The sequence below is a fragment of the Nostoc sp. UHCC 0870 genome (assembly GCF_022063185.1).
In the GTDB taxonomy this organism is placed as follows: Bacteria; Cyanobacteriota; Cyanobacteriia; order Cyanobacteriales; family Nostocaceae; genus Trichormus.
On record NZ_CP091913.1, the window covers coordinates 1,297,217 to 1,354,887 of the forward strand.

At 41.6% G+C, this 57,671-nt stretch carries 54 protein-coding genes and 1 pseudogene (2 of these 55 running past the window's edge); 32 read left to right on the forward strand and 23 right to left on the reverse strand.

Annotated features, from left to right (window positions below):
• From L6494_RS05795 to L6494_RS05805, 3 genes are all read right to left on the reverse strand, one after another.
• Positions 1–324, reverse strand: partial view of a molybdenum cofactor guanylyltransferase gene (locus tag L6494_RS05795; RefSeq protein WP_237995848.1) — the 5' portion only. The gene continues 213 nt to the left of window position 1, outside the view; the window shows 324 of its 537 coding nt (coding positions 1–324); its start codon is at positions 322–324; its stop codon lies off the left edge, out of view.
• A gap of 142 nt (positions 325–466) precedes the next feature.
• Positions 467–2,530: a thioredoxin domain-containing protein gene (locus L6494_RS05800; protein ID WP_237992250.1), complete on the reverse strand. Its 2,064-nt coding sequence runs from the start codon at positions 2,528–2,530 to the stop codon at positions 467–469.
• Between the two features lie 103 nt (positions 2,531–2,633).
• Positions 2,634–2,789 carry a hypothetical protein gene (locus L6494_RS05805; RefSeq protein WP_237992252.1) on the reverse strand — a complete coding sequence of 52 codons (156 nt, stop codon included), beginning with the start codon at positions 2,787–2,789 and terminating at the stop codon, positions 2,634–2,636.
• A 728-nt stretch (positions 2,790–3,517) separates the two neighbouring features.
• Between L6494_RS05805 and clpP the strand changes: the two genes are divergently transcribed.
• A complete protein-coding gene (gene clpP / locus L6494_RS05810; RefSeq protein WP_237992254.1) occupies positions 3,518–4,132 on the forward strand; it encodes an ATP-dependent Clp endopeptidase proteolytic subunit ClpP in 615 nt (204 codons plus the stop codon).
• 193 nt (positions 4,133–4,325) lie between these two features.
• Here clpP and L6494_RS05815 read toward each other — a convergent pair whose 3' ends face one another.
• Positions 4,326–5,147 (reverse strand): hypothetical protein, encoded by an 822-nt coding sequence (locus L6494_RS05815; RefSeq protein WP_237992256.1) that lies wholly within the window; start codon positions 5,145–5,147, stop codon positions 4,326–4,328.
• Between the two features lie 1,302 nt (positions 5,148–6,449).
• Here L6494_RS05815 and L6494_RS05820 point away from each other — a divergent pair.
• The 3 genes from L6494_RS05820 (at position 6,450) to L6494_RS05830 (ending at position 10,240) form a co-directional block, all read left to right on the forward strand.
• Positions 6,450–8,804, forward strand: a complete 2,355-nt coding sequence (locus L6494_RS05820) for a ribonuclease R family protein (protein ID WP_237992258.1) — start codon at positions 6,450–6,452, stop codon at positions 8,802–8,804.
• Positions 8,805–8,821: 17 nt separating this feature from the next.
• Positions 8,822–9,442 (forward strand): flavin prenyltransferase UbiX, encoded by a 621-nt coding sequence (locus L6494_RS05825; RefSeq protein ID WP_237992260.1) that lies wholly within the window; start codon positions 8,822–8,824, stop codon positions 9,440–9,442.
• Between the two features lie 96 nt (positions 9,443–9,538).
• Positions 9,539–10,240: a LapA family protein gene (locus L6494_RS05830; RefSeq protein ID WP_237992262.1), complete on the forward strand. Its 702-nt coding sequence runs from the start codon at positions 9,539–9,541 to the stop codon at positions 10,238–10,240.
• 73 nt (positions 10,241–10,313) lie between these two features.
• On the opposite strand, the gene L6494_RS05835 is transcribed toward L6494_RS05830, so the two are convergent.
• Positions 10,314–10,538, reverse strand: coding sequence for a hypothetical protein (locus tag L6494_RS05835; RefSeq protein ID WP_237992264.1), 225 nt, complete (start codon positions 10,536–10,538; stop codon positions 10,314–10,316).
• A gap of 464 nt (positions 10,539–11,002) precedes the next feature.
• Here L6494_RS05835 and L6494_RS05840 point away from each other — a divergent pair, with 464 nt between their 5' ends.
• The 5 genes from L6494_RS05840 (at position 11,003) to L6494_RS05860 (ending at position 15,774) form a co-directional block, all read left to right on the forward strand.
• Positions 11,003–12,604, forward strand: a complete 1,602-nt coding sequence (locus L6494_RS05840) for an NB-ARC domain-containing protein (protein WP_237995850.1) — start codon at positions 11,003–11,005, stop codon at positions 12,602–12,604.
• Between the two features lie 6 nt (positions 12,605–12,610).
• On the forward strand, positions 12,611–13,159 hold the full coding sequence (locus L6494_RS05845; protein WP_237992266.1) for a shikimate kinase: 549 nt from the start codon (positions 12,611–12,613) through the stop codon (positions 13,157–13,159).
• A gap of 88 nt (positions 13,160–13,247) precedes the next feature.
• Positions 13,248–14,141, forward strand: a complete 894-nt coding sequence (gene argB, locus L6494_RS05850; RefSeq protein ID WP_237992276.1) for an acetylglutamate kinase — start codon at positions 13,248–13,250, stop codon at positions 14,139–14,141.
• Between the two features lie 104 nt (positions 14,142–14,245).
• Positions 14,246–14,767: a hypothetical protein gene (locus L6494_RS05855; RefSeq protein ID WP_237992278.1), complete on the forward strand. Its 522-nt coding sequence runs from the start codon at positions 14,246–14,248 to the stop codon at positions 14,765–14,767.
• Positions 14,768–14,952: 185 nt separating this feature from the next.
• Positions 14,953–15,774 (forward strand): DUF3153 domain-containing protein, encoded by an 822-nt coding sequence (locus tag L6494_RS05860; RefSeq protein ID WP_237992279.1) that lies wholly within the window; start codon positions 14,953–14,955, stop codon positions 15,772–15,774.
• Between the two features lie 210 nt (positions 15,775–15,984).
• Here the strand turns inward: L6494_RS05860 and pdxH are convergent, their stop codons facing one another.
• Positions 15,985–16,629 carry a pyridoxamine 5'-phosphate oxidase gene (pdxH, locus tag L6494_RS05865; protein WP_237992288.1) on the reverse strand — a complete coding sequence of 215 codons (645 nt, stop codon included), beginning with the start codon at positions 16,627–16,629 and terminating at the stop codon, positions 15,985–15,987.
• A gap of 161 nt (positions 16,630–16,790) precedes the next feature.
• Between pdxH and L6494_RS05870 the strand changes: the two genes are divergently transcribed.
• Positions 16,791–17,882, forward strand: coding sequence for an AI-2E family transporter (locus L6494_RS05870; protein WP_237992291.1), 1,092 nt, complete (start codon positions 16,791–16,793; stop codon positions 17,880–17,882).
• 186 nt (positions 17,883–18,068) lie between these two features.
• Here the strand turns inward: L6494_RS05870 and L6494_RS05875 are convergent, their stop codons facing one another.
• The 4 genes from L6494_RS05875 to L6494_RS05890 all read right to left on the reverse strand — a co-directional run bounded on the left by L6494_RS05875 (position 18,069) and on the right by L6494_RS05890 (position 20,425).
• Entirely contained in the window at positions 18,069–18,716 is a 648-nt protein-coding gene (locus tag L6494_RS05875) for a DUF1361 domain-containing protein (RefSeq protein WP_237992293.1), read from the reverse strand.
• Between the two features lie 201 nt (positions 18,717–18,917).
• On the reverse strand, positions 18,918–19,064 hold the full coding sequence (locus L6494_RS05880) for a hypothetical protein (protein WP_237992295.1): 147 nt from the start codon (positions 19,062–19,064) through the stop codon (positions 18,918–18,920).
• A gap of 268 nt (positions 19,065–19,332) precedes the next feature.
• Positions 19,333–19,797, reverse strand: coding sequence for a hypothetical protein (locus L6494_RS05885; RefSeq protein ID WP_237992298.1), 465 nt, complete (start codon positions 19,795–19,797; stop codon positions 19,333–19,335).
• A 142-nt stretch (positions 19,798–19,939) separates the two neighbouring features.
• Entirely contained in the window at positions 19,940–20,425 is a 486-nt protein-coding gene (locus tag L6494_RS05890) for a hypothetical protein (protein WP_237992301.1), read from the reverse strand.
• A gap of 469 nt (positions 20,426–20,894) precedes the next feature.
• Here L6494_RS05890 and psaC point away from each other — a divergent pair, with 469 nt between their 5' ends.
• Together psaC and glmS are read left to right on the forward strand one after the other, a co-directional pair.
• Positions 20,895–21,140, forward strand: a complete 246-nt coding sequence (psaC, locus tag L6494_RS05895) for a photosystem I iron-sulfur center protein PsaC (RefSeq protein WP_006195256.1) — start codon at positions 20,895–20,897, stop codon at positions 21,138–21,140.
• Positions 21,141–21,379: 239 nt separating this feature from the next.
• Complete coding sequence (gene glmS / locus L6494_RS05900) at positions 21,380–23,254, forward strand: glutamine--fructose-6-phosphate transaminase (isomerizing) (RefSeq protein WP_237992304.1); 1,875 nt, start codon at positions 21,380–21,382, stop codon at positions 23,252–23,254.
• 149 nt (positions 23,255–23,403) lie between these two features.
• Here the strand turns inward: glmS and L6494_RS05905 are convergent, their stop codons facing one another.
• Complete coding sequence (locus L6494_RS05905) at positions 23,404–26,838, reverse strand: HEAT repeat domain-containing protein (protein ID WP_237992316.1); 3,435 nt, start codon at positions 26,836–26,838, stop codon at positions 23,404–23,406.
• Positions 26,839–27,239: 401 nt separating this feature from the next.
• Here L6494_RS05905 and bioU point away from each other — a divergent pair, with 401 nt between their 5' ends.
• Entirely contained in the window at positions 27,240–28,244 is a 1,005-nt protein-coding gene (gene bioU / locus L6494_RS05910) for a (S)-8-amino-7-oxononanoate synthase BioU (protein WP_237992318.1), read from the forward strand.
• 46 nt (positions 28,245–28,290) lie between these two features.
• Here bioU and L6494_RS05915 read toward each other — a convergent pair whose 3' ends face one another.
• Positions 28,291–28,587: a TMEM165/GDT1 family protein gene (locus L6494_RS05915; RefSeq protein ID WP_237992328.1), complete on the reverse strand. Its 297-nt coding sequence runs from the start codon at positions 28,585–28,587 to the stop codon at positions 28,291–28,293.
• Between the two features lie 41 nt (positions 28,588–28,628).
• Positions 28,629–29,060, reverse strand: a complete 432-nt coding sequence (locus tag L6494_RS05920) for a TMEM165/GDT1 family protein (RefSeq protein WP_190700582.1) — start codon at positions 29,058–29,060, stop codon at positions 28,629–28,631.
• A 152-nt stretch (positions 29,061–29,212) separates the two neighbouring features.
• On the opposite strand from L6494_RS05920, the gene L6494_RS05925 reads away from it, so the two are divergent.
• From L6494_RS05925 to L6494_RS05940, 4 genes are all read left to right on the forward strand, one after another.
• Positions 29,213–29,467, forward strand: coding sequence for a YlcI/YnfO family protein (locus tag L6494_RS05925; RefSeq protein WP_237992331.1), 255 nt, complete (start codon positions 29,213–29,215; stop codon positions 29,465–29,467).
• A complete protein-coding gene (locus L6494_RS05930; RefSeq protein ID WP_237992333.1) occupies positions 29,460–29,891 on the forward strand; it encodes a type II toxin-antitoxin system VapC family toxin in 432 nt (143 codons plus the stop codon). Before L6494_RS05925 ends, L6494_RS05930 begins: the two co-directional genes overlap by 8 nt.
• 142 nt (positions 29,892–30,033) lie before the next feature.
• A complete protein-coding gene (locus tag L6494_RS05935) occupies positions 30,034–31,242 on the forward strand; it encodes an XRE family transcriptional regulator (protein ID WP_237992335.1) in 1,209 nt (402 codons plus the stop codon).
• Between the two features lie 9 nt (positions 31,243–31,251).
• Complete coding sequence (locus tag L6494_RS05940) at positions 31,252–31,635, forward strand: hypothetical protein (RefSeq protein WP_237992337.1); 384 nt, start codon at positions 31,252–31,254, stop codon at positions 31,633–31,635.
• Positions 31,636–32,204: 569 nt separating this feature from the next.
• Here L6494_RS05940 and L6494_RS05945 read toward each other — a convergent pair.
• On the reverse strand, positions 32,205–32,555 hold the full coding sequence (locus L6494_RS05945) for a YkgJ family cysteine cluster protein (protein WP_190700577.1): 351 nt from the start codon (positions 32,553–32,555) through the stop codon (positions 32,205–32,207).
• A gap of 128 nt (positions 32,556–32,683) precedes the next feature.
• Here L6494_RS05945 and psb30 point away from each other — a divergent pair, with 128 nt between their 5' ends.
• Positions 32,684–32,806 (forward strand): photosystem II reaction center protein Ycf12/Psb30, encoded by a 123-nt coding sequence (gene psb30 / locus L6494_RS05950; RefSeq protein WP_237992339.1) that lies wholly within the window; start codon positions 32,684–32,686, stop codon positions 32,804–32,806.
• 50 nt (positions 32,807–32,856) lie between these two features.
• On the opposite strand, the gene L6494_RS05955 is transcribed toward psb30, so the two are convergent.
• The 3 genes from L6494_RS05955 to L6494_RS05965 form a co-directional block, all read right to left on the reverse strand.
• Positions 32,857–34,998 carry a single-stranded-DNA-specific exonuclease RecJ gene (locus L6494_RS05955; protein ID WP_237992349.1) on the reverse strand — a complete coding sequence of 714 codons (2,142 nt, stop codon included), beginning with the start codon at positions 34,996–34,998 and terminating at the stop codon, positions 32,857–32,859.
• A gap of 70 nt (positions 34,999–35,068) precedes the next feature.
• Positions 35,069–35,494 (reverse strand): hypothetical protein, encoded by a 426-nt coding sequence (locus L6494_RS05960; RefSeq protein ID WP_237992351.1) that lies wholly within the window; start codon positions 35,492–35,494, stop codon positions 35,069–35,071.
• A 281-nt stretch (positions 35,495–35,775) separates the two neighbouring features.
• Positions 35,776–36,276: a sterol desaturase family protein gene (locus L6494_RS05965; RefSeq protein ID WP_237992361.1), complete on the reverse strand. Its 501-nt coding sequence runs from the start codon at positions 36,274–36,276 to the stop codon at positions 35,776–35,778.
• A 1,199-nt stretch (positions 36,277–37,475) separates the two neighbouring features.
• On the opposite strand from L6494_RS05965, the gene L6494_RS05970 reads away from it, so the two are divergent.
• The 5 genes from L6494_RS05970 (at position 37,476) to L6494_RS05990 (ending at position 44,125) form a co-directional block, all read left to right on the forward strand.
• Positions 37,476–38,846: a nicotinate phosphoribosyltransferase gene (locus tag L6494_RS05970; protein ID WP_237992363.1), complete on the forward strand. Its 1,371-nt coding sequence runs from the start codon at positions 37,476–37,478 to the stop codon at positions 38,844–38,846.
• A 56-nt stretch (positions 38,847–38,902) separates the two neighbouring features.
• A complete protein-coding gene (locus L6494_RS05975; protein WP_237992365.1) occupies positions 38,903–39,505 on the forward strand; it encodes a nicotinate-nucleotide adenylyltransferase in 603 nt (200 codons plus the stop codon).
• Complete coding sequence (locus L6494_RS05980) at positions 39,466–40,212, forward strand: NUDIX hydrolase (protein ID WP_237992367.1); 747 nt, start codon at positions 39,466–39,468, stop codon at positions 40,210–40,212. The genes L6494_RS05975 and L6494_RS05980 overlap by 40 nt, the downstream gene beginning before the upstream one ends.
• A 92-nt stretch (positions 40,213–40,304) precedes the next feature.
• Entirely contained in the window at positions 40,305–42,014 is a 1,710-nt protein-coding gene (locus L6494_RS05985) for an NAD+ synthase (protein WP_237992369.1), read from the forward strand.
• Positions 42,015–42,379: 365 nt separating this feature from the next.
• Positions 42,380–44,125 (forward strand): calcium-binding protein, encoded by a 1,746-nt coding sequence (locus L6494_RS05990; RefSeq protein ID WP_237992371.1) that lies wholly within the window; start codon positions 42,380–42,382, stop codon positions 44,123–44,125.
• A 186-nt stretch (positions 44,126–44,311) separates the two neighbouring features.
• Here L6494_RS05990 and L6494_RS05995 read toward each other — a convergent pair whose 3' ends face one another.
• Both L6494_RS05995 and L6494_RS06000 read right to left on the reverse strand, forming a co-directional pair.
• Entirely contained in the window at positions 44,312–44,863 is a 552-nt protein-coding gene (locus L6494_RS05995) for a DUF4231 domain-containing protein (protein WP_237992373.1), read from the reverse strand.
• A 9-nt stretch (positions 44,864–44,872) separates the two neighbouring features.
• Positions 44,873–45,619, reverse strand: a complete 747-nt coding sequence (locus L6494_RS06000; protein WP_237992376.1) for a hypothetical protein — start codon at positions 45,617–45,619, stop codon at positions 44,873–44,875.
• 143 nt (positions 45,620–45,762) lie between these two features.
• Here L6494_RS06000 and L6494_RS06005 point away from each other — a divergent pair.
• Positions 45,763–46,157: pseudogene (locus tag L6494_RS06005) on the forward strand (ABC transporter ATP-binding protein); the annotation flags it as partial.
• Here L6494_RS06005 and L6494_RS06010 read toward each other — a convergent pair.
• A complete protein-coding gene (locus tag L6494_RS06010; protein ID WP_237992378.1) occupies positions 46,146–46,826 on the reverse strand; it encodes a tetratricopeptide repeat protein in 681 nt (226 codons plus the stop codon). The pseudogene L6494_RS06005 and the gene L6494_RS06010 sit on opposite strands and share 12 nt — an antisense overlap.
• Before the next feature lie 512 nt (positions 46,827–47,338).
• Here L6494_RS06010 and L6494_RS06015 point away from each other — a divergent pair.
• Together L6494_RS06015 and L6494_RS06020 are read left to right on the forward strand one after the other, a co-directional pair.
• Entirely contained in the window at positions 47,339–47,665 is a 327-nt protein-coding gene (locus tag L6494_RS06015) for a YbjQ family protein (RefSeq protein WP_237992380.1), read from the forward strand.
• Positions 47,666–47,974: 309 nt separating this feature from the next.
• Positions 47,975–48,619: a hypothetical protein gene (locus L6494_RS06020; RefSeq protein ID WP_237992382.1), complete on the forward strand. Its 645-nt coding sequence runs from the start codon at positions 47,975–47,977 to the stop codon at positions 48,617–48,619.
• 423 nt (positions 48,620–49,042) lie between these two features.
• Here L6494_RS06020 and L6494_RS06025 read toward each other — a convergent pair whose 3' ends face one another.
• Together L6494_RS06025 and sufR are read right to left on the reverse strand one after the other, a co-directional pair.
• On the reverse strand, positions 49,043–49,303 hold the full coding sequence (locus L6494_RS06025) for a hypothetical protein (RefSeq protein ID WP_237992384.1): 261 nt from the start codon (positions 49,301–49,303) through the stop codon (positions 49,043–49,045).
• Between the two features lie 130 nt (positions 49,304–49,433).
• Entirely contained in the window at positions 49,434–50,102 is a 669-nt protein-coding gene (sufR, locus tag L6494_RS06030; RefSeq protein ID WP_237992395.1) for an iron-sulfur cluster biosynthesis transcriptional regulator SufR, read from the reverse strand.
• Positions 50,103–50,329: 227 nt separating this feature from the next.
• Between sufR and sufB the strand changes: the two genes are divergently transcribed.
• The 5 genes from sufB (at position 50,330) to L6494_RS06055 (ending at position 56,154) form a co-directional block, all read left to right on the forward strand.
• Positions 50,330–51,769 carry a Fe-S cluster assembly protein SufB gene (sufB, locus tag L6494_RS06035; RefSeq protein WP_237992397.1) on the forward strand — a complete coding sequence of 480 codons (1,440 nt, stop codon included), beginning with the start codon at positions 50,330–50,332 and terminating at the stop codon, positions 51,767–51,769.
• A gap of 101 nt (positions 51,770–51,870) precedes the next feature.
• Positions 51,871–52,659: a Fe-S cluster assembly ATPase SufC gene (sufC, locus tag L6494_RS06040; protein ID WP_237992408.1), complete on the forward strand. Its 789-nt coding sequence runs from the start codon at positions 51,871–51,873 to the stop codon at positions 52,657–52,659.
• Complete coding sequence (gene sufD, locus L6494_RS06045; RefSeq protein ID WP_237992411.1) at positions 52,659–54,032, forward strand: Fe-S cluster assembly protein SufD; 1,374 nt, start codon at positions 52,659–52,661, stop codon at positions 54,030–54,032. The genes sufC and sufD overlap by 1 nt, the downstream gene beginning before the upstream one ends.
• 93 nt (positions 54,033–54,125) lie before the next feature.
• A complete protein-coding gene (locus tag L6494_RS06050; RefSeq protein WP_237992413.1) occupies positions 54,126–55,388 on the forward strand; it encodes a cysteine desulfurase in 1,263 nt (420 codons plus the stop codon).
• A 133-nt stretch (positions 55,389–55,521) separates the two neighbouring features.
• Positions 55,522–56,154, forward strand: coding sequence for a Uma2 family endonuclease (locus L6494_RS06055; RefSeq protein ID WP_237992415.1), 633 nt, complete (start codon positions 55,522–55,524; stop codon positions 56,152–56,154).
• A gap of 42 nt (positions 56,155–56,196) precedes the next feature.
• On the opposite strand, the gene L6494_RS06060 is transcribed toward L6494_RS06055, so the two are convergent.
• Entirely contained in the window at positions 56,197–56,874 is a 678-nt protein-coding gene (locus L6494_RS06060; RefSeq protein ID WP_237995853.1) for a Uma2 family endonuclease, read from the reverse strand.
• Between the two features lie 112 nt (positions 56,875–56,986).
• Here L6494_RS06060 and L6494_RS06065 point away from each other — a divergent pair, with 112 nt between their 5' ends.
• Positions 56,987–57,671, forward strand: the 5' end (the start) of a protein-coding gene (locus L6494_RS06065) for a CPBP family intramembrane glutamic endopeptidase (protein WP_237992417.1). It continues 908 nt past the right edge of the window; 685 of the gene's 1,593 nt are visible here — the first part of the coding sequence; its start codon is at positions 56,987–56,989; its stop codon lies off the right edge, out of view.

Sequence of the window (57,671 nt, forward strand, 5' to 3'; positions counted from 1 at the left end):
AGCTGCGATCGCATCATCATCTACACTATCAAGTATTGCTATCCAATCTTGTAATACCTCAACTCGCAACTTCGGTAAATCACAAGCTAGTAACAAAACCCACTGAGTTTTTACCTGCGTCAAACCTTGAGCAAACCCCACTAAAGGCCCTTGGGAATGAGGGGATTCTCGAATAAACTGGCAATTAGGTAAATCTAAATGTTGATAGCGTTCTGGCCAAGGTGTCACTACGTAAACAGTATCAGCACAACTTGCTGCAATACCACAAACCCTTTGCAACAATGGCATACCTTGCACGGAAATCAAAGCTTTATCTTCACCCATCCGGGAACTTTGACCACCAGCTAAGACAATAGTAGTGATGAGTGCTGAGTGGTGAGTGGTGAGTGGTGAGTGGTGAGTGCTGAGTGGTGAGTGCTGAGTCATGAGTGATGATAAAAATCTACCTTGTTTAGCTTGTCACCCTTCACGCTCTAATTTGGCTCTGTTGCACTTGCTGTAACAACTGTTCAAAACTCCCGGCTGAGGGGAGACATTTTAAACCTTGGCAAACTAAACCAACACTATCTGCGGGTAAATTAGATACTACAGTCAACACAGCAGTTGGTAAGTATTTGGGAATCAAGAAATTGATTTGCTCAGTGGTGGTGCGAATCAAAGTGCAGTTACGATACCAATCTAAAGCGGTAAACAAACTGGGACAGGCTTGGGGTGCTTGCTGCATTACACTATTAAAAGCCTTTAACCCTTGCTCGGCTAAATCTAGATAATGGAGATCATCAGTGAGTAGTGCTAGACGGACTAAGTTAGCGATCGCAATTCCGTTTGCTGATGGTGTAGCATTATCAGCATAACTGCGTTCCCGCACAATTAAATCTTGACTGGCATCACTGGCTGTATTGAAGTAGCCACCTAATTCTACACTCCAGAGAAATTCATTAAATTCAGTTTGGAGTGCGATCGCTTTTTCCAACCACAAAGACTGCTGTGGGTTCTGCGTTTGGTATAAGTCCAGTAATGCTTTAATAAACAAAGCATAATCTTCAGACTGGGCTAATACAGTTGGTTTACCTTCATAGTTGAGTCTATGAAAACGCCCATCTACAAACTGATGCTCCCAAATAAAGTTTGCTGCTTGTGCTGCTATCTTCCAATACTCAGGCTCATGGAATGCAGCCGCAGCCCTGGCTAAACCGGAAATCATTAGGCTATTCCAAGCCACAATCATCTTTGTATCTGTGACAGGAGGAATACGTCCTGGCCAATTCACAGTTTTGGCTTCCTGGTTGTCCCGTGCTGGGGGAAAAGTCTGGAGTGTATCAGCAGGAGTTCCATAACGAGCCGTAAACAGTTTACCTAACGTCACTTCTAACGTTATACTCAACTGCCCTGCATTGCGTCTTTGCAATACATTATTACCTTCAAAGTTGCCGTTAGGGGTAACTGTAAACTGTTGTTGTAATTCTGTTAGTTCTGTTGGTGTTAATAGTTGTGATAGTTCAGCGTAACTCCAAACGTAAAAAGCTCCTTCCTCTGGTTCTTTTTCCCCAGGATTGGTAAAATTATCGGCATCTTGAGCCGCATAGAAATAACCAGTCGGTGCAGTCATTTCTCTTTGCAGCCATTCGATAGTACCAGATACAGCCCTAGCAAATGCTGGCTCTTGGATACCTGCACTCCATAAATTAGCCAGATACTCCACAATTTGACCATTGTCATAGAGCATCTTTTCAAAATGGGGGACTGTCCAAGTGGGATCAACAGTGTAGCGGTGAAAGCCCCCAGCCACATGGTCATAAATCCCACCCAAGGCTAAATCTAGTCCTCGCTGACTGCAAACTTGTTGACCATCATAGCGGGACTCAAAATTAAATCTTGTTCCCTGCAATGCTAATTCTGCGTAGGGAATCATGGGAAAACTATTACCATGCTGATTATTTGGCGTAATAATCCCTGTACTAGTTTCCCAACCCCGCCGTAGCAATTCCTGGGCTTGAGCTTCCTGTATAGCCTCACCTTGTAAAACCGCAGAGGTTAAAAGTGACTCTACAATTAAAGCCTTACGTTGGCGTAAATCCTCTTTTTCTGTATCGTAGTAGCGACGCAACGCTTGGAGAACTTGCAAAAAGCCAGGCCGGTTATAGCGGGTTTCTACAGGAAAGTAAGTTCCAGCGTAAAACGGGACTAAATCTTCTGGGGACAAAAATACATTTAAAGGCCAACCCCCTTGACCACTCATCATTTGCAAAGCCTGCATATAAATGCTATCGATGTCTGGTCTTTCTTCCCTATCTACTTTGATAGGCAAGAAATTAGCATTCATATACTCAGCGATCGCTTGATCAGAAAAAGCCTCACCTTCCATGACAGTACACCAATGGCAACTGGAATAACCAATCGATAGAAAAATCGGTTTATCTTCTGCCTTAGCTGTGGCGAGAGCGTCATCACACCAAGACCACCAATCAATGGGGTTTTCGGCGTGTTTGCGGAGGTAAAGACTCTGGGCTTGAGCCAAGCGATTAGTCATGGTTTAGGTGCAGATAGTTGCCTTATTTGCTCAGTCTACCTGCTGCCAGTCTTGATCTCAATGTCTAAATATATATTTTTTAAGAAAACTAATCAGTAAAATATTATTGGCGAGAACGCAACAACATACTAATCATTTGCACAGGTGTTTCTGTTGAAGGCGAAATAGTCCTTGATTGAAGTCGAGTATTTGGGCTAAGTCCTGCAATCACATGGAGTAAGAAAGTGATGATGGCGGCTTGCACAAGTTTTTTTGGCATGGCAGGTCTCCCTCAGTTGATACCTTTTTAGTAAGATTGGCGAATCTAACTACACCTTGTCACCTTGTTTGATCGGATTTTCTGGAAATAAATATGGAATAGGTGACTCGCATGGAAAATGGTGTACCAGATTCTCACACTCACCTCTCTGGACGTACTTTCACTATAAAAAGTGCCTGGAGAGATTTTTGGCATCTATCCAAGCAAGGAAAAGTTTTTTTGTGGTTTGTAGTCGGCATTTCCGTCTCTTTGTCCTTGCAACCAGGTGAAAACATTTGTAGGTAAAGGCGGATATCCATACCTTTAAACTTTGATCGAAGACCACAATCAGCCGTTGTCATCGATAAAATAGAATTTAAAATAGCTACAAGTAAGCTGCGTCAATAACTCAGGGCTAAAGCCACTGAGCTTGTAAAGAACAAACTTTACGTGTTTGACTAGCCCATTGAGACTAATCCTGATACGCACTTCCGAATGCTTCCCTAGTTCGGATTATCTGCAAGACTGTTTGTTCAGTCGTTGGGTTAAGCCAAGACATTTTGGATTAGTTGGGCGATAGCGTAGCGTTAGCGAGTCTTCGAGCGTCGGGGACTTAAACAGGTTTGCTAGTTCCTGGGATTATATCCATTCAAAAACTAGCATTCTAATGACCACTGCGGTTTTAACCGCTCGTGTCGCTTACCTCTCAGGGCTAAAGCCTCTGAGTTTCCCACTTACCGCCAGGTCTTATGACTATTCCTATCGTTATTGAACAATCGGGTCGCGGTGAACGCGCTTTTGATATATACTCACGCCTGTTGCGTGAGCGGATTATTTTTTTGGGTGAACAAGTTGATAGCCATTTAGCTAACTTGATAGTTGCCCAATTGCTATTTTTGGATGCTGAAGACCCAGAAAAAGACATTTATTTGTATATAAATTCCCCTGGTGGTTCTGTCACTGCTGGTATGGGAATTTTTGATACCATGAAACACATTCGCCCTGATGTCTGTACTATTTGTACTGGACTAGCGGCAAGTATGGGTGCTTTCCTCCTTAGTGCTGGTACTAAAGGTAAGCGGATGAGTCTACCGCATTCGCGGATTATGATTCACCAACCTCTAGGCGGCGCACAAGGTCAAGCAACTGATATTGAAATTCAGGCGCGGGAAATTTTGTATCACAAGAAACGGCTCAATGATTTTTTAGCTGAACACACAGGTCAGCCCATTGAGCGAATTGCAGAAGATACTGAACGTGATTTCTTCATGTCCCCACAGGAAGCCAAGGAATATGGCTTAATTGACCAAGTGATTGACCGTCACGCTACTGGTCTCCGTCCTCCAGTAGCGGTTGTGGGTTAACTAGCAAAAATTGGAGGTTGGGGCGTCAGGAAACCCATCACCCTAATCTATGTCTGACTTTTCACGTTATGTGGAAAAGCTAACGCGAAACCTAACCCCCTAACCCCCTTCCCTAGTTAGGGAAGGGGGGAATATGTAGAGACGTTGTATACAACGTCTCTACAGTTGTTAGGAGAGTGGTTCTCCAGATCCCTTAAAACCCTGCAATTGGGTCTGGTTGTGATTCTAGGTATTTGAGGAAACTGTGTAATTCGTCTTCTGTTAGTAAAGTGCGTCCTCGCTTACCGTAGGTTGTAATTAAGTATTCTCTTCCTTGTTCTGGTGTCCAACCTAGACGCTGCAACTCCACATCAGTTTTAGCTATGACATCAGATAAATCCACGGGTTCAGTTTTTTTCTTTTTCTTCCCCGTTCCAGATATAGGCGCAACATTTTCTGGGGGATTGTAACTACGTGGTGTAAATGGGGTGACATTACTCGCAGTCATATCACTGAAGGCGGTATTATCTGACTGTTTAGCAGACATCAATGGTAGGTCTTCTACTGCTGCGTTGACTTCTGGTTCTGGGTAGCTGAAATCTGGGCTGTGGATGCTATCACTGGGAATAAATGTGTCAATTTTAGATTGGCTGTCATCGCTAGTTAATGACCAGTGATTACTGCCAAATTTGCTGTCTGGAAGAGAAGCAGAGGGAGACTCTGGGAAAGTAGGATTAACAGGATTAAACTGTACTGGTGATATTGGTTCTGGAGCAACTACTTGTACTGGCGATATTGGTTCTGGAGCAACTTGTACTGATGTCTGTACCGTACCAGTAATTCCCAATACCATTAATGCCCTAGTTCTGGCTTGGTCTTCGGCGGCTTCTACGGTTTCGGCTGATGCCATACCAGTAGCACGGGTTACACCTTCTATTTGGACGCTTGCCCGAACAATATATTTTCCCTGAAAAATTTGCACTAATTCAGAAATTAAACTGCCGTTGGGATACAAGCTCTGGAATTGAGCCAACATAATATTGCCACCAAATCTATTTCTATAAAAATTATGGGGTTGATGCTACTGATGTACCCCAAACACCGTTTGTTCATTTACCTTACGCAATTAGACAATAAATTTTATTGCGTGTGACTAACCTTGTCTCAAGTAGTTTAATAAATAGTATTTTAACTTTACATCTACTCAGTTTGCTGTGGATAGAAAAATATATCCAGACAACTTGACCAACAGTTTAGCGATCGCCAAACTGTTGTTAATGGCTGTAGCATTTGCGATCGCCTTTAATAATCACTGTTAACTTACTCTCAGTGGCTTGACTATTAATGCTATACTGATTACCCAATTCAAGATCCAAAACTATTTTCTGGAAGTGCGCTCTAAATCTACAATAATGGAGATAAGGTTCGCCCTCACCGCTTGTTAGGCTGCTACCTGTTTGTTACTGATTCTACATACGGACAAATTGGGTAATTCGGCAGTTGCTCCTAGTAAAAAATCAGAGTCTCATGGCGTAAAAGTACCTTCAAGCTAGACCATCAAACACCTGTAGTTTCCCCTAAGTGACGCTTTTTTTGGGTGATGTGGAGAGTTATTCCCACCCAGGACTCAAAACCAGTCGTGTAATTAACACTAACGGGAAAACTTTCAATCAGCCTTACGTTCATAAGTTTGGTTAGGTGAAGGTACTTAAGCGTAGACTAACTCTGAAATTGTCATGCAGTGAGAAGTTCCGTCAGAGTGTACTCCTCCGGGAAAGCAAGCTACACGGATCATCTTGTAAAATAGCATCTTCCCGCCTGGGTAGATGAGCCTTTATGAGAATGTCGGGAACACCGCCTCAGGGCAATTCGTTTCCAGCTAATATACTGTAGTCCGTGAGGGCATACGGCAAAGAACCAGATTAAACCAACGTCAGTAACCCAGCCCTAAAGGGACTGGGCTTGTAAGAGTAATCAAGCAAGCCGTACTGACCAGACCACTCGGTAAAACGAGTAGCCGTTATTTGAGTCACGACACCTCGGAATGCGTAGCTAGTTCCCTGCTCTGTCGCTTGTGATTAAACAGTTCTAAGGTCACTGGAACAGTGTTGCAAGCCTAACAAGCTCTTATAACAGGTCGAAGCTAACATTACTGGAACAGCAAGGCGATTCTCGGCATACAGGGAAGGTGGTAAATACTGTTCCTCTATTTACCACACCCCGTAAGGGGACTGCGACTCTCATTCGCTCGTGCCGCTTCCCTCTCAGCACTGAAGTGACTGAGTTTCCCGCATCCCGTGTATTTCTATGATGTTTTGACCAAAGGTCGGTTCACTGCATGGAATTTTCAATCGCTACACTCCTTGCCAATTTCACCGATGATAAATTGGTAGCTCGCAAAGTCTTGGAAAAGAAACTAGGTTGCGAGGATGAAGACAGTTTAGAAAAACTCCAGATAGCCTTGGAGGTGTTGGAAAAAATCGGACTTTTGGCAAAGGAACGGGGTAAGTATCGCCGCATCACAGAAGAAGGTCTAATTGAAGCTAAATTGCGTTGTTCTAGCAAAGGCTTTTGCTTCGCCATTCAAGATGTCGAAGGGGCGGAGGATATTTATATCCGCGAAAGCCATTTGAGTAATGCTTGGAATGGCGATCGCGTTTTAGTCAGAGTTCTCAAGGAAGGTAGTCGTCGCCGTTCTCCTGAAGGAGAAGTAAAGTTAATTTTAGAACGTTCTAATAACACTTTATTGGCACGGATTAAACAAGTAGAAGGAGGTTTTCGGGCTGTTCCCTTAGATGACCGACTCCTCTTTGAACTCAAAATTCTCACTAACGGGATGAAATTGGAGGAAGCCCTCGACCACCTAGCCCATGTGGAAGTGCTGCGTTATCCCTTAGCTCAGTATCCCCCCCTTGGTCGAGTAGTTCAAATTCTCGGTAGTGATGCTGAAGCCGCAGCTGATATAGATTTAGTTACCTGTAAACACGATTTATCTCGGACTTTCTCAGAGTCAATTTTAGATGCAGCCGCCAAGTTATCCAAAAGGCTGTTAAAAGCCGACCTGAAAAACAAACTCGATTTACGTAATTTATTTACTATTGCGATTACTGAAGTCAATAGTGACACGAAGGTAATAGAAAATGCCCTGAGTTTAGAAAAAACTATTGCTGGTAATTGGCAATTAGGCTTTCATATCGCCGATGTTTCTCACTATGTCCAACCTGACGAACCTTTAGATCGGGAAGCCCTCAAACGCGGTAGGTCAGTGTATTTGGGTGATTTAGTGTTGCCCATGTTACCAGAGGCTGTAGCCGATCGCTGTTCATTAGTTCCCAAAAGCGATCGCTTGGCTATCTCATTTTTAATGACCATTTCTCCCCAATCAGGTGCAGTGTTGGAATGGGAAATCCAACCGAGTGTCATTCATGTAGATACAGCCATTACCAAACAACAAGCAGAAAACATTCTCCAAGGTAAAGCTAAAAAAGAATCTCCACAAGCCATAGAACTAATCCAAAATCTCATCAGCATCGGCACAGGGATCAAACAAGTGCGTCTGGCTCGTGGTAGCTTGCAGTTAAATCTACCCGCCAACCAAAACCCCTATTGTGATGAAGGAAGTCTGGGGGCTGTGATTGTTAATGATTCCCCAGTGCGATCGCTACTCACGGAATTAGTGCTATTAGTTAATGAACTAATGGCTACCCACCTCAACGCTCTAGGTGTTCCAGCTATCTGGCGTTTACAAGGTACACCCGACCCTGAAGACGTGCAGGAAATGCTGAAGTTAGCGATTAACTTAGGTGTGGAATTATCCCTAGAACCAGAAGTAGATATCGAACCCTTAGATTATCAACACCTGACTAGAGCTTTTGCTGATTCCCCCTCTGAGCAAGTGTTGACTTATCTATTACAAGATACCCTCAAACCAGCAGTTTACAGCACCACCAAAGGTAATCACTTTGGTTTAGCTCTAGCCCAATACACTCACTGCACCTCCCCTTTACGGCGTTATCCTGACTTACTGATGCAGAGAGTGTACTATCAGCTACTAGAACATGGACGCGATCGCCGCAATACCCGTGTGAAAGAACGGATAAACCTGCGCCACTCCTACAGCCACGGGGAAATTAACTGGAATGTCCTCCCCCCAGAATTGCAGCAAGAACTGCAAAGCGACTTGACACGGGTGATTATCCAAATCAACGACAGGGAAAAGGAAGTCCAAGAAGCCGAAGCCGATTTAGCTGGACTGCAAAAAGCCCAACTCATGAAACAGCGCATTGGACAAGTATTTCAAGGCGTAATTACCGGCGTGCAGTCCTATGGTTTCTTTGTGGAAATTGAAGTTCCAGCCGTGGATTTTGAAGTCAAGGGTAATCCTGGTGTACCTTTACGGGTAGAAGGACTAGTACACGTTAGTTCCCTCAAAGATGACTGGTACGAATACCGCGCTAGACAACAGGCACTATTTGGCAGGAAAAATCGCGCTTCTTATAGATTAGGCGATCGCGTCTCCGTCCAAGTGAAAAGCGTCGATTACTATCGCCAGCAAATAGATTTAGTCACCGTTGGTAGCGATGGCTTAGTCAAAGGCTTAGGTGTTGGTAATGTAAATGGTGATATGCCGGATATCTACCTACGTAACGATCTTGAGTCAGATGATTTAGACCCTTATGCTGAGGAAGAGTAAATTTTTGTTAAGCACCGGTGACATATCATAGCAAACCCCTAATTATCGGCGTATCAGGAGCATCTGGCCTGATTTACGCCGTTCGCGCCCTTAAATATCTGCTGGCGGCAGACTATGAAGTTGAATTAGTAGCCTCTAAATCAAGTTACATCGTTTGGCAAGCCGAACAGGATACTCGAATGCCAGCAGAGCCAAATCAGCAAGAGCAATTCTGGCGTGAACAAGCCGGAGTTCCTCTTGCAGGTAAGCTACGCTGTCACCCTTGGAGTAATGTCGGAGCTAATATTGCCAGTGGTTCTTTTCGCACCTTGGGAATGATTGTTATTCCTTGCAGCATGAGTACCGCCGCCAAGTTAGCCGGCGGTTTAAGTTCCGACTTGCTAGAACGAGCCGCCGATGTTCAAATTAAAGAGGGACGCAAGTTAGTTATCGTCCCTCGTGAAACTCCCTTTAGCCTAATTCACCTGCGAAACTTAACAACTTTAGCAGAGGCTGGAGTCCGCATTGTCCCGGCTATTCCCGCTTGGTATCACAACCCTAAAACCGTCGAGGACTTAGTTGATTTTGTCGTTGCTCGTGTTTTAGATCAACTAGATATTGATTGCATACCTATTCAACGTTGGGAAGGCAACAAATAAGTTAAAAGTAAAAGAGTGCTGCTCCCTGCTCCCTGCTCCCTGCTCCCTGCTCCCTGCTCCCTGCTCCCTGCTCCCTGCTCCCTGCTCCCTTGCTTTATGGCTGTAATTCGTTTAACTCTCTTAATAGCAATCATGGGCGGACTAGCACTGTTGTTAGTTCAAAATTGGTCGCCTGTGCTATCGCTAGTCTTTTTAGGTATGCGAAGCCAGCCATTACCCTTGGCAATGTGGATTTTATTTAGCACGGCGGCTGGTGCTGGTACATCTCTATTAATTACTAGTTTGTCTAAATTATCTAATTATTTTGAGCCTCGCCAAATTCCTTCCTCATCAAATACAACTTCTAGGCGTACTCAAGCTAAGAATCGAGAAGAATTTACATCTGCGCCATACACGCCTCCACCACCAAAAAGCCAAGCAGAGTCCACCAGGAAAGAGACATTTGACGACGAATTTGATGATTGGGAAAATAACAGTGCAGATGATGACTGGAATTTTGATCAACAGTCACCCCCAGCACCTAAATCTAGTTCTCAAAATGAGCCAGTTCGAGACTCTACTAATTACGAACGCCCACAACAAAGCAAAACGGGTTCTCGCTCTGGTTCTACCTATTCTTATAGCTACCGTGAACCAAAAAACACCGCCGCAGGTAAGTCAGAATCAGTTTACGATGCTGATTACCGAGTTATCATTCCCCCTTACCAAGCACCAACTAATGATGTAGACAATGAGGAGGATGATGATTGGAGTTTCTTTGAAGAGGATGATTCTGAAGATAATAAACCGCGTAGATGAGGGACTGGGGAGAAATCAAGTCAAAAGTCAAAAGTCAAAATTAATTAACTTCTGGGGACTGGGGATTGGGTAACTAAACCCTACTCTCTACTTCCCATTCCCTACTGCCTTTTATACACTGTTCACGGGATTCTTGCTTGACATTGCCGTTCATGGCAGCTTCTTGTAAAGTCATGAAGGCATTTAAATCTTCCAAATCATACTGAGTAGTTAATAAATATCGTAATTGATTTTCTGCTGCAACCGTCAGATAGCCAGTTACTAAAGCCTGTTGCACAACGTCACGAATTCGAGTCATGGTTGATGCCTCACTACACACCACATTAATAGATTCGGGCTAATGATCGGAAAATATGCAGTATTCTTTAAACTCCAACCGGTTAATTGATAAGGCTGGTTGATAATTATGGAAAATTAGTCATTTTTTACACCTTAATCTGCAACTATTTTTAATAAAGGCTTGCCATCATTAGAGTTTAAAATTATTTTGCTGTGCTGTATATGACTCAGTAATATGCACCAGTGAAACATTCGATTAAGAGGTAGAGTAATCCTAATTAAGATTGACGAAACTGTTTCACTTAAAGTTTCTGACAAGCTATATAAATTTTCCATTAAGCCTAACCATATCTAATTAATCACTGGATAGTCACCTAACAAAAGTTAGTAAATTCGTTATAAATTTATCTGTAATTTATTCTGACTTTATAGAAGAATCGCTAATATATGTACAAAGTTACATTAAATACATATATAGCAGTAATGACAACAATTAATTCCAATCAAATAGAGGAATTTATAGAGGCAACAAATAATTGGGAATTAGAAAAATTATACATAGATTTAGCATCTACTAAAGGTAAAGCTCTGACTCCTGTAGAAAAGAAATTCCTCAGAGGCTTATTATGTGGGTGTAGTCCCGCAGAAATTGCCACTGTAGTTTATCAAAGTCGTAGTAGTAGTACAGTCAGAGTTTATTTGTCTAACGGACTGTATAAATATATAGAAGAAATGTTGAGTACTCAAGCGGGATACTTAATTAAAGTCAAGAATTGGAGTCGTGTAACTTATTTGCTAGAAAAAGCAGGATACAAAAAAGATAGGTTGCAATTACAACCAGTTAACAGTAATAAACAAATCCCCAAAGAACCAGAAGTTAATTTAATTAAAATTAAATCAACACCTATCATTGATTGGGGTGCAGCAATTGATGTTAGTAATTTTCAGGGACGAACCACAGAACTAACAAAAATTAAACAGTGGGTTTTACAAGACCATTGTCGCCTAGTGCTACTCTTGGGCATGGCTGGAATAGGGAAAACGGCCTTTTCTGTAAAACTAGCCCAAGAGATGCAACAAGACTTTGAGTATATTATCTGGCGATCGCTACGTCTCGCACCTACCCTAGAGCAGATATTAGATGAACTTATTACTGCTTTATCCCCCAACCTAGAGCTGAAAATTGCCGATACAGTAGAACATAAACTTTCCCAACTGATAGATTGTTTGCGTTCTGCTCGTTGTTTAATTGTATTGGATAACTTAGACTCACTTTTAACAAGTAAAAATGAATACATAGAAGCTAGTAGTTCTAATCAAGAAAAGTCTGCTATTACTTGTCTTTTATCGCCAATTAAATATCATCAAGGATATGAGGTTTATCAAGAATTAATTCGTCGGATAGGAGAAACGTCACATCAAAGCTGTTTAATCTTAACTAGTCGAGAGAAAATACCAGAAATTGCTGCTTTAGAAGGGGAAAAATTACCTGTTCGTTCCTGGAAGATTACGGGACTAGGAAAACAAGAAAGCCTCTCAATTATCCAAAGGAAAGGTTTGAGTGAGCCTTCAGAGAAAGAATTACCAGTATTACTTGAGCGGTATGCAGGTAATCCCTTATTCTTACAACTAGTAGCCACAGCTATTCAAGAATTATTTGGTGGCGATATTGCGGAATTTCTGCATCAGGGTAATGTTGTTTTCGGAGATGTGCGCTTAATTTTAGATCAACAATTTAATCGCTTATCGCAGATAGAAAAAAATGTCATGTATTGGCTAGCAATCAATCAAGATTTTGTTTCAATAAGTCAGTTACAAGAGAACACTATACCCGGATTATCGCCACGACTATCACAAAGACTAATCTTGGAAGCTGTAGATTTATTACAAAAGCGTTCTCTTATTGAACAGCAAGGGGGTAAATTTTCGCAAATTCCCGTGTTAATTGACTATACAATTGAACGCCTAATAGAGGAAAATTTTAAATTAAGTGCCGAACAAAAATACTGCTTATTAATGCAGACCATTTTGACAGCGCGCCGCCAAAACCATACACGAGAAAGTCATCTGAAAACGGAGTTTTAAAGTAGCGTGAGTAGTTTGTTACAAGGAGTTAATCTATACCTAATTGGGATGATGGGGGCTGGTAAAACCACGGTAGGTCAATTACTAGCCAAGCAATTAGGTTATGGATTTGTTGATACTGATAGTGTAATTGCCCAGGCTGCAAAAAAATCTATTAACCAACTATTTGCAGAGGCAGGAGAAGCAGAATTTCGTCAGTTGGAAAGTGATGTTTTAGCACAAGTATGTGCCTATACCAAGCTGACTATTGCTACAGGAGGGGGTATTGTGCTACGGAGAGAAAACTGGGGTTATTTGCACCACGGTTTAATTGTATGGCTAGATGTGCCAGTGGAGTTACTTTATACCCGCCTAGCTGAGGATATCACCAGACCACTACTACAAGATGCTGATCCCCAAGACAAACTGCGATCGCTCCTCGAACAACGTACACCACTTTACGCCCAAGCTGATCTAAGAATTCCCGTCCTAGATGGAGAAACGCCAGAACAAATTGCTGACAAAATAATGGCAGCAATTCCTAGCGTGTTAAAAAAGCCTATTTCTAATTCGTAATTCGTAATTCGTAATTCGTAATTCGTCATTAAAGCCACAATTCCGAATTATACTGACTTGCATAAATATGTAAGCTCAACTCCTGTTCATGATGGTTAACGATACTGAGTACATCAGGCAAACTGAAGCTACGCGGGTGCGTGTTCTCAGCGAAGCACTACCTTATATTCAACAATTCGCTGGACGCACCGTTGTTGTTAAATATGGTGGTGCTGCCATGAAAGATAGCACCCTGAAAAGCCAAGTTATTCGGGATATTGTCTTTTTATCTTGCGTCGGCTTGCGGCCAATCTTAGTCCACGGTGGCGGCCCAGAAATTAATAGTTGGTTAGATAAACTGGGCATCGAACCACAATTTAAAAACGGTCTACGTGTCACAGATGCCGCCACAATGGATGTTGTGGAAATGGTGCTGGTAGGTCGAGTTAATAAAGAAATTGTTGAGTTAATTAACCAAGCTGGCGGTTTGGCTGTGGGGCTGTGTGGTAAAGATGGTAACTTGATTACTGCCCGTCCCCAAGGTCAAGAAGGTATTGGCTTTGTGGGGGAAGTCAGTAATGTTAATATCAAAATTTTAGAAACCCTGTCTAGTAATGGCTATATTCCCGTAGTTTCCAGCGTTGCGGCTGATGAGTCAGGACAAGCTTATAACATTAACGCCGATACCATCGCCGGAGAAATCGCCGCAGCATTAGGGGCAGAAAAGTTGATTTTATTGACCGACACCAGAGGGATTTTAAAAGATTATAAAGACCCCTCGACCTTGATTCCCAAAGTAGATATTCGGGAAGCGAGGGAATTGATTGTGAGTGGTGCAGTCAGTGGCGGGATGATCCCCAAAGTTAATTGTTGCGTGCGATCGCTTGCTCAAGGTGTACGTGCAGCCCACATCATCGACGGACGCATTCCCCACGCCCTACTACTGGAAATTTTCACCGATGTGGGTATTGGGACGATGATTTTAGGTTCTCAGTTTAGTTGAAGAGAGGAAGCAGGAAGCAGAGGGCAGGAAGCAGAGGTTATTTATCTGCCCAATGCTCAAAGCTTGGCAAAATAAAAGCAGTGCTGATTGGTTGGTAAACAGTGGTGAATACAGAAACTTTAGAACTAGCAAGAACTAGATACCAAGCAGGTAAATTTGCCTTTGAAAATGGCAAATACCGAGAATCTGTAGAAAATCTAGAAAAAGCAAGGGATTTATTGGAACGTAATTCCCGCTTGGGAGGTGAAGTAGATATTTGGTTAGTCACAGCCTATGAAGCAGCCGGAAGAACAGAAGATGCGATCGCGCTTTGCCAAGAACTCCGTCGTCATCCCTACTCAGAAACTCGTGATCAAGCACGCCAGTTAATATACATCCTGCAAGCACCAAAACTGAAAAGACCCAGTAATTGGATGACTGAGATTCCCGATTTAGGCGCACTATCTGATAATGAATCTAAAATCATTATACCTCCCAAGCCGCGCCAATCCTCTCAACGCACAGCACCAGCCGAAAAAGAACTTGTGGATCTTAGTCAAGTTAATACTAAAGATAATCGCTTTATCTGGGTAGCATTAATTGCCATTGGGTTGACTGTTTCTTACTTGGTTTGGCAAGGATTTTAGGACTTAGCAGAACAGGGGCTAGTGCCGCCGTGAAGTCAAAAGAATTGTATGCCTGTCTCTGTGCCTCTGTGCCTCTGTGGTGAAATTAAGATATTTTTAACCACAAAGACACAGAGACACGGAGAAATATAGCCTTTATGTTCAAGCTAGGAGAATTTATTGAACTTTTTAGAGGAGTCTATTTAATGAATTATTCTATTTTGAGAACCAGTTTAACAGTGTTAAGTAGACCATTTAAATTAGTGAGTCGCAAGATTCTGCCTTTGGTATTGTTGATATCACTGTTATTGTCTGGTTGTGTTCAGTACGATGTTGGGGTGAATTTTAATAACTCTAATAGTGGGGAACTGGTACAGCATATTAGGTTAGAAGAAAGACTGACTAGTTTTAGCAGTGATTATGTTTATGAATGGTTAAACAGTATAGAAAAACGCGCTCGCAAGCTAGAAGGTAGAGCCAGACGAATTTCTAGAGAAGAAGTAGTGGTGACAATTCCTTTTAGTAATGGTCGAGAATTGCAAACCAAATTTAATGATTTTTTTAATTCTCATACCCAGGAAACAACAGACGCTGACACAACAGAGACTAATTCAGAACTACCAAAAATTGAGTCTAATTTACTTTTATTCCAGAATAATTTTTTATTAGTAGTACGGAATAAATTAATTTACGATTTAGACTTGCGATCGCTAGCTTTAATTGCCAGTAAAGGTAATGTTTTAGCTGATGCTGGTTCTATTCTCAATTTAGAATTTGCCTTAAACACTCCTTGGGGTGCTAAAAGTATTCCAGTCGCTGAAAATGCTGTCAAACCAGAGAAAAAAGGCAAGCAATTAGTATGGCAACTTCAACCCGGTGAACTGAACCATATAGAAGTAGTCTTTTGGCTACCTAGTCCTTTAGGCATCGGTGCGTTACTAATTATCTTATTTATCTGGGGAGGCATATATCTGAGATATACCTTTATGCCCGATCCCAAATTACAGTTTGCACCTAAAGCAGAATAGTAATGAGTGCTGAGTAATGAGTAATGAGTAATGAGTAATGAGTGATTAGATTATCTTGACGATAGGCCATTACAGCTAGACAGATAAAATCAACCTCCGTAGCTTCGCTGACTCCCTACTCACCACTCATTACTCTCTACTCTCCACTCATTACTCCCTACTCAGCACCGGCTAAACGCCGCGCTACCGCTAACAGCACTCATTACTCTCTCATGGTGATAAACGCTCAATTTTCCAAGTGCCGGTCTCTAAAGGAGTATAAAGCAAGCGATCGTGCAAACGACTAGAGCGTCCTTGCCAAAACTCAATTTCTGTGGGAATGACCCGCAAGCCTCCCCAATGAGGGGGACGGGGGATTTCCTGGTTTTCATATTTGCTTTGAAATTCCTGCATCCGTTGCTCTAAAACTTCTCGGTTAGGGATGACTTCACTTTGATTAGAAGCCCATGCACCCAAACGGCTTTTACCAGGACGACTTTCAAAATAATAGTCTGATTCAGTTTCTGAAACTTTCTCTACACTTCCTAAAATTCTGACTTGACGTTCTAATTCTGCCCACCAGAAAACCAAGGCTGCTTGAGGATTTACTACTAGTTCTTGTCCTTTACGACTGTTATAGTTGGTGAAGAAGACAAAACCCCTCTCATCAAAATCTTTTAACAGTACCATTCTCGCCGATGGCTTCCCATCTGGTGTAGTGGTGGCTAGAGTCATCGCATTGGGTTCTGGAAGTTCGGCGGCTAGTGCCTGCTCAAACCACTTTTTAAAATGTATGAAAGGGTTGGGATCAACTTCTGTTTCACTCAAACCTTCCAAGGTATAGTCTTTGCGAAGGTCGGCTATGGTTTTGTCCATCGTAATTTAGTTCCTTATTATTTAAAAAGGCAGGTGACAGGCTTCGCTGTGAGCGTCAGCCGAACGGTGACAGGTGACAGGCTTTGCCGTGAGCGTCAGCCGAACGGTGACAGGTGACTAATATCTATTGACTATAGGAGTAGTAAAATCGATTGCGTCAGATGCGCCGTTCGGCATCCCTTCAAAGTCTATTATTCTATGGTCTGAGTGGCCCTATTGTCGCTCTGAATGTTTGGCTGTTATCTGTACTATTTGGCTACTTTCAGCACCCTATTACTATTTTGAGCTTTGCGGCGATTTTAGCTTTTTTACTGAATTATCCAGTTAAATTGTTTGAACAAGCTAGAATCAGTCGTACCCAGGCAGTAATCATTGTTTTACTCTTCACCTTGACTCTTTTCGGAATTTTGGGTGTCACTCTAGTACCAATGGTCATTGACCAAACAATTCAATTATTAAATAAGATTCCTAATTGGTTAACTTCTAGTCAAGCTAATTTAGTGCAATTAGAGGCATTTGCTCAACAGCGACGTTTGCCTATTGATTTGAGGGTGCTGAGTAATCAAATCAACGCCAGCATTCAGAATTTTGTACAGCATTTGGCTTCCGGTGCAGTGGGGGTAGCGGGAACGTTACTTTCAGGATTGCTGAATTTTGTCTTGGTAGTGGTGCTGGCATTTTATATGCTGTTATATGGCGATCGCGTCTGGTATGGTTTAATCAATCTTCTACCCTCTAAATTCAGAATCCCCTTCGCTAAGTCTTTGCATCTCAACTTCCAAAACTTTTTTCTCAGTCAGATATTACTAGGACTATTCATGGTTGTAGTCCTCACCCCAATATTTTTGATTCTCAAAGTACCCTTTGCTTTATTATTTGCCATCCTCATTGGTATCTCTGAACTTATTCCCTTTATTGGGGCTGCTTTAGGTATTGGGACAGTAACTCTTTTGGTGCTGCTACAAAATTGGTGGTTAGCTGTGCAAGTTGCCCTCGCTGCAATTTTCATGCAACAGATTAAAGATAATCTCTTAGCACCCAGGTTACTCGGCAACTTTATTGGACTAAATCCTATTTGGATTTTTGTAGCTATTTTAATGGGATATGAAATAGCAGGTTTATTGGGAACATTGGTAGCTGTTCCCATTGCCGGCACTATCAAAGGTACTTTTGATGCTATAAAAGGTAGCAAACAAGGGGATTTTATGTCAACAGTCACTATTCCCCATGATCCCGAAAATTCAAGTTTGTAGTAAATACTTTAGTCATAAAAAATAAAATATAAGGTCTTTATCAGCTCAGGGAAGACCAAAAAATAAATTATCTGCAATTTATGGTTGGGTAGGGTGCGTCAGTATGAATAATTTCTGAGTATAGTTAGGTTGTATCTCTCTGACGCACCCTACAGTTTAGATATTTTTTTATCTGGAAGTCCCTAACTAAAAATTATTTGGTGTTCCTGATTTTATTCCTACTCTAGTATTTTGTTTACGCACAAAACCAAGAGTTACTTGTTTCATAATCCAGTACAAAACCAAGAGTACCAAAAAGGTGATAGCAATAATAATCAACGGCTGTTTTCCTAAAAGCTCCTCGACACCTCTAGTTAGTAAAGCATCTGGCTGAGTGATAAAATCCCAACTATTGAAACGTAAGAAACGACCCCAATAAATACCAATTGCACAAAGAGCGTGAGTAATCAACTCAACCCATAAAATCCATTGAGTTTTACCAATGCGGTGTAAGTAGTGACCTAAATTAATCAAAGATATGACATAAGCTTCAAAACCGCCCAGAATCACCACTAAATAAATAGGAATTAAGACCAAAGTAATCAGCCACACAGACTGAATTGTACGGATATCATGGATTAAATGAATAACATCCGTTAACAAATAAGGGGCATTTGGTAAAAAGGCATAAAACACTAAAAAACCTAACCACCATAGCCAAGAGCGTCCCCGGTTATTGCGAAATAGCCAAATACTTAATAGCAGAGGGATCAAAGCGAGGAATAAATTCCACGTCATCCACCGCATATTTATGCTTAACACCTGCAAAACTTTGGCGATCAATTGCTCTGTCATAGCTGATTACTCGCAAGATATGTGATTCACTTGGATTGTCTTTGTACTATCGAATAGTCGATTTCGTATGATAAATATACAGATTATATTAAGTGTTTTATAAAACAGGGACAACAATTTACACAACATAATTTATAGGTTTTTATATATTTTATTTTGAAATATAAAAATCACTCATGCAAAATTTTTTAGCCACCTACTCTAAGAGGACGTTTGAAAAGTCTGTTTCTTTGTCATGTTGTAGCTTGCTTCTCCGCAGGAGTATGCAGCGTAGCGGAATGTTCGCTGAAAGCGTTCCCGTTCGCGGTAGCGTTGCGTAGCAAAGGGTAACATCTCGGTATGTGCCACAAAGCCTAGATTCTTCCTTACGCTCCGCTCCAGTCAGAATGACATTTTTATACCTACTAAAACTTTTCAAACACCCTCTAAGTAGCTAGTATAGCTGATTTAGATTTGCCAGATCATAAAAAGAAGTTCTCAGTAAGAGTAAAAACTACTACTAAGAACTTAAGATACGTTTATGCAGCTAAATCTCGCTCTTGTCCTAGCTCTTAGGTAGATTACAATTTACCTGGCGGTGATTCCCGAATTATTTCCAGCTAATTTCTAATTTCTTTTATTTCGTGAGTTTTGCGATTGCCTCCGCTCCGGTGGGCGGAACGCCATCGCCTACTGCTACACGCTGCTGTAACTGCGCTAGTTCCAACTCAACCTCATTTTGCAAGCGTTGCAGTAAGATGAAATCCTCTAGCTCGATAGTGTTATCTATATTGTTAGTCAATAATTCATCGATTTGCTGGAGACAAGTTTCTAAACCTGCGGCGAATTCATCACGAGTAATAGCGAGGTTTTCTGCATTAGCTTTACCAGGATAATCAACGCAGCCATAGCCTTCTCCCATATCCACCTGTAGAAATTCTGGTGGTGTAATGTCAGCATGGGGAAATGTTGGAAATGACTCCTGTGTTGAGTTTTGCCCTACTGTATCTGACTGAATAGGAGACTGCACAGGGAATTGATCAGGCAAAGATGCTGGATTGCCAGTCAACACACCAGTCATCAGTAGGCTTATGTCACTCATTGTATATCATTTGACTAACACCAATATTTCCTTTAACTAGAGATATTAGTGTTATTCAGGATGATTCTTCAAAAAATAGTGATAAAAGTTACTGATGGATTAAAAATTTCATAAAGTCATTAGTTATTCTTTCCCTTGTCCCCTACCTAACATCAGTCTGACTGCAATACTTATTTAGTTGCTTGACAAGTACATCAGAGTCCTTACCAGCAGTTTTAGCTGCATTGGTGAGTACGGTATCAATTTCTTTTCTCGCCTGTTGGAGTTTTTCCCTACCGGATGCTGATGCTTCGGCATTTTTAGCTGCACCAAGTGCCTGAGACGCTTTAGCGATCGCCTGACTCAGATTCTCAAATACTCTCATAAAACCGCCTTGGACTTGCTGCAACTGAGGATCTGACAACTTGAGTTCGTCTAAGGATTTAGTAATTGCTTCTAAATCCTTAGATAATTGCCAGCTTGTGATCACCTGCTGTCCTTTATTTTGATCAATTAGAGCATTTCCCGCATTTACCACTTGAATCAGCCGAAAACACTGGGAAGCCTGATCTTCCGCGCAACCAGTCAGCAATAAAGCAATACTCAAACTAACAGGAGCAATAACAACATATTTACGCCACACAAACATTCACACTCCACCAGCGATCAAATCGAGACAATATTAGCGAATAATTTTAGTTAGAGACAGGAATTAGTACCGCTACGCGGAAGTCAAAAGTCAAAAAACTGTATTTTAAGGTTTTGAATGATTGAGAATGGTATCTTTATTTCCGCCGCGTTGTACGAGAGAATAGACGAATACTGATGAGTACAATAGATAATTACCAGTACAGAATCTTTAAGGACTCAACTTCTCCTTTACATATATTTACAAATAAATTTCAGAGAGAATAGTGGTCAGGGTAAATACGAGCCTGTGAAGTGGCTGATTTACAAGGAAAGGGAGATATCCCGTAAAAGCAAATTTTTCAAAGTGCCTATTACATTGTTTGAAGTTATGTAGCCTTTTACTTACGGCGTATAAGCGACTGAGGTAAACTATGCCTTGATTATGATTCTTTCACAGAAAAGATCACTGGAAAGGAGCTGTTTTTTCAATGTCTCATACCGTAAAAATCTACGATACCTGCATTGGCTGCACCCAATGTGTCCGCGCTTGCCCAACTGACGTACTGGAAATGGTTCCTTGGGATGGCTGTAAGGCTGCTCAACTAGCTGCTTCACCTCGTACAGAAGACTGTGTAGGCTGCAAGAGATGCGAAACTGCCTGCCCCACTGACTTTTTGAGCATCCGGGTTTACCTGGGCGCAGAAACAACTCGCAGTATGGGTCTAGCTTACTAAGGAACTGATTACCAGTTTTTGATTGAGCTTCTCGATTCATTGTTTCGATAGCAAGCATCTTTAGCGTTGTAGGGTGGGCGATCGCTCATCCTACAATCTCAAACTAGAAATTAATAAATATAACCTAGTGGTCAAAGGAGCAAGTTGCTCCTTTTTTCTTTGTGCCTTTGTGGCGAACCGACTTTTGTGCTAACAACTATACTGGACTTAATTATCCTGAACAAAGAGTGGTGTGAGCAATGTGCGGCATAGTTGGGTATATAGGCACTCAAGCGGCGACAGAAATTTTGTTGTCTGGGCTAGAAAAACTAGAGTATCGCGGCTATGACTCCGCCGGGATTGCCACTGTTTGGGAAGGCGAGGTAAATTGTGTACGCGCTAAAGGGAAACTACATAACCTGCGTTCCAAGCTCGAACAATTAGCAAATCCAGCCCAAATAGGCATCGGTCACACGCGCTGGGCAACTCACGGCAAACCAGAGGAACATAACGCCCATCCCCACATGGATACGGCCATGCGAATCGCCGTTGTCCAAAATGGGATTATTGAAAATTACCGTGAGTTACGGGAGGAACTGAAAAGCAAAGGACATCAATTCCGTTCCGAGACCGATACAGAAGTAATTCCGCACCTGATTGCCGAATATTTCCAAAATCTCCCCTCTCCCCCTCTCCCCCTCTCCCCCTCGCCCTTTTTGGAAGCTGTTCGCCAAGCAGCCAATCATCTAGAAGGGGCATTTGCGATCGCAGTAATTGCGGCTGACTATCCCGACGAGTTGATTGTTGTCCGCCAACAAGCACCCCTAGTCATAGGATTTGGTCAAGGTGAGTTTTTCTGTGCATCTGACACGCCAGCGATCGTTGCTTATACCCGCGCCGTCCTCCCCCTAGAAAACGGCGAAATTGCCCGCCTGACACCTCTGGGTGTAGAGATTTATAACTTTGCTGGCGACAGGCTAAAAAAACAGCCCCGGATGCTGAACTTGAGTCCCACAATGGTAGAGAAGCAGGGATTCAAACATTTCATGCTCAAAGAAATTTATGAGCAGCCGGGAGTAGTTAGAGCTAGTTTAGAAGCATATTTTGATCATGATAAGGTGAATCTGGGCTTACCAGAGGACTTTTATGCAGATTTAGAGCAGATTCATATCGTCGGCTGCGGTACAAGTTGGCACGCCGCCTTAGTAGGCAAATATTTACTCGAACAACTAGCAGGAATTTCGACTCAGGTACACTACGCCTCTGAGTATCGCTATGCACCATCACCCCTGACAGCGAATACATTAATTATTGGTGTTACCCAATCAGGGGAAACCGCCGATACTTTGGCTGCTTTAGCAATGGAAAAAGAACGTCGCCAAGGGCAAGCACCGCAATATCAAGCCCGACTCTTAGGCATTACCAATCGTCCAGAAAGTAGCCTTGGTTTGATGGTTTCTCATATTATCAATACCCTAGCAGGCATTGAAATTGGCGTAGCCGCGACCAAAACCTTTACCGCCCAACTGATGGCGTTTTATGCCTTAGCCTTGGATTTAGCTAATCGCCGCCAGCTATTAGCACCAGAAAAATTAATAGAGATTATTCAAGGGTTGCGCCAGATTCCCCAAGCAATTGAGGACACATTAGAACGTCAGGAAGAATTAACCGAACACCTAGCCCATGAATTTGCTGAAACTAAAGATTTCATCTTTTTAGGTAGAGGGATTAACTTCCCCATTGCGTTGGAAGGGGCATTGAAATTAAAAGAAATCAGCTACATTCACGCGGAAGGTTATCCGGCTGGGGAAATGAAACATGGACCCATTGCTTTATTAGATGCCAAAGTGCCGGTAGTTGCGATCGCAGTTCCTGGTAGTGTGTATGAAAAAGTTATTTCCAATTCTCAAGAAGCCAAAGCCAGAGATTCCCGCTTAATTGGGGTAACACCAGTCAATGATGGCGAAGCGGCGGAAATTTTTAATGATTTACTCCCTGTGTCATCAGTGGATGAATTATTATCACCCATCCTCACAGTAGTACCATTGCAACTGTTGGCTTATCACATCGCCGCCCGTCGCGGGTTGGATGTCGATCAGCCTCGGAATTTAGCAAAATCGGTGACTGTGGAATAAAAAGATACGAATATTTAAGTAAATATTCGTAGAGTATATGAGATAGTTTCTAGTTTTAATTATCATATCACATCTAGAAATGTTTTTTGGGCATTGCTTACAGTAATGCTGAGTCTATCCCACTAGCACTGATTTGTCAGATCGTAATGTCAGGTTGTCTCGCCACATACCAAATCCCATAGCAAATCGATTCCATATCTAATATATTTGGAATCTTGGTGTTCGTTAATCCATTGAGAAAGAGTAATGACTACACTATGAGTTTTTTTGTCGATTTTATTCAGCGCATTTGCGGCACTAGAACGCACATCAGATTCTGAGTCCTTGAGGAGTTCTAGTAAGTCAGGAATTGCAGCTTCTGCACCTATTTTACCTAACGCATCTGCGGCACTAGAACGCACACGAGCATCTGAATCTTTGAGGAGTTCTAGTAAGTCAGAAATTGCTACTTCTGTACCTATTTTACCTAACGCATCTGCGGCACTAGAACGCACACGAGCATCTGAATCTTTGAGGAGTTCTAGTAAGTCAAGAATTGCGGCTTCTGCACCTATTTTACCTAACGCATCTGCGGCACTAGAATGCACTCTTGTTTCTGGGTCTTTGATGAGTTCTAGTAAGTCAGGAATTGCGGCTTCTGCACCTATTTTACCTAACGCATCTGCGGCACTAGAGCGCACACGAGCATCTAAATCTTTGAGGAGTTCTATTAACCAAGGAATTTCTGCTGCTCTACCTATTTTACCTAACGCATCTGCGGCACTAGAGCGCACACGAGCATCTGAATCTTTGAGGAGTTCTATTAACCAAGGAATTTCTGCTGCTCCACCTATTTTACCTAACGCATCTGCGGCACTAGAACGCACACAAGCATCTGAATCTTTGAGGAGTTCTATTAACCAAGGAATTTCTGCTGCTCCACCTATTTTACCTAACGCATCCGCGGCACTAGAACGCACACGAGCATCTGAATCTTTGAGGAGTTCTATTAACCAAGGAATTTCTGCTACTGTACCTATTTTACCTAACGCAAATATGGCACTAGAACGCACATGAGCATCTGAATCTTTGAGGAGTTCTAGTAAGCAATTAATTGCTACTTCTCCACCTATTTGGCTTAATAAAATTGCGGCAATTAAACTTACATTTTTTTCTGAATCTTTAAGGAGTTCTAGTAAGCAATTAATTGCGACTTCTCCACCTATTTGGCTTAATAAAATTGCGGCAGTTAAACTTACATTTTTTTCTGAATCTTTAAGGAGTTCTAGTAAGCAATTAATTGCGACTTCTCCACCTATGTCACTTAACACAGATGCGGCAATCAAACGAACCCTATATTCTGATTTTTTTGTCATTTCAATTAATCTATTAACTGCTGCTTCTTTCTCTCCTAATGCAGCACAATATCGTTGAAATCTTACTTGTTCTATTTGTTGCTCTTTTTCTTTTAACAATTGCAAAGCTTGAGTTTGAAAAGCTGTTTCATTTAGACTACATAAAAATTGGAATACTTGTGATTTAATTCTAGAACTCACTTGCAAGGAATCGCTGACTTCAAGATTTACTAAATCTTGTAAAATTTCTATAGCTGGAGAATTTTTTGCAGTTTTTAAATTTTTAATATCTTCGGCAAGGCAATTCCCAGCAAATAATAAGTCACGATGCAACCATTGTTCATATTCGCTATTCCTGCTGAGGACTCTTCTAATGGCTGTAGCCGCTTTGTTTGGTGCTTGCTGAGTAATCAATAAAAGTAACACCTCTCGCCAATGAGGGTCATGGAGATGCTGATCAATATACTGTAAAACAATATCAAAATCGTCTTGATCATCTGCTTGATAATGAATTTCTCTAGCACACAGATATTCTTGAAAGGTTTTATGCACAAAAGCATAGCAATCTTGACCTTGTTCATTAAGCAGTCCAGTACGTTCTTGAATCAAACTTAAAAAACGTTTTGCTTTTTCCTCTGCTTTATAAAGATCAATTTCTTTCAAAGATTTGATTTCTCTTTTTAATTGGTCAAGCAAATCTTCATGAGCAATTAGTGTTCCCCCTTCGTTATCTTCTGTACTACCTTGTCCATGAATCCAAAAAGCTAATTTTCGCATCAAAAAAAGTAAATCCTCAATATCAAGATTTAATAATTGCTCAATGCTAATGTCTTTGTTTCCATTCCAAGAAGTTAAGAGGGTTTCTACTGCTTTCTCATAAAGTTTGTGGCGACCTTTAGGTAAAACTGCTTGATAGCGATGAATCAGAGCAATAATAGTCAACAGCAAAGGGTTACGCGCTAGTAATTTGAGACGCTCATTCTTATTTATTGCTTCCCGTAAAGTTGTTTTACGTCGCTCCGCCTCTGACTTATCTTGAATACGGCTGTTATACCAACAGTTAATAAACTTTTCTATCTTCTCATCATCAAAAGCTAAAAGCTCGTAATGGGCAAACTCTTGAGTATTAAAAAAATCACGTTTGTAGCCAGCAGGCCGAGAGGTAATAACTGCACAATTTTCCGGAAACTGCCCTAAAAAATTCTCGATTTTTCGCACTACCTCATATCGTTTATTCTCTTGAGCAATCTCATCCAAACCATCAAAAAATATAAAAGTGCGTCCATCATCTAACCAATATTCAAAAAAACCTACAGGTAAGGTTTTGACACATAAATTTTTTTCCACAAATTGCTTAACATATTCCAGAATGCTAGTATTTTCTTGCCTAGCAAAATCTCGTATGGAAATTATAATAGGTAAATAGTCTGCTGCTGTTATCTTCAGTTGATCAATCTGCTTCTGAGCTATCATCACCACAAAATAACTCAGTAAAGTGGTTTTTCCAGAGCCAGGCGCACCTAAAAGAACAACCTTTTGACAGTTGGTTTGACTTAAAATTTGGGAAGCTAACAATTTTCTCCCAGAAGAGTTTCGTAAAGCACGCTGTCTCTGTTCCCAAAGTAATTGTTGCTGACTTTGGCTCAAATTGGATGATAACAACTCTGTTTCGATGCTGGAGTTTAAATCATTTTGGTTATCCTCCTGGACTTCTGGTAACACAAAAATATTGACTAGCTTCTCCGATTTGTCTACTTCTTGTCCTGGTACAGCAATCCCAGCAAACTTAACATCATCAAACCAATTAACTAATTGCTGACAATAGTTGTCTTTGGCAATCTGAAACCTTATACAATTATCTGTATTTTGAAAATAAGTTGTAACAAAAACCTCCATCCATGAATAAACATACTCAATTTTAATTTCTTTCATTTTTGAGTCAGCTAAAGCTGCTTTTTGGAAAACAACAGCTAAATAATCTACATCAGGCTTTCCTTCATTTTTTAAAGGCTTCTGTAGCTCTGACAATCCTTGTTCTTTAAAAAAATTACATAAAAATTTTGGTATAAAGTCTGGTGGGCAAGAAGAAAATAATCGGTTTTCCTGATTACAAGCTTCTATAGTTGCAGTTTTAATAGCCTTATCTAAATCACTAGGGTTAAGTCTGCTCGTAACACCACTTAGCAAAGCCTTAGAAACTTCTACTGTTACCAATTCTCCTACCCATGCACCAATCATTCCACTAATCATTACTATGGTCTCCACATAATTGATTTAAATGAATAAGTATAGATTCTAGATTGATACTAGCACTACCAGTATATCTACGATATTAGTTAAGCTTACGTAAATTTTTTCTGATTTTCGGCTTTTTGCAAGCCTTGTATCCCTGACTATCGGACAGCGATCGCTCTTGCAATCAAAAACCCAGCCTGTATGACTGGGCTTTTGTTAGGGTTTTAGTAAAGTCAGATCGCGTGAAAATTTGCTTAAGCCTCAGCTACTCAGTAATAATTTCCGATAAAAAAACTGATCTGCTTGGGGAAGAAACTAGGATAATGCAGCATAATTAACCTTTATAGCTTTGAGCGATCGCCATCAGCCGAGATGGTAAAGTCTTAAGGCTTGTGATTCAACTTAAGTAATTGACTATGAATACAGCAAATATTGCGCCAGCTATACGTATCGGAGTATTGGGTTTCGGTGGACTCGGACAAGCAGCCGCCAAGGTATTGGCTGGTAAACGGGAAATGACATTGGTAGCAGTGGCAGATCAAAAAGGTTATGCTTACGCTGGTGAAGGTTTGAATTTTCAAGATTGCATTGCAACCTACCAGTCTCAAGGGTCGGTAGGTTATTTAGAACCCATCGGCAATTTAAGCAACAACAGTATTCAAGATTTAATCGACAGCGCACAACCTGTAGATGGGTATTTTTTAGCTTTGCCTAACCTACCCAATGATTTTATTCCTTCTGTAGCACGCCAGTTTATTAAATCTGGTTGGCGCGGTGTGTTGGTAGATGCCATTAAGCGCACCAGTGCGGTAGAACAGCTAATTGCGATGAAAGACGAACTGCAAGCAGCCGGTATCACCTATATGACAGGCTGCGGTGCAACACCCGGACTGTTAACCGCCGCCGCCGCCTTAGCCGCCCAAAGCTACGCCGAAGTTCATCAAGTAGAGATTACCTTTGGTGTAGGTATTGCCAACTGGGAAGCTTACCGCGCCACCGTTCGGGAAGATATTGGACATATGCCTGGTTATACTGTGGAAGTTGCCAGGGCGATGACTGATGCAGAGGTAGAAGCACTACTAGACAAAACTAATGGTGTGCTTACCTTGACCAATATGGAACACGCCGATGATGTGATGCTAGAGTTAGCAGGGATAGTAGATCGCGATCGCGTGACTGTTGGTGGTGTAGTCGATACCCGCAACCCCAAAAAGCCCCTCAGCACTAACGTTAAGGTGACAGGACGCACCTTTGAGGGTAAAATTTCTACTCATACCTTTACTTTGGGTGATGAAACCAGCATGGCAGCTAATGTCTGCGGTCCTGCTTTTGGTTATCTGAAAGCTGGTAGACAATTACATCAACGCGGAATGCACGGCATATTTACAGCAGCTGAAATTATGCCTATGTTTGTGAAGTAAAATGAGAGTTTAGTTGACACTCCTCAATTTCAAGACAGGGGGAGTGTCAATCTAGCGATTCTGCTGATTCTTCATTTTTAAAGAACAGCAGACGCACAGCGAGAATGGCAAAACCCGCAGCAGCGATCGCTTTTAATAAACGGGTGGGTAATACCTCTGCGACTGCACCCCCAGCTAATGCACCGAGAAAACTGGCTAAGAGTAACGCCGCCGCACTACCAAAGAAGACTGCACGCACAGATTGACCACGACCAGAAAGTGCGATCGCGGCTAGTTGGCTTTTGTCGCCTAATTCGGAGATGAAAACTGTAATAAAACTTAGTCCTAAAAGATGCCAATCCATAATTTTGGGTAATGGGTAAAGGGAATTGGAAATAGGGAAGATTAACCGTGTAATACATCCCAGAACAGCATGACGGAGATGAAAAACAACATCACTCCTGCGGATTTGTCTAAAGCTTTGGGACTAAGTTGTTTAGAAATCCAACTACCTAACAGTACCCCTAATAAGCTGGTGGTGATTAGTGCAGCCCCAGAACCCAAAAATACCACCCACGGGGAATGAGATTCTGCACTCATTAATAAAGTTGATAGCTGTGTCTTATCGCCAATTTCTGCAAGAAAAATAGTAATAAAAGTAGTACCGAAAATAACAAATGGTGATTCCTGCTTTTTATGACTATCAGCACTAGCTACAGGCTGAACTGGCTCAATGATGGCGGTAGCAAGGTGAGATTCGTTACTTGCTATTAGTTCTGGCTGGTTTTCAGACTGAGATAAGCCAGTAAGGGTTACAGGTGCAGAGTCAAGTTTCACAGGCAGTAGTTTTTTAACTAGGTTGTTTTCATATTCTTCTCATTTTCTCAGATTTTTGTAATAAATTGCAACTCTACTGCAAAAAATGTAACTTTCCTGTGAGATAAACTAGTTACAGTAAGTGATACCATTAACTGGTTGCAATGAATTTTATGGAACGTGAAGCTTTAACAATTCGCTTTCCCTCGGAACTACTTGCCAAAGCCAAGAAACTTAAGGGAAGCAACGAATCCTTTAATGATTTAGTGGTGGAGGCTTTGGAATCTGAAGTCAGACGTAGGAGAGGATGGGCTGCACATCAACGAATTATTGCCCGTAGCGAAATCATCAAAGCTAAAACTGGCATACAACCAAGTTCTATAGAGATGATTCACAGTCTCAGAGAAGGTGAAGGAAGACGTGACTAGAGTTTTGTGTCTAGATACCAGTGTTTGGATTCCTTACCTTGTCCCAGAAGTTTATCAATATCAAGCTGTAACCCTAGTAGCAGAAGCATTGAGCTTAAATATACGTTTAGTAGCACCTGCTTTTGCTTGGGCTGAGGTTGGGTCTGTACTACGGAAGAAAACGCGGTTGGGAGTCATTACGACAGAGGAAGCACTAGGTTTTTTTGAGGATTTCTGCGAACTGCCGATTGATTACATTGAAGAAGAAGCAATGCGGAGCAAAAGTTGGGAAATTGCCGAAAAATACGGTTTATCAACTCTTTATAATGCAGCATTTCTCGCTTGTGCTGAGATGACATCTGCTGAGTTTTGGACTGCTGACGCTGCACTGGTTAGGCAAGTCACACCCAGACCTGCTTACCTACGGGAAATAGGGGAAATATAGGGGTTTTTCAACAGAGTCTTGGCTGAAGCAATCTGACATTTTAGCTTTTTAAAGCCAGTTAATATCTGACATTGTTAGAATAGTTGTATAACAGTCTCATCCAATCAACCTCTCCTGCTGAAAAAGGTTGAGGAAAAACATTATGGCTACTAACATCCTTGACAATATTGACCTGCGGACATTGGGGGAACTCCTTCAACAAGCACGTAAGAAGTGTGGCATCACTCAGGCTGATGCAGCTAAGGTCATCGATTCTGCACGTACTACGATGATTGCTATCGAAAAAGGAGAACGCCGGCTCAAGCCTAATGAACTGATTAAACTTGCTCGTGCTTACGGATGTTCCGTTAGTGACTTTGTTCGGCCACGTCCAGTGGTGCAATCTTTTGAGGTACAGTTTAGAGCAGTTTATCAGCGCAGTGAGGAAGAAGAAGCAGAAATTAAACCTTTCATCCTGCAATTAGAGCAACTTTGTCAGAATTACCTGGAACTTGAGAAGATTATGGACGCGCCATTGCCGCAAAACTATCCTCTGGAGTATCAGGTCAAAAATATGCCGATTAAATCGGCTGCGGAAAGTCTAGCAATTGCAGAGCGTCAACGCTTGGGTTTGGGGGATGCGCCTATTCCCAAACTTCGAGATATTCTTGAACAAGATGTGGGTTTACGTATCTTCTATTTGAAGATGCCACAAAAATACTCAGAAGTTTACAGCTATAACGAACAAGTTGGTGGCTGTATGGCTATCAATGCTAATCACTTAGAGGAGCGGCGACGTTGGTCAATGGCGCATGGATACCTGCATTTTTTAGCACATCGGCAAAAACCTGAGTTTCACTTTGATGCTCAGTATCAAAGAATGCCAGAAAGTGAGCAATTAGCGGAAACTTTCCCCAAATATTTTCTGATGCCTACCAGTGGATTGCTTAAGCGGTTCAATGATATGTATTGCACACATGGCAAATTCACTCCGACTAATCTATTTACACTCGCCCATTATTACGGTGTTTCTGTAGAAGCACTTGTTTATCGGCTTGAGGAAATAGAACTTCTGCCTACAGGAACTTGGGAGAAATTACGAGATAGAGGTTTGAAAGTCAGAAAAGTACAACAGGAACTTGGCTTAGAGAAAATCCCCCAAAGGATTGATATGATGCCACTCCACTATCAACATTTAGCAATTGAGGCATTAGACCAAGGTTTGATTACTGAAGGGCGTTTTGCTGATTTCCTCTGTGTTGACCGTTTAGAAGCTCGCCGCATCGCACAAGCATTACGGGAATATTCAAGCGGAATGATGGAAGAAGCGACTGATTTTGATTTGCGTCAAATGCAGACTGATAGGGAGTGAGGGTAATGTATGCAGGTTAATCATTCCCACATTCTTCTTGATGCTTGCTGTGTTCTCAATTTTTGTGCGTCGGGTAATTTTTTGGGAATTTTGAAATCTATTTCGGCTGAGGTTGTAGTCACTACAGTGGTTCAGGAGTATGAGTTAAAAACACTCCAACGCCTCAAGCAAGAAGAGAACGAGGGAGCAATCCAGTTTGAGGAAGCGATTGAGCAAGGTTTACTCATAGTTGTAGATTTTGAGTCAGAACAAGAGGAAGAATCTTATGTAAACTATGCTGCTATTCTTGGTGATGATGGTGAATCTGCTACTTGTGCTATCGCTGTTCATCGTCAATGGGCGATCGCCACTGATGACAGACGAGCGATCGCATTTATCGAAAAATTGGGTTGAAAACCCCGTCCTTATAGGACGGCTTTTGGTAGAATAGGGGATGTGGAAGGGTAATTAACCACTTAAAAAACCCTATTGCTACCTAACACGTAGACGCTGCACCTTGACAACTGAATCTAGGGGGTTCTACTTCGTAGTTCTAGTATCACCTGGAAGTAGGTAAAAGATTCACAGGTACTAGACGAACAGCATTGAACTGCAAACAAATTTTGCACTTTGTGCAACTATGGTCGGGCAGACCAAAAGTTAACGCTTGGGGAGAGAACCACCTCTGGCTTAGATACCGCAAGGAGTCTAGGCTAAGTGGACTCGTTGAACCAAGAATCCTCATGCCTTTAGGCTGAGGAGTGTCAAACAAAAAGAAGCTCCCTATCTTCAGATTCTATCGACACCAGAAATAATCAAGCATTGGTCAGAAGCAGCAGGTCTTGATTTGTCTGAACTAAGTAATGTACTCAACACAATTCGTCTCAAAGGTCGCTATTTACCAGCTAAAAATCATCCTCTGCGAAGTTGGTGGGAAGCAGCGTTAAAATGATGTTGTAGATTAAAATCAAATTAACATAACTTTAAATCCCTACAGCTTTATCGAAACGCAACATTTCTAGACTTCTGTCGCCATACACCCCCTCAATTTGCTGCTGACAGCATTCTATGGCAAAATCATTGATTTCTTCTGGCTCAATCCCATACATATCCTGAAATACCTCAGTTTCTACACGACAGAATCGGGGACGCTGGGAGTAGATGCGGCATTCTCGTGTGATATGGTCAAAGTTAATGCACCAGCCGCCTTCACCTACCATGCTCAAGTAAAGTTCTAATTCTTCAGGTGTAAGATAATCTTCTATTTCAGGACGCTCGGCTGGGTCAAGATTACAGCACGCTCCACATTGTTTTACACATTGCCATGTTGCCATTTTATGTTTTTTCCTATACTTTTATTAAGTAAATTAAATATCACTGGCGATCGCCAGATATGATTAATTGCGGGTATTGCAACTGAGTAATTAAATTTTTTCAGCCAATTGGGAGGAATTAGAGAACAATGTTTGACGCTATAGCTAACATTAATTGGGAAGTGATTTTCCAGCTAGTCTCTGTTGCATTAATCATCATTGCTGGGCCGGTTGTAATTTTTGTCTTGGCATTCCGCAACGGCAACCTTTAGAAGTGCTGAGTGCTGAGTTTTGGGAACATAGTGAAAATCAAAGCTTGGACTCATAGCTCGGTACTCATACCTGATAAGGCTTGGAGAGCCGTTTGAATAATACGGTCATATGGGGGTAAGGATAGGTCAACTTCTAGGGCATCTTCACGACTATTACCTAGTAAACCGATTTTACTCCCTGGCTGCATCATTAACACTTTGCCTTCAGAGTTTTTGATTCTTAACTCTGGAGGCGAAATATTTTGATAGATACCACAGGTATATTGACGCTGCTGGTAATTGAAGGTGGTTCTTAAGGGTTTAGGGTTAGGTGTATAAAATAGGCGAAATTGGGGAACTGGTGATTGGTTTGATTCCTCTTGTAATTCACCTTTGGGGAGTCTGACACCTATCAATTCCATTTCCAGAGTAGTTTTGCCATTAAAATTATTTTCTCGCAATTTGTAAGCAATATCTAATTGCCGTGGCAGAGGATAATAATCGCGCCACCGCCAGGCGATCGCCTTAATTACGTATTCCTGCTGACTAATATTTTGGCTAAAGGTAATTTTTATGTGACCTTTACCGACAATTTTTTGCTCGACAACTTTCACGTTAGATGTCCAAAATACTGGGTCGGGGTTATCAATACCGCAGGGATGGAGAGCATCTAACTGTTGGTAAAGTTCTTGGTTGATTTGATGAAAATTAGCCTCAGCATCGATTTGCAGTAACGGCTTGAGGTGTTGGGGTTCTAGACATTGGTTGGCGAACTCACATAAGCGCGATCGCAATTCTTGTAAGTTGTCTGCTGGGAAAGAAAATCCACCGGCTGCTTTGTGACCGCCGAATTTACCCAGCAAATCGTGACAATATTCCAAGGCTTCAAACACATGAAACTCAGGAATCCCTCTCGCTGAACCGCGAATTTGTGCGTCATTTTCATAAGTACCGATGAACACGGGTACGCCGTAACGTTCCACCAAACGGGAAGCGACAATACCAATTACACCATGATGCCAATCAGGTTGAACAACTACTAAAACCCGGTCTTGTTGTAGAGATGTGATAAATTGAGCCTCTACAAATGCGATCGCTTCTTGTTCAATTTGTTCGCATAATTGTTGACGGGTGGTATTTACTTGTTCACACTGGATGGCTCGCGCCAGTGCTATCTCCATATCATCCGTAGTCAGTAATTCAATCACCGTCTGCGGATCACCAATGCGACCAATGGCGTTAATTCGGGGGCCGAGACGGAAGCCAATGTCTTCTGGTTTGAGGGTTTTGGGATTGTTGACTGTTGACTGTTGACTGTTGGCTGGCGAAGACAATTTCTCCCCAGATCCTTGAGCTTGTACCCCTGCAACTTGAATCAAAGCCTGTACCCCTGGTAATTGGGATTTAGGTAACAGCTTTAAGCCGCGTTTTACCCAGCGACGATTGACACCAGTTAAGGGTGCTAAATCTGCGATCGTTCCGAGGGTGAATAGTGCTAGCATCGGCTGAATTAAGCCTTTAGTGTTCCCTAGCTGCTGTGCTAAAGATACCGCCAAAATATAAGCCACACCCACACCAGCCACACCTCGATATGGTGAAGATTCGGCGATGAGTTTGGGGTTGAGGATGGCGTTAGCTGGGGGTAATTTTTGGGGAATGTCGTGGTGGTCGGTAATAATGACCTTTAAACCCAGTTCTCTAGCTCTAGCAATGGGTTCAAAAGCAGAAATCCCATTATCTACAGTCAGAATTAACTCCACACCTTCACTCTTGAACTCTTCGACAATTCTTTGATTAATCCCATAGCCTTCGTGCATCCGGCTGGGAATAGCATAATCTACCTGTGCGCCTAAACTGCGGAGACTACGCCACAATAAAGCCGTGCTAGTCATCCCATCAGCATCATAATCACCACAGATAGCAATTTTAGTTTGATTGGCGATCGCATCTTGCAATAATTCCACACTCAACGCCAAATCTGGAAATTCTACTAGCGGTGACGGTAAGTTGAGTGATTCGGGGTTTAAAAAAGCTTGTGCTTGTTCTGGGGTTTCAATACCGCGATTAATCAGCAACTGGCTGATAATTGGTGATAAATTCGTCGCCAATGCCAACTTTTCAGCCAATTCTGGTTGCTGTAGGTAAATGTACCAGCGTTGATCGGGTAAACGCCTGGAAGGTTGGGAGGTGTCTGGGACAAGTCTATCTAGCACTGTGAGAATTATGAGTGGGAAATTAAATATTATTGCTCAACTCATCACTCATAACACTTTATGTTCACTATTAGAAAACATTTACCCGACCATCATTGAGAATATAGAGAGAGCGATCGCCTGGATAACGCCAAGTAGGACGAATCTCTACGCGTAATGTGGCAAAATTTGGTTTAGAAATAACTGCTTGTAGAGGTGATCCTGTCTTATCCCAAAACACAAGGGAAAGATTCGGTTGTTTTCCGTCTTCCTGAGCAAATTGTAATTTCTGTCCGGGTTGTAGAGGAATAGCGCGAGAACCTTGGATTTTTTCTAATTCTATTAACTTAGAAGTATTATTAATTACTTCTAAGCGGATACGTTGACCAGGTGTAAACTGAAGGGGGCGAGAACCACAATTAGAAGCACAAGTCCCGGCTAAACTCGTGTGAGAATGATCTATGAATGCTACTAACAGAGTAGCTGCGGCTAATACAACTGGCAATTTTTTAAACATAAGCCATTGGATAAATACTTATGCCACATAGTAGCCTACAGAGATATTATCCAGCCTCAGCAAATCTTAGGTATTGGCGACTGGGGACTAGTACCGCCGTGAGGTCAACCAATTTTAGATTTTGGATTTTAGTAGAGGCGGGTTCACAGATATCCTCAATTATTCACGATGATTCGGGTAAACCCGCCCCTACTGCACTCCTAACTCTTGTGGGGTGGGCATCTTTCCCACCCTAGTTATGCAAATTAAATGTCCAATAGCTTACCATTCTACAACTTTAGTTAAATACGCGAGTAACGTTTATTTAACCTTAACAGTCTCAGCCAGCGTAACCAAACTTGTGCAGGTTGTTCAAAAAAGGTAAAGATATCGCCAAAACCTAGATTTGTTTTTTGGTGATGTAACCAGTGTCTTTCAGGAGTGGTGATAAACAAAATTTGACACAAAAAATTGATGAGTTTTGGAGTTTGCCAACCTAAGACACTAATATGTCTCCACCACACATGAAATTGACCAAATAATAAACCCACAATTACCCCAATGGGAGAGAAAGACCACAAAATTACAGCTACTAATATATATGGTAAAGCTCCCAAAATACCATCTAAAAGCACCTGAAGATTTAATGTCAAAATTGCATAGTGACGAAAATCTTTCTTCCATGAGTGGTGTGTTTTCAGGTGGAGGCTACCAAAAACGTGTTCAGGTACATGGTAAACAAATGTTGATAAAAAATCACCAAAAAACAATAACAGCCAGGCAATAGCGACAGCCTCAAGCATTTGTAATCCTCAATTTCAGTAATAAAACACCACAAAAAAAGACCTTGCTCAATGCAGATACTGAGCTTCACGAATGATTTAGAATTGCGATAGCTTAATTTGGCTCAATGTAAAAGTAACTGAGAAAATGCAGTTTCATGAATCTACAATCCTCAATGCAGGGAATAGTAACTTTTGTGAGCCTCTGATTTTGCTTCTAACTTTGCTCTGATGAAATTTGTACATCTAAAAACTGTTACACTTAACCTAATATGTTTTTGTTCCTACCCAATTTTCTGACGAAGCGATACACTATAAGCAAAGAATTAGTTAAAAATAGTACAAATTTAGGTTAAGATCATCCCCAAACCATCATGTAAGTAGAACGGCGTAAATAATTAAAGGTTTGTAGTAAGGACTAAAGTCCTTACTACGAAATCAATCTTATTTTTTAACATTACTTAATATAATTTGGGTTTTTTCAAGTCTTTCTACTTAGAGATGCGATAAAAAATATATTCAAAAAAAACAGATAAACACAATTTATGATTTGTGTTTATCTGTTTTTTCAATTTACCAAATATATAGATGATGGGTTGCACTACTATTTACCAACTTTCAGCAGAACCCTTTTTGTAAGGCTCACCCGTAAAAGGTTGTACGCCAGTATTAGGATAAGCATCATCAGTAGGGCCAAAGATCCTCATTGCCGCTTCAGAAAATATACTGAGTAATGCTAGCAATTATTTTGGAAATAGCCATAATATTTAGACTCCTTTTTGAGTCAAATTTATCTTGGTTTATTTACTTTAATACTGATAAATTTATCTAGCTTGCTTTTCTCAATATATTGACAATATTTGAAATACTTTGTCAGGTAAGTTTGCAATACTTAATTTGATCAAAACTTTATTACTTTCTATGTCTATTCTAATCGAAAATCTCAAGTTAATAGCAATGCTGTAATGAAAGTTAGACCTCCGAATTGTTTGATAAGTCGGGGCTTTTTGCTGTCATTTTTGTTTATATTTATCCACGCAATTATCAAGTTTTGATGAAATTAACCATTAAGAAAAGTTAATTAATAGTTTAAAAGAGTATTCAAAGCCATGCAAACAGTGCATTATCGTTATTTTGAACCTCATACTTTTTGTGCTTGACATTATTTATGGTAAATTCTACCATAACAAAAAGCACCATTCTTGTAAGGAAGCTCTGGTATGTCACCTTTCCCAGTCTGGGATAGCCACCAGAAACCAAAATTAGATATCTCTGCGGCAGATTACAGCCTGCTGACCGACCTTTACCAGTTAACAATGACAGCTTGTTACACGGGTGAAGGGGTGGAACAACGGCGGGCTAGCTTTGAGTTATTCGTCAGGCGATCGCCTGAAGGTTTTGGTTATTTAATTGCGATGGGTTTGGCTCAAGCATTGGAATACTTAGAAAATCTGCGCTTTAGCCCCGAACAGATAGCGGCATTACAGGCAACAGGGATTTTTGCCCAAGCGAATCAACAATTTTGGTCATTACTGGCTGAGGGACGATTTACTGGGGATGTGTGGGCAGTACCAGAAGGGACGGCTGTCTTTCCCAACGAACCATTTTTACGCGTAGAAGCCCCCCTCTGGCAAGCGCAATTAGTCGAAACCTATCTATTAAATACACTTAACTACCAAACTCTGATAGCCACCAGGGCGGCACGTCTGCGGGATGTTGCAGGTGAGACAGCCCGACTTTTGGAATTTGGCACAAGACGGGCATTTAGTCCCCAAGCCTCATTATGGGCAGCACGGGCAGCTTTAGCTGGGGGTTTAGATTCTACTTCTAATGTGTTAGCCGCACTACAACTAGGTGAAAGGCCTAGTGGTACGATGGCTCACGCCTTGGTTATGGCGTTATCAGCGATGGAAGGCAGTGAAGAACAAGCCTTTACAGCATTCCACCGCTATTTTCCCGGTGCGCCATTGTTGATTGATACATACGATACTGTGGCGGCGGCAAAAAAATTAGCCGCAAAAGTCAATGCAGGAGAGATGGAATTAACAGGGGTGAGGTTAGATTCTGGAGATTTGGTGACATTATCACAACAAGTGCGATCGCTTCTTCCTGGGGTGACAATTTTTGCTAGCGGCGACTTAGACGAGTGGGAAATTGCCAGACTCAAAGCCGCCGGTGCAGAAATTGATGGCTATGGACTAGGTACGAAACTAGTTACAGGTTCACCAGTGAACGGGGTTTATAAACTCGTAGAAATTGACGGTATCCCTGTAATGAAAAAGTCCAGTGGTAAAGTCACGTATCCAGGACGCAAGCAAATTTTTCGGTCATTTGCGGGAAGTCAAGTCAAAGCAGACAGATTGGGATTAATGACAGACACTCCCCTGGACACAGAAAAACCATTATTGGAATTAGTGGTCAAAGAAGGTCAAAGACTGCAACCACCAGAAACCTTAGCCGCAATTCGCCAACGTACAACCGCTTCGGTAGCAAGTCTACCAGAAAAAACCAGACAACTAGAGCATCCTATTGCCTTAACCGTGGAAATTTCTCCCACGTTGTCGGAGTTGATTAGGGGTATAGGGGTGTAAGGGTGTGGGGGTGTAGGGGGGAAAAGCTAATGACTAATAACTATTGACTATTAAACATGAAAAAAATTGCTTTATTTGGTACTAGTGCCGATCCGCCAACAGCAGGACATCAAAAGATTCTGCGGTGGTTGTCTGAGCGTTATGATTGGGTAGCGGTGTGGGCGGCTGATAATCCTTTCAAATCTCATCAAACACTTTTAGCACATCGGGCGGCGATGTTGCGGTTGTTGATTACAGATATAGAAGCACCCAGGCAAAATATTGCTTTAGAACAGGAGTTAAGTAGCTTTAGAACCTTGGAAACATTGGATAAAGCGAAATCACTTTGGGGTGAGGACACCCAATTCACCTTGGTGATTGGTTCAGATTTATTACATCAGCTACCGCGCTGGTATCGAGTTGAAGAATTATTACAGCAAGTGCAACTGTTGATTGTGCCACGACCGGGATATGAGATAGATGAGTCTAGCTTAGAAGCCGTGGAAGCAGTGGGAGGAAAAATTGCGATCGCCGGTTTAACTGGTTTAGATATATCCTCCACAGCATATCGTGAACACGGAAACACCGAAGCCCTCATTCCCCCTATCGCTGCTTATATTAATCAACAGCATTTGTACAAATGCCCGGACGCAACCACAAAACAATTTCAACTTCGTTAAATCAACAACCTTTGGCCGATTTCAAAGTTGGTGTTGATAATGTAATTTTTTCTGTAGATACTGTACAGAATCGCCTCTTAGTTCTCTTAGTAATGCGACAGCAAGAGCCATTTTTAAATTATTGGAGTCTTCCCGGTACTTTAGTACGTCAAGGAGAATCTCTAGAAGATGCAGCTTATCGCATTATGTCCGAAAAAATTAGGGTAAATAATCTTTATTTAGAACAGTTGTATACCTTTGGCGGGCCGGAACGCGACCCAAGGGAAGCAACTGGTAGTTATGGCGTGCGTTATTTATCAGTTAGTTATTTTGCCCTTGTCAGATTTGAAGAAGCAGAATTAATTGCTGATGGCGTAACTGGTATTGCTTGGTATCCAGTCAAGCAAGTGCCAAAATTATCTTTTGATCATAATGAAATTTTGGCTTATGGTCATAGAAGGTTACGTAATAAATTAGAGTACAGTCCGGTAGCCTTTGAAGTATTACCGGAAATGTTTACTTTGAATGATTTATATCAGTTATATACCACAGTTTTAGGGGATAATTTCGCGGATTATTCTAATTTTCGAGCGCGTCTCCTCAAGTTAGGCTTCTTATCTGATACAGGCATCAAAGTATCACGCGGCGCAGGTCGTCCAGCCAGTTTATACAAATTTGATGCTGAAGCCTTTGCACCCTTTAAGGACAAACCTTTGGTGTTTATTTGAGGGTGTAGGGGTGTAAGGGTATAGGGGTGTAGGGGAAGTAGAAAACAAACCAATGCCCAATTCTCAATTTCCAATTCCCTAATAACTAAAATATGAAAATTGCGATCGCTCAACTTAATCCTATAATTGGTGACTTGTCTGGTAATGCTCAGAAAATTCTGGAGGTGGCACAGCAGGCTGTAAAAGAAGGGGCGCGGCTGTTGTTAACTCCTGAACTTTCTTTATGTGGCTATCCACCTAGGGATTTATTATTAAATCCTAGTTTTGTGGAAGCTATGAGTATTAATTTGCAGCAATTAGCCAGGGATTTACCAGCTAATTTAGCTGTCTTAGTTGGGACTGTCGAACAAAATTATCAAGCCCATATCACAGGCGGTAAAACTTTATATAACAGTATTGCTTTATTAGAAAATGGTAGAGTCAAGCAATTTTTTCATAAGCGACTATTGCCAACTTACGACGTATTTGATGAAAATCGTTACTTTGAACCAGGACTGCAAGCTAATTATTTCACCCTAGATAATATTGATATCGGCGTAACAATTTGCGAAGATTTATGGAATGATGAGGAATTTTGGGGTAAACGGCATTATGCAGCTAATCCGATAGCTGACTTATCAATTTTGGGTGTGGATTTAATTGTCAATTTATCTGCTTCACCTTACACAGTGGGTAAGCAACGCAGTCGTGAGGAAATGCTCAAACATAGTGCGGTGCGTTTCCAACAACCGATAATTTATACTAACCAAGTTGGCGGTAATGACGATTTAATTTTTGATGGTTGTAGCTTTGCTTTGAATCGTCAAGGTGAAGTGATATGTCGCGCCAGTGGTTTTACTACCGATTTAGTCACAGTAGAATTTGACACAACGCAATGGGATTTACAATTAGCTTCTGTTGTCCCAGCATACACCTCAGAAGACGAAGAAATTTGGCAAGCCTTAGTTTTGGGAGTGCGAGATTATGCCCAAAAGTGCCGTTTTTCTAAAGTTATCTTAGGGTTAAGCGGCGGGATAGATTCTTCAATAGTAGCAGCGATCGCCACCGCAGCCCTAGGTAAAGAAAATGTCTTGGGTGTACTGATGCCCTCCCCCTACAGTTCCGAACATTCCATCAGCGACGCTTTAGCATTAGCTAAGAATTTGGGAATACAAACCCAAACCATACCCATAGGCGAATTAATGCACAGCTTTGACAACAGTTTGGCTGATTTGTTTGCAGGTACAGAGTTTGGTATTGCCGAAGAAAATATTCAATCCCGGATTCGGGGTAACTTATTAATGGCGATCGCTAATAAATTTGGCTATCTCTTATTATCCACCGGCAACAAGTCAGAAATGGCAGTTGGTTACTGCACTCTCTACGGTGATATGAATGGCGGGTTAGCAGTAATTGCAGACGTTCCCAAAACCCGCGTCTACTCACTGTGCAACTGGCTAAACTACAACAGCGAAATCATTCCCCAAAACGTCATTACCAAAGCACCAAGCGCAGAACTCAAACCCGGACAAGTTGACCAAGACTCCCTACCACCGTACGAAATTTTAGACGATATTCTACAACGCCTAATTAATGAACACCAATCAGTAGCGCAAATCGTCGCCGCCGGCCATGATTCTACAATCGTCGAAAGAATCATCCAAATGCTAGCAAGGGCAGAATTTAAACGCCGACAAGCACCCCCAGGACTCAAAATCACCGACCGCGCCTTTGGTACAGGCTGGCGAATGCCAATTGCGAGTAACTGGAGTGCGATTAAAAACACCTATCCCGCTAAAACAGTTACTACTTCTACCGTATAAACGCATAAACTTTTTAAACAACACTCCGCACGAGTATATACTTATGCGGAGTGTTGTTTTGCCGTTCTTTTTACAGCTAGCTTGCGTATATACGGTAGCGTAATACAACAGAGGCAGGGAAATTTAATATTTACAGCGCATCTCTTCACGGAAAATTTATATTGAATGTGTCCTAGAAAACGTTCGTGTTGAACAATTTAATGATTTATTTATATTTGCCTCAAGCGTGTCTCTTCACGAAAGATTCATATTAAATGTGTCCTAGAAAACATTTTTAAAAAAATTAATGATTTATTTATATTTATGTAAAACATTTTGTCTAGAGTCAAATCCAGGCGCATATTCAACGGAAAAAAATAAATTATATGGCTACATCTCTTCAATTATTGACCAATAAAAACCTTGAGACCTTGAGTGATGGATTAGTTTCTGGCAAGGTAAATGCAGCTGATTTAGTCAAATCGTTGAGTAAATCAAATGTTGTTAAAGAAATTCGCTCGGCTAACCCACCTGCTGAAGTTATTGCAACTACTAGCGGTGAAGCAAGTAAATTGGTTGCTAAGTTTGCTCCTGTCGAATTTAAGAACTTCTTGAGTGTCGCTAATCAGTTAAGTCCCTCAACTGACGTACTTTTAACTTCCTCTAAGAGGGTAGCTGCTACTCCCATCTTTCCCATCTTTCCCAAGCCGATTCATGTCATTTTGGGAACACCTGATGATGACGTTTTGATTGGTAAAGACACCCATGATTACATTTTTGGTTTTGCTGGTGATGATATTCTGCTTGGAGAAGGCGGGAAGGACTTCCTCTTTGGTGGCACAGGCGATGATATCCTGATTGGTGGAGAAGGTAATGATGTTCTGTTTGGTGAAGACGGAGATGATATTCTGATTAATGATGTAGGCAGTGATATCCTCATCGGTGGTGCTGGTAATGATTACTTTTTTGTTTTAGATCCAAATGGCAGCAGTGTGCTGAATGGTGGAAGTGGGTTTGACACGGCTGACTACACTTTCGTAGATCAGGCAATTACCCTCAAAGCTACTGGCATCGTCACAAAAGGAGTCGGGTTTGGTACAGACCAACTAGTACAAGTCGAAAACATTATTGCCACTTCATCACTTAACGACTGGATTGATGCGTCTGATGCAACTAGCCCAACTTCAGTAACTGTTGATTTATCAGCTAATTCCCTGATTGTAAATAATGTTCCTGGTCTGGGAACAGCCAACTTCACAGTCAACGAATTTGAGAACGTCAGAGGTACAGCTCAAAACGACAAAATTACTGGCAACAGTGCTAACAACATTATCAATGCTGGTGCAGGCGATGATATTTTGGTTGGTAGCAAGGGCAATGATATCCTCAATGGTGAAGCGGGTAATGACACAGCAGACTATAGTAATCTAGGGCAAACTATCGTTCTTGGCCCTACAGGTACTGTTACGAAAGCAGGTGGATTTTTTGGTACTGACCAATTGAACTCCATTGAAACCATCACCGCTTCTAACTTGTTGGGTGATACCATCGATGCTTCCACTGCAACAGGTATGACTAGCATTACCGCTAATCTCGCTATCAATAATTTGATTGTGAATAATGTGCCTGGTTTGGGAACACTCAACTTGACTGTCAACAACTTTGAGAATGTCACAGGTACAGCTCAAGACGACATTATTATCGGCAATGCTAGCAACAATACTCTCATTGGTGGTGCTGGTAATGATTTCTTATCGGGTGGTGCTGGTAATGATAATCTAATTGGTGGTATCGGTGTTGATGTCTTAGTTGGTGGTGCTGGTAGCGATCGCTTTACCTTCTTAAATCCTAGTGAGGGTGTAGATATTATCGTTGATTTTGTTTCTAACTTCGATAAAATCGCGGTTTCTGCTGCTGGTTTTGGTGGTGGTTTGGCTCAAGGTGCGCTTTTAGGTACTCAGTTTGTTCTAGGTGCTGCTGCAACAAATGCTAATCATCGTTTCATTTATAGCAATGCCATAGGCGCATTATTCTTTGATATTGATGGTAATGGCGCAGCAGCACAACAACAGATTGCTAGCATCTCTTCTTTCCCCGCGCTGACATCTAATGACATCCTCGTCACAGCTTAAGGAATTGTGACCAAATAGGCTAAAACTAAATCCTGATTTAATACCGTAACTAGAAAAGGCAGGGGAGTTATGAGCAGGGAGTAAGAGGGAGGATTCAATATTTCCCCTACTCCCTCCCCCTTTTTCTCTTGAGAATTTGAATAGCACTTGAATCTGGACTGTCAATCTAAAATCCTGGGATTGGTATTATTCCCCTTTTTCTGGCTTTTTCCCCTCACCTTTCTGATCCTGGACAACTTGAGTAGAATAAACCTCCACATCGCGCTGAATAATATCTTCTACTTGACCCGCAAAGACATTAAAAGCCTCATCATGATTGGTATAGTTACGATAAACCCCTGTTAATTGCGAAAATTGCCAAGCTTGAGTTTTGAGAGATTCAGAAGTCCGGCGATAGTGTCGCCACCGTTCTCCATAGTGAAAAAACTCTTCAATAGCGGCACTCATAGCTACTACTTGACTGATACCAAAAGTTGACCAGAATATAACCTCTTTAGCTTTGACATTACCAGTATTGAAACTAATCAAAGCTGGGAGAATCACCCCGCCCATGATAGTTGTCAGCCTTAAAAAATAATAGCGATCGCGAGCTTGATTAGCTTTACCTTCCATCCAGATTAATTGATCTAACCAGCGCGATCGCAAAAAATGGTTTTGTACTTCCCCTAGATTTAAACTATCAAATAACTGATTAAAATCTTTTTTTAAATAATCTTGATAACTATCTTTTTTTGCCATTCTTTACTCCTAGGTAGAAAGTACACCCTTGATAATCTGAGCTAAATTTTCAAAGTTTTCCTGAAAACTAGATAATTTAATGTAGTGTACTATACCAGACTTAGCTAATTCTATAGCTCTCTCATCAGTAGTTTCTCCATACAATGCACCTGCTAGTATATCTGCGGTTCTACCACTACCAGCCATCACAATCACTAACCTGTCTGCATTCACATTCTGTAAAGCATCCTGAAAAGTAATCTCACCACCATTTATTAGTATGGTTAACGAGGGTCTGCCATGAGCCAACACCGTTGCTAATTGCGCTAACCAAGGAGATTCATCACCCCAATTACTACCAGGAACTAAGAAAAAATGACTATGGTTAGGTTCTAGAGGAGTGGAATCAGCAGGTGGTTCTAAAGAATTAGGTAAAGCAACTTTACTTACAGGTGCTACACCAATCAAAGCAAATTTAGCACCTATCTGGGTACGCGCCTCACCCATCAAGCGCATTACTCCCGCATCAGTACCCCCATCGACAACATAAGCACCCAAATTTTCAGCTACGGGTGCTAAAACTTCTATAAATAATCTTTGGATTTGCAGAAAATCTGATTCACGCATCTTACTTGCACCCCCCACGATGACTAATGTAGGACGTGCTATCTGCAAACCCATTTCCTTTATAGCTTGGGGTAATTCTGTAAGTTGCTGCACATGAACAGCAGATGCTATTTTTCCATTATTAAAGCTAAGTTGCAAAAGTTTCTCCATGACTGTATTTTTGAGGGTTTGTAGTAAGGACTTTAGTCCTGATGTTTTTAAGCACTAAAGTGCTTACTACAAACTTTAATTCCCTCAGTTTCCACTTCTTAGTAAAACAGAATATGGGTGTGGATTAACAGCGACGACTGTGAGAAATTATTCAAGATTTAAATAAACAAGGGATGACGATGCTGCTAACGAATCATTGCATGGATGAGGTCGAGTTTTTGTGTGATGCTTTTGGCTCTAAAAAAACCAGGACACATTGGGATTATGAATGCTGGTAAACTCATTTTTTTCGGCACTTTACAACAGTTGCGTTCGTTTCACGGTGAAGGTTTGGTGATAAAGCAATTAGATATAACCGCAGATGGAGAAGATAGTGCGCGGCGTTGGGAGTATTTATTTTTACCTTCGTTGGTAGAAGCAAACAGCTATCTGAATCAACAGACAGATAAAACAGGAATCATGGTGTGTCCTACTAAGTTTAGAAGATATTTTTGTCGAACTTACTAGACGACAATTAGATGAAATTTCACCCTCCTAACTGCTGCAACATTTCTTCTACTCTAGCTACCCCATCAGAGTCATTGCGTCGCCGATACAAGTCACGCGCTTTTTGCAATAAGTTGCTGGCTTGTTTGGTTTGGCGGCGTTGTTTATACATTGCAGCCATAAATTCGTAGGTTTGAGCATTGTTCCTATCCAGCTTAATAGCTTCCTCAAATGCCCAGTTAGCTGCTGTGTAGTCTCCCATCCGTGATTGGGTGATTCCTAATCCTATATAGGCGTTAAGATTACCTCTGTTGAGTTGTATGGCGCGGCGATAAGCTTCTCTTGCACCCTTAGTATCGCCCATATTACCTTTGATAAAACCCACAGCATAGAGAAAATCACTATTGTTGGGGTCAATGGCGATCGCTCGACGGTATGATGCTAGTGCTGCCTGTAAATTTCCTTGTTGAGCATAGAGGTAGCCAATCCCAGAATGGATTCTAGCATTGCGATTGTCTAGTCCTGCTGCTCTTTGATAAATTGCGATCGCCCCATTATAATCACCTGCGTCTACTAGCCGCTTGCCTTCCTCCAACATTTCCTTTAATTCTGCTCTATTCGCTTGCGCTACCAAGGTCTGAGCCTGAGCCACAGAGGGAATACTCACAGCACCAGATCCCAATAACAAAATCCCAACTATAAGTGATATGCGTTTGTACACAGTAAATTCCCCTAAATTATGGTGAAGTTTTTTCTTGTTCATTAAAACAAAAATTTTACTTTTTGAAAACTGTATTTGTCTACCTTCATAAAATATTAATAAACAGTATATTCCCTAGCCGTACCTAATGCCAAAAATCCAGAGATTATACTGAGGTTGATGATCATTTAGCAGCCGTTAAATATACCGTATGAATTAATTGCAATATTAAAATTTAGTTATTTTTTATAACCATTATTTTATCTATTAAAAATTAAATTTAAAAACCTGTAAGCTTTGCTAAAAAAGTCTTGAGCCTCAATCACCTAATATAATACCACTTGCCCATCCCCTCATGATGTATCGAATCTCTCTATTTATTACTCCCAAATTTCTCATGCTCTCTGAGATATTTTTTAGGTAAGATTCATCCAAATAGCGGAAAGTGATTAAGAACACAGTATGTTACTCTGAAAACACTGTTAGTAAGAATACATAAAGATGAGCCAATAAGCCATCTATGAGGACAAGTTATGATTTTGACTACAACAGATGTGATTCAAGGCGGGGTAATTGAAGCCTATTTAGGTATTGTGACGGCGGAAGTTGTCTATGGTAGTAATTTCCTCCGGGATTTTTTGGCTAGCATTCGGGATGTAATTGGTGGACGTACAGGTAGCTACGAACGTCTATTTGAACAAGGACAAAAGAAAGCCATAGAAGAGTTAGAACAACGAGCATTGCGTTTAGGTGCTAATGCTGTTATCGGTATTGAAATTGACACTGGTACTATTAATGTTGATCAGTCAGGGGTTTTGTTGCTGATTACGGCTACAGGTACGGCGGTGAAATTGCGTTAGGAACTTCCAAAGAATAAATTATCCTATTTTGTGGGATGGGCTTCCTGCCCATCCTTGATTATTTAGTTATTACAAAAAATGAATTTAATTTATTTACTAAAAACACTATAAAAAGTAAAATTCGAGGATAACAAATAAAATTAAAGTTGCTAAATAGACATATTCATTACAACTATAGATAGAGTTAATAACTCTTTCTGCTGATAGATATTAAAATCTCAGATTCGTCATTTAATTCTAACGTAAGCATAAAAATAACTAACCTAAGAGAACTTTGCTAAATAAATATAGCAAGGGAGAAAGTAGATTATGTCATACATAAATCGAGTAGGTGACGATGTTGTTCAGCCTGAACCTGCGGTGGTGGCTGGTAGAGTAGGTGAGTATCATGACCGTGTGCGCTGGGGGCCAATAATTTCTGGCGTATTAGTTGCTTTAGCTACACAGTTAATTTTGAGTTCTTTCTTTGCAGCCATTGGAGCAGGAACAATTGCCGGCTCAGGTGCGCCTAGAACTATTACACCTGATGTTGCAGGTAATGTGGGGATTTGGTCAACCGTTGCTTTGTTAATTTCCCTATTTATCGGGGGTTGGGTGACAACTCGCGCTTGTGGCCCCATGAACCGTAATACAGCTCTCCTGAACGGCGCAATTCTCTGGGCGACTACTTTAGCACTGAGTTCCTGGCTATTAGCAACTGGGGTAACGGGTGCTTTTGGCGTTGCGGCTAGCAATGCTGGGGCGGTTATCAACCAAGTACAACAACCAGGAGGCGTTGCTATACCGCAAAACATACCTCAGTTAACCCCTGAACAAGCTCGTGATGTTGCTGCTTCTACTTCTAGGGCTTTATGGTGGTTTGTACTGGGTTCTTTGTTAGGTTTAGCTGCTGCTTTGATAGGTGCAACTGTTGGAGTTCGTAGCCCTCGAACCAACGGCTACCACAATAGTTGAACCAATTCGCAACGATGCTCCCGCCCCGCTACGCTAACGCAATGGACTAACGTCCCGCTCTGCTCTAAGAGGGTGTTTGAAAAGTCCCCTTTTATGTCATGCTGACGAAGGAATGTCATGCTGACGAAGGAAGCATCTCAGTATAACGGTGAAAACGCGGATTCTTCCTTCCGCAAAGCTCCACTCAGAATGACAAATGATACCTGACAAAACTTTTCAAACAGCCTCTAAGCGCAGCTATGCCGCAGGCTTTACGCAATTCGCTTTTTCCGTGTTGTGATGGGGATTTAGACCCCTACATTTTGTTCACAACTACAAACATACAAAAAAAATAAAAATTTCATACTCGTTACTGGTTTGAACCTGGTAGCGAGTTTTTCTTAGATCAAAACTAGTACAGGTTACTGCCAAATTTAAAATTATTTACCACTTCAAATAAGCAGTTTCTATTCCTTCCTCTCTGCGAATTTTACCGTCTTTTTCAAACCAATCAATTAATTGTTGTGTTGTTAAATCTTCAATAGCAACACCATACTCTTGAGCGATGTGTTTTAAAAGTTTCAGTGAGGAAATTGTTAATCTTGCCAGAAATTTTTCGGGTGAAGATAAAAGGGCTGCGTCTACTTTGGCTGATTCTTCTAAAGTGAGGAATTGAGTTGATGATTGTTGTGGGGGAAAATCCATAACTTGAAATTAAATGTATATCAAAAGTTAGTTTTGGGTAATATTAGCCCCTAATTGGTAAAATCCTTTACCAATTGGCTATGATTCATGACCTAAACTGAATATGACAAGCAATTTACCTATTTGATTTTTATTTGCGGGCTTGGACTAGATAGCCGCAACGATGTTCGCCGTTGATTAGCCAATGGGTACGCTCAACTGTACAGTCTGGGAGAATAGCCGCAAACATTTCTAGTTCATGTCCGCACACGCTGGGGAATGACTCAGCCACGTTAGAGATTGCACAATTATGTTCTATGAAGATAAACCGTTCCTCTTCTATTGAGTCAGGGGAATCTACAGGGTGATATTCCGCCATGAAACCTTCAGCTTTTCGCAGTTCGACTAAATTCGCTACCCGTTCTTGGAGTGAACCATTACCGACGCGATCGCAATATTCTTGGGCTTTGCGTTCCCACTGTTTCTGTAAAATGGACTTGAATTGCTCGTGTCCCATTGTTTCGGCTAAGGTGTCAAGCAGGGAAACGGCAAAATCACCGTGGCGATCGCTAGCTGATTTGTGCAGGCGATCGCGTCCTTGACGACTTAATTGATAAATGTGTTGTGGTCGCCCCATCCCAGCTTGTACAGTGGTTGAGTAGACAATTAACTCTTCCGCCTCCAAATCTTTGAGATGACGACGAATCGCTTGGGGGCTGACATCTAACATTTCTGCCAGATCAAAGGCCGTCGCCTGGGAGTGTTTTAGGAGATACTCTAGGATCTCTTGCTTAGTTGAGGACTGCTGAGTAGTCGCCATCTTTAGTCCAAAAAAATTTTTTGAGAAAATTTGACTTTGACAACATTGTTGTTGTTAATCTAGCGTACAATGTAAATACGTTAAACAACAACCATGTTGTTTTAGTCTATATTCTTATTGTAACAACCGTCTAACCACACGGTTAGACGAGATGGGAAGCGAGCCAACCCTAAGCCGTCTCCCATCCTTAAAGAGAACCACTACCTGAACATAAGAGACCACTAGCGATGAGTGCTACTGTCAAAACCTTAGTCAACCAACCCTACAAGTACGGCTTTGTCACTGATATAGAAGCCGACACGATTCCGCGTGGACTAAACGAGGATGTTGTCCGCATGATCTCCGCGAAGAAGAATGAACCGGAATTCATGCTGGAGTTTCGTCTCAGAGCTTACCGCCAGTGGCTAAAAATGACCGAGCCAACTTGGCCAAGCGTCACCTATCCACCTATCGACTATCAGAATATTATCTATTATTCTGCACCAAAAAAGCAGAAAGCAAAACTCAACAGCTTAGATGAAGTAGATCCTACCCTCTTAGAAACCTTCGAGAAGTTAGGCATTTCCTTATCTGAACAGAAACGTCTCGCCAACGTTGCGGTAGATGCGATTTTTGATAGTGTTTCCGTCGCCACCACCTTCAAGGAAAAACTCGCCGAAGATGGTGTAATCTTCTGCTCAATTTCCGAAGCACTGCAAGAACACCCAGAATTAATCAAAAAATATCTGGGTAGTGTTGTCCCCATTGCTGATAATTACTTCGCCGCCCTCAATGCGGCGGTTTTTAGTGATGGTTCTTTTGTCTATATTCCTAAAGGCGTAAAATGCCCGATGGAATTGTCTACCTACTTCCGCATCAACTCCGGTGACACGGGACAATTTGAACGGACTTTGATTGTGGCTGAAGAAGGTAGCTACGTTTCCTACTTGGAAGGTTGTACCGCGCCGATGTACGATAGCAACCAACTCCACGCGGCTGTAGTGGAACTCGTCGCCCTCGACAACGCCGAGATTAAATACTCCACCGTTCAAAACTGGTACGCCGGTGATGCTAACGGGAAAGGCGGGATTTATAACTTCGTCACCAAGCGCGGTTTGTGTCAAGGTGTGAACTCCAAAATTTCTTGGACACAAGTTGAAACTGGTTCAGCCATAACTTGGAAATATCCCAGCTGCGTATTAGTGGGTGATAACTCCGTTGGTGAATTCTACTCGGTGGCGTTGACAAACAATATGCAGCAAGCCGACACCGGGACAAAAATGATTCACATCGGTAAGAACACCCGCAGCACAATTATCTCTAAAGGAATCTCCGCAGGTAATTCTAGTAATAGTTACCGGGGTTTGGTGAAAATTAATCCCAAAGCTGACGGGGCGCGTAACTATTCTCAGTGTGACTCGATGTTAATTGGGGATAATGCCCACGCCAATACTTTCCCTTATATTCAAGTGCAGAATAATACTGGGAAGGTGGAACATGAAGCTTCTACTTCCAAAATTGGGGAAGATCAGCTATTTTACTTCGCTCAACGCGGCATTTCGCCGGAAGATGCAATTTCGATGATGATTAGCGGCTTCTGTAAAGATGTCTTTAATCAGCTACCAATGGAATTTGCGGTGGAAGCTGATAAATTATTGAGCCTGAAATTAGAAGGTAGCGTAGGTTAATGTCAAAAGTTTACCTCTGTGTCTTTGTGTCTCTGTGGTGAAAAAATAATTGAACCACAGAGACACAGAGACACAAAGAAAGAAGAGAAGAGAGAGAGAACATGATTGTTGAAAATAGTGCAGTTATTTTGTCGGTGAAGGATTTGACGGCTGAGGTTGATGGTACTCCGATTCTGAAGGGTGTGAATTTGGAAGTTCGGGCTGGTGAGGTTCACGCCATTATGGGGCCGAATGGTTCTGGGAAGAGTACCTTTTCTAAGGTTTTGTCGGGACATCCGGCTTATACTGTGACTGGCGGGGAGATAATTTTTCAAGGGCAAAATTTACTGGAACTAGAACCGGAGGAACGGGCTAGGGCTGGTGTGTTTTTGGCGTTCCAATATCCTTTGGAAATTCCCGGTGTGAGTAATTTGGATTTCTTGCGGGTGGCTTATAATTCTCGTCGCAAGGCTCAAGGTTTGGAAGAGTTAGATGCTTTCGATTTTGATGACTTGATTGAGGAAAGGTTGGATGTGGTGAAGATGAATCCCGCTTTCCTGAATCGTAGTCTGAATGAAGGGTTTTCTGGCGGGGAGAAAAAGCGCAATGAAATTTTGCAGATGGCTTTGCTAGAACCGAAGTTGGCAATTTTGGATGAGACGGATTCGGGCTTAGATATTGATGCGCTGAAAATTGTGGCTAATGGGGTAAATCAACTGACTAACCCGGAAAATGCCACGATTATGATTACTCACTATCAACGGTTACTCGACTATATTATCCCTGACTTTGTACACGTCATGGCACGGGGACAAATTATCACCAGTGGCGGTAAAGAATTAGCTCTGGAATTAGAATCTCGCGGTTATGACTGGCTGTTAGAAGAAACTGCGGTTGAGGTGGGTGTGTAATGTCTAGTAAAGTTTCTCCTAGTTCTATACCTAACTCGGAAGCTGTGAGTTTGACATCTACTCTGTTAGATAGAGATGCTGATTTGGTGGCTTTGTTAAATCAGGTGAGTGCGCCAGTTAGTACAGGGTGGTTACAGGAATTGCGCGAACGTGCAGCTAATTGGGTACGTCATGCAACTATTCCTACTACCCGTGAAGAAGAATGGCGGTTTACTGATTTGTCAGCCTTGCGTCAGGTAACATTCCATCATGTAGAGACTTTACCAGCAAAGTCTCCCGACATCGCGGCGTTAACATTACCGGAAGCGGGTAATAGTCGGTTAGTATTTGTCAATGGTGTTTTTGTGCCGGGTTTATCAGCAGTTGCAGAGTTACCGACTGGTATAGTTGTAGGTAATTTAGCTACTTTACCTGTAACCGAGCAAGAGCGTGTACAACAACATTTAGCCCAAGCTGAGGGAGCATTAGAAGTATTTACAGCCCTCAACACGGCGGGAATATCTGATGTAGCAGTCGTATTGGTGGCAAAAAACGTAGTCGTTGATACACCCATTCATCTGTTATTTATTTCGGTTGCAGGTGAAACTGCGACTATTTCCCAACCCCGATGTTTGGTGGTGGCGGAAAGTGGTTCACAGGTAAATCTAATTGAAGAGTTTGTCGCTAACCCCCAAGGGGAAGAGCAAGTTTACCTCACCAATGCAGTTACGGAAATTGCGATCGCAGACAATGCCCATGTGAGTCATATTAGAATTGAGCAAGAAAGTAAACAGGCTTTTCATATTGGGAAAACTGCCGTTACTCAAGCTCGTTACAGTCGCTATACTTGTCACGCCATCTCATTGGGTGGGAAAATATCACGGCATAACTTAGAGATTTTGCAAACTGGCGAACAAACCGAAACCACCCTCAACGGTTTGACAATGATTGCAGGCAACCAATTAGGAGATACTCACAGTGCGATCGCACTCAATCATCCCTATGGTACAAGCAAGCAATTACATAAATGTATTGTAGGCGATCGCGCTCACGCAGTCTTCAACGGTAAAGTCTTCGTACCCAAACCAGCCCAACTAACCGACGCAGCCCAATTAAACCGTAACTTGCTGCTATCATCAAAAGCCAGAGTTGACACCAAACCCCAACTAGAAATCACCGCCGACAACGTAAAATGCGCTCACGGTGCAACAGTCAGCCAGTTAGAAGATGATGAAATATTCTATCTCCAAAGCCGGGGTATTGATGCCAACGACGCGCGGAAGCTATTAGTTAACGCCTTCGCCACCGAAATCATCAACCAAATCCCAGTCTCATCATTGAGAGACAGATTGTTAAATACAGTCACTAACTTCAAGTCCCTAACTAATAACTAAATAGCTTGTAATTCGTAATTGATAAGTAGTAAAAAAAATTACGAATTACAAATCAAAAACTACGAATTACGAATTACGAATTACGAACTACCAATGACTTACACTCCTACCAGAACCCTAGCTGATAAAGTTCGCGCTGACTTCCCCATATTGCATCAAGAAATCAACGATAAACCCTTGGTTTATTTAGATAATGCAGCGACATCACAAAAACCCCTGTTCGTCTTAAATGCACTCAGGGATTATTACGAACAATATAACTCCAATGTGCATCGGGGAGCGCATACCCTCAGTGCTAAAGCCACCGATGCTTATGAAGGCGCACGGGATAAAATTGCTAAATTTATTAACGCAGCATCTCGCCAAGAAATCGTCTACACCCGCAACGCCAGCGAAGCCATTAACCTCGTAGCTTATAGCTGGGGAATGAACAATTTAAAAGTTGGGGACGAAATTATTCTGTCGGTGATGGAACACCACAGTAATATTGTCCCTTGGCAATTTGTCGCTCAAAAAACTGGTGCAGTTCTCAAATTTGTGGAATTAACACCAGAACAAACCTTGAATTTAGAACAGTTTAAACAACTGATTACTGAAAAAACTAAATTAGTTTCTATAGTTCATGTTTCTAATACACTGGGTTGTATAAATCCAGTCGCAGAGATTGCGAAGATTGCTCACAGATACGGCGCGAAATTCTTAGTTGATGCTTGTCAAAGTGTGCCTCATATGCCTGTCGATGTCCAACAAATCGACTGTGATTGGTTGGTAGCATCTGGACATAAAATGTGTGCGATGACTGGTATAGGTTTTCTGTATGGTAAGTTGGAATTACTAGAAGCAATGCCACCATTTTTTGGCGGTGGTGAAATGATTGCCGAAGTATATTTAGACCATTCCACCTATGCGGAATTACCCCATAAATTTGAAGCGGGTACACCTGCAATTGGGGAAGCGATCGCCCTGGGTGCAGCCATAGATTATCTTACTAATATAGGTATGGATAAAATCCACGCCTACGAAGCTGAATTAACAGCTTATTTGTTCCAAGAATTAGCGAAAATTCCCCAAGTTACAATCTACGGGCCAAAACCCAATGCTCAAGGGGAAGGTAGAGCCGCTTTAGCAGCATTTACCGTTGAAGGTGTCCACGCTAACGACTTATCTACATTATTAGATCAAGAAGGCGTAGCTATTCGTTCTGGACACCACTGCACTCAACCTTTACACCGTCATATGGGTTTACCAGCCACCGCAAGAGTCAGTTTATCTTTCTACAACACCCGCGAGGAAATTGATGTTTTCATCAAAGCACTCAAAGAAACAATTGACTTTTTTGCTGGTATTTTTGGTTAAAAATACCCTAATCGCAAATCACAGATACCCGACTTCTTGAAGAAGTCGGGTATCTTATTTCTCGCAACTAATTTACTGGAGTTGCTAAAATTTCATACAGTGGCTTTTATTTTGACAGAATAAGTATTTTCATATGCTCATACAGTCAACACCTGCCGAACAAAGAACAGTCTTACAAAACGTTAGCTGGGAAACCTTTGAAGCTTTGTTGAGAGACACAGGGGAGGATAGAGGCTCTAGGTTTGCCTATGACTGTGGCACTTTAGAAATTATAACCCCACTTTTTGAACACGAAAACCCTAAAATTCAGTTTGACCGTTTAATATTTGCTCTAGTTGAGGAATTAGACTTAGAAATAAAAAGTGCTGGCTCTACAACTTTAAAACTCCCATTAGCTAAACGAGGTATAGAACCAGATAACTGTTACTACATCCAAAATGAATTTAGAGTGAGGGGTAAAGAAAAATTAAATTTAGAAACAGATCCGCCGCCTGATTTAGCAATTGAAATTGATATTACTAGTAGTTCAGTGAATAAATTTAATATTTACTCAGCGTTAGGTATTGCTGAATTGTGGAGGTATGACGGGCAAAATTTAAAATTTTATCATTTGGTAGAAGGGCAATATATTGAGCATGAATTTAGTCTTGCCTTTCCTATAGTGTCTGTAAATGATATCAGCAAATTTATTCCCCAAAGTAAAAGCATGGGTGAAATTGCTTTGCTCAAATCATTTCGTGTTTGGGTGCGAGAAAATATGAAATAATGAGTTTAATTATTATTTCAGATATCAAATCGGACTGCTATATCAAATTAAACTATCAGGATCTATTCCTAGTTTTCGCAATTCATCTGCTAATCTTTGAGCGCGTTGTTCAGAGGCAATCGCTCTTTCTTCCGGTGACAAATATCTCACACCTTGGACATCATACCAATACAACCAATCCCTTGTAATTCCTTGATAAGTTCCCTGTTCATAACCAACGGCTAAACCTATCTCTGCCAACCAAACAGGATTTCCCGGTTGCAATACATATTCATTATTTATTAATTTATAAACTTCTAAAGGTGGTTTTTTCCGCCGTTGGGGATTGTAAACAACATAATATAAAACCTCCATCTCAGAGTAAAGTTTCTTTTTGTAAATATATTCTCCCCTGCGTCTGTGAGAAACAACCTCTAAAGTCATCATTGGCATGACTTTTTCTTCCCACAGTACATAACTCAGGCGCAAATTCTCATCAAAAACGCGCTCAACTCCCAAGCTTAAAAAACCATCGGGGACGATTGGTGGCTGTTGGGGATCGTAATAAATTCCCATATCAACCCCGAAAAACCAATCCATCCGGGTTGACCATATCCAAGCTAGGATGGCTTTGAGCAAGCTGGGAATTAGATGTTGTAGTTGATTATCTAGAGGTTCATCGTCAGAATCAGGTAGATCCTCGGCGGAGGGTAAGCAGTGTAATGGGTTGTAATTTAGCATGGTAAGAGCGATCGCCAACTCATAATATTCATCATATCGATCCACCATTCGCGTTTTCTTGCGATAATTCCCAAGGGGGACTCTCTCCCACTGGTTCGACAAAGGGGGACAGATGACACTCAAACGAATATTTTTATTCTTTATACTGACACCGATCGCAGTTTTATTTGCGGCTTCATCTCTATTCGGTACTTTGCAAGAACCGCAGTTTCAAACTCGCTTGGAACTCTATCAAACTAATATTGCTCTCCAAGCGCAAGCTTGGCAAGCAGCAGATAGTCAAGATGATAGCTCCCAGGCGATTCGAGAAGCAATCCTTGGGGATCAACCCCTCGAAAGTGCTACGGAGAAATATCAAGAAACTCGTCAATCTGTGCAGACTAATTTGGTAAAAGTTCAAAGCCAACTTGCACAACTGCGTTCTACAGATGCAATTCCTACACCACCTAAACCACTACCAGAAGTACCTCCCACCATCGATACTTCTCGCTCAGACAAGGTAAAGCAGCTAGAGCAGTCCCAACAAAAAATGCAAAAATTTCTAGCTGAATTAGACTTACAGTTGGGAATTTTACAAGCCAAACAAGGAAAGACAGATACAGCAATCAAAACCTGGAGTGAATTAGAACAGCGATTAGCAACCGACAGTCAACAGTCAACCGTTAGCACTAAAGAAACGGCTGCTGTATTAATTGGACTATGGAGTAATCCCCCGCGTCTGTTACCTGATGCTCAACAACAGATTCAAAATAATTTAACAGGTTGGTTTAGTTCTACAGCTTTGGTTCAACTCTATC

Excerpts from the sequence above, each read along its gene's own strand:
- L6494_RS05800 (WP_237992250.1), bottom strand. The coding sequence starts at position 2,530 with ATGACTAATCGCTTGGCTCAAGCCCAGAGTCTTTACCTCCGCAAACAC.
- L6494_RS05805 (WP_237992252.1), bottom strand. The coding sequence starts at position 2,789 with ATGCCAAAAAAACTTGTGCAAGCCGCCATCATCACTTTCTTACTCCAT.
- clpP (WP_237992254.1), top strand. The coding sequence starts at position 3,518 with ATGACTATTCCTATCGTTATTGAACAATCGGGTCGCGGTGAACGCGCT.
- L6494_RS05815 (WP_237992256.1), bottom strand. The coding sequence starts at position 5,147 with ATGTTGGCTCAATTCCAGAGCTTGTATCCCAACGGCAGTTTAATTTCT.
- L6494_RS05820 (WP_237992258.1), top strand. The coding sequence starts at position 6,450 with ATGGAATTTTCAATCGCTACACTCCTTGCCAATTTCACCGATGATAAA.
- L6494_RS05830 (WP_237992262.1), top strand. The coding sequence starts at position 9,539 with ATGGCTGTAATTCGTTTAACTCTCTTAATAGCAATCATGGGCGGACTA.
- L6494_RS05835 (WP_237992264.1), bottom strand. The coding sequence starts at position 10,538 with ATGACTCGAATTCGTGACGTTGTGCAACAGGCTTTAGTAACTGGCTAT.
- L6494_RS05840 (WP_237995850.1), top strand. The coding sequence starts at position 11,003 with ATGACAACAATTAATTCCAATCAAATAGAGGAATTTATAGAGGCAACA.
- argB (WP_237992276.1), top strand. The coding sequence starts at position 13,248 with ATGATGGTTAACGATACTGAGTACATCAGGCAAACTGAAGCTACGCGG.
- L6494_RS05860 (WP_237992279.1), top strand. The coding sequence starts at position 14,953 with ATGAATTATTCTATTTTGAGAACCAGTTTAACAGTGTTAAGTAGACCA.
- pdxH (WP_237992288.1), bottom strand. The coding sequence starts at position 16,629 with ATGGACAAAACCATAGCCGACCTTCGCAAAGACTATACCTTGGAAGGT.
- L6494_RS05870 (WP_237992291.1), top strand. The coding sequence starts at position 16,791 with ATGCGCCGTTCGGCATCCCTTCAAAGTCTATTATTCTATGGTCTGAGT.
- L6494_RS05875 (WP_237992293.1), bottom strand. The coding sequence starts at position 18,716 with ATGACAGAGCAATTGATCGCCAAAGTTTTGCAGGTGTTAAGCATAAAT.
- L6494_RS05885 (WP_237992298.1), bottom strand. The coding sequence starts at position 19,797 with ATGAGTGACATAAGCCTACTGATGACTGGTGTGTTGACTGGCAATCCA.
- L6494_RS05890 (WP_237992301.1), bottom strand. The coding sequence starts at position 20,425 with ATGTTTGTGTGGCGTAAATATGTTGTTATTGCTCCTGTTAGTTTGAGT.
- psaC (WP_006195256.1), top strand. The coding sequence starts at position 20,895 with ATGTCTCATACCGTAAAAATCTACGATACCTGCATTGGCTGCACCCAA.
- glmS (WP_237992304.1), top strand. The coding sequence starts at position 21,380 with ATGTGCGGCATAGTTGGGTATATAGGCACTCAAGCGGCGACAGAAATT.
- L6494_RS05905 (WP_237992316.1), bottom strand. The coding sequence starts at position 26,838 with ATGATTAGTGGAATGATTGGTGCATGGGTAGGAGAATTGGTAACAGTA.
- bioU (WP_237992318.1), top strand. The coding sequence starts at position 27,240 with ATGAATACAGCAAATATTGCGCCAGCTATACGTATCGGAGTATTGGGT.
- L6494_RS05915 (WP_237992328.1), bottom strand. The coding sequence starts at position 28,587 with ATGGATTGGCATCTTTTAGGACTAAGTTTTATTACAGTTTTCATCTCC.
- L6494_RS05925 (WP_237992331.1), top strand. The coding sequence starts at position 29,213 with ATGGAACGTGAAGCTTTAACAATTCGCTTTCCCTCGGAACTACTTGCC.
- L6494_RS05935 (WP_237992335.1), top strand. The coding sequence starts at position 30,034 with ATGGCTACTAACATCCTTGACAATATTGACCTGCGGACATTGGGGGAA.
- L6494_RS05940 (WP_237992337.1), top strand. The coding sequence starts at position 31,252 with ATGCAGGTTAATCATTCCCACATTCTTCTTGATGCTTGCTGTGTTCTC.
- L6494_RS05945 (WP_190700577.1), bottom strand. The coding sequence starts at position 32,555 with ATGGCAACATGGCAATGTGTAAAACAATGTGGAGCGTGCTGTAATCTT.
- psb30 (WP_237992339.1), top strand. The coding sequence starts at position 32,684 with ATGTTTGACGCTATAGCTAACATTAATTGGGAAGTGATTTTCCAGCTA.
- L6494_RS05960 (WP_237992351.1), bottom strand. The coding sequence starts at position 35,494 with ATGTTTAAAAAATTGCCAGTTGTATTAGCCGCAGCTACTCTGTTAGTA.
- L6494_RS05965 (WP_237992361.1), bottom strand. The coding sequence starts at position 36,276 with ATGCTTGAGGCTGTCGCTATTGCCTGGCTGTTATTGTTTTTTGGTGAT.
- L6494_RS05970 (WP_237992363.1), top strand. The coding sequence starts at position 37,476 with ATGTCACCTTTCCCAGTCTGGGATAGCCACCAGAAACCAAAATTAGAT.
- L6494_RS05975 (WP_237992365.1), top strand. The coding sequence starts at position 38,903 with ATGAAAAAAATTGCTTTATTTGGTACTAGTGCCGATCCGCCAACAGCA.
- L6494_RS05980 (WP_237992367.1), top strand. The coding sequence starts at position 39,466 with ATGCCCGGACGCAACCACAAAACAATTTCAACTTCGTTAAATCAACAA.
- L6494_RS05985 (WP_237992369.1), top strand. The coding sequence starts at position 40,305 with ATGAAAATTGCGATCGCTCAACTTAATCCTATAATTGGTGACTTGTCT.
- L6494_RS05990 (WP_237992371.1), top strand. The coding sequence starts at position 42,380 with ATGGCTACATCTCTTCAATTATTGACCAATAAAAACCTTGAGACCTTG.
- L6494_RS05995 (WP_237992373.1), bottom strand. The coding sequence starts at position 44,863 with ATGGCAAAAAAAGATAGTTATCAAGATTATTTAAAAAAAGATTTTAAT.
- L6494_RS06000 (WP_237992376.1), bottom strand. The coding sequence starts at position 45,619 with ATGGAGAAACTTTTGCAACTTAGCTTTAATAATGGAAAAATAGCATCT.
- L6494_RS06015 (WP_237992380.1), top strand. The coding sequence starts at position 47,339 with ATGATTTTGACTACAACAGATGTGATTCAAGGCGGGGTAATTGAAGCC.
- L6494_RS06020 (WP_237992382.1), top strand. The coding sequence starts at position 47,975 with ATGTCATACATAAATCGAGTAGGTGACGATGTTGTTCAGCCTGAACCT.
- L6494_RS06025 (WP_237992384.1), bottom strand. The coding sequence starts at position 49,303 with ATGGATTTTCCCCCACAACAATCATCAACTCAATTCCTCACTTTAGAA.
- sufR (WP_237992395.1), bottom strand. The coding sequence starts at position 50,102 with ATGGCGACTACTCAGCAGTCCTCAACTAAGCAAGAGATCCTAGAGTAT.
- sufB (WP_237992397.1), top strand. The coding sequence starts at position 50,330 with ATGAGTGCTACTGTCAAAACCTTAGTCAACCAACCCTACAAGTACGGC.
- sufC (WP_237992408.1), top strand. The coding sequence starts at position 51,871 with ATGATTGTTGAAAATAGTGCAGTTATTTTGTCGGTGAAGGATTTGACG.
- sufD (WP_237992411.1), top strand. The coding sequence starts at position 52,659 with ATGTCTAGTAAAGTTTCTCCTAGTTCTATACCTAACTCGGAAGCTGTG.
- L6494_RS06050 (WP_237992413.1), top strand. The coding sequence starts at position 54,126 with ATGACTTACACTCCTACCAGAACCCTAGCTGATAAAGTTCGCGCTGAC.
- L6494_RS06055 (WP_237992415.1), top strand. The coding sequence starts at position 55,522 with ATGCTCATACAGTCAACACCTGCCGAACAAAGAACAGTCTTACAAAAC.
- L6494_RS06060 (WP_237995853.1), bottom strand. The coding sequence starts at position 56,874 with ATGCTAAATTACAACCCATTACACTGCTTACCCTCCGCCGAGGATCTA.